General features: G+C 68.6%; 59 protein-coding genes (2 of these 59 cut by a window edge). 25 read left to right on the forward strand and 34 right to left on the reverse strand.

Annotated elements, in window-relative coordinates; all coding sequences use genetic code 11:
• The 5 genes in view from ASF80_RS09905 to ASF80_RS09925 are tightly spaced (at most 26 nt apart) and all read right to left on the reverse strand, a layout consistent with a single transcriptional unit that may run on beyond the window.
• A protein-coding gene (locus ASF80_RS09905; RefSeq protein ID WP_056310319.1) for a siderophore-interacting protein crosses the window boundary here: on the reverse strand, positions 1–183 show its start. The gene continues 774 nt to the left of window position 1, outside the view; 183 of the gene's 957 nt are visible here — the first part of the coding sequence; it begins with the start codon at positions 181–183; its stop codon lies off the left edge, out of view.
• Positions 173–973 (reverse strand): ABC transporter ATP-binding protein, encoded by an 801-nt coding sequence (locus ASF80_RS09910; protein ID WP_056310321.1) that lies wholly within the window; start codon positions 971–973, stop codon positions 173–175. The genes ASF80_RS09905 and ASF80_RS09910 overlap by 11 nt, the downstream gene beginning before the upstream one ends.
• Entirely contained in the window at positions 970–2,052 is a 1,083-nt protein-coding gene (locus ASF80_RS09915; protein WP_082488259.1) for an iron chelate uptake ABC transporter family permease subunit, read from the reverse strand. The genes ASF80_RS09910 and ASF80_RS09915 overlap by 4 nt, the downstream gene beginning before the upstream one ends.
• Positions 2,049–3,098, reverse strand: a complete 1,050-nt coding sequence (locus ASF80_RS09920; RefSeq protein WP_414845695.1) for a FecCD family ABC transporter permease — start codon at positions 3,096–3,098, stop codon at positions 2,049–2,051. The genes ASF80_RS09915 and ASF80_RS09920 overlap by 4 nt, the downstream gene beginning before the upstream one ends.
• Before the next feature lie 26 nt (positions 3,099–3,124).
• Complete coding sequence (locus ASF80_RS09925) at positions 3,125–4,159, reverse strand: iron-siderophore ABC transporter substrate-binding protein (protein ID WP_056310325.1); 1,035 nt, start codon at positions 4,157–4,159, stop codon at positions 3,125–3,127.
• A gap of 224 nt (positions 4,160–4,383) precedes the next feature.
• Here ASF80_RS09925 and ASF80_RS09930 point away from each other — a divergent pair, with 224 nt between their 5' ends.
• Positions 4,384–5,166 (forward strand): hypothetical protein, encoded by a 783-nt coding sequence (locus ASF80_RS09930; protein ID WP_056310327.1) that lies wholly within the window; start codon positions 4,384–4,386, stop codon positions 5,164–5,166.
• Between the two features lie 478 nt (positions 5,167–5,644).
• Here ASF80_RS09930 and ASF80_RS09935 read toward each other — a convergent pair whose 3' ends face one another.
• The 4 genes from ASF80_RS09935 to ASF80_RS09950 form a co-directional block, all read right to left on the reverse strand.
• Positions 5,645–5,848: a cold-shock protein gene (locus ASF80_RS09935; protein ID WP_056310329.1), complete on the reverse strand. Its 204-nt coding sequence runs from the start codon at positions 5,846–5,848 to the stop codon at positions 5,645–5,647.
• 77 nt (positions 5,849–5,925) lie between these two features.
• A complete protein-coding gene (locus ASF80_RS09940; RefSeq protein WP_082488260.1) occupies positions 5,926–8,811 on the reverse strand; it encodes an ATP-binding protein in 2,886 nt (961 codons plus the stop codon).
• Positions 8,812–8,879: 68 nt separating this feature from the next.
• Positions 8,880–9,131 (reverse strand): hypothetical protein, encoded by a 252-nt coding sequence (locus ASF80_RS09945; RefSeq protein ID WP_056310333.1) that lies wholly within the window; start codon positions 9,129–9,131, stop codon positions 8,880–8,882.
• A gap of 160 nt (positions 9,132–9,291) precedes the next feature.
• The gene (locus tag ASF80_RS09950; protein WP_056310335.1) at positions 9,292–9,747 is read right to left on the reverse strand and encodes an SRPBCC family protein; all 456 of its coding nucleotides are present in this window, start codon (positions 9,745–9,747) and stop codon (positions 9,292–9,294) included.
• 117 nt (positions 9,748–9,864) lie between these two features.
• Between ASF80_RS09950 and ASF80_RS09955 the strand changes: the two genes are divergently transcribed.
• Complete coding sequence (locus ASF80_RS09955; protein WP_056310336.1) at positions 9,865–10,899, forward strand: FUSC family protein; 1,035 nt, start codon at positions 9,865–9,867, stop codon at positions 10,897–10,899.
• A 121-nt stretch (positions 10,900–11,020) separates the two neighbouring features.
• On the opposite strand, the gene ASF80_RS09960 is transcribed toward ASF80_RS09955, so the two are convergent.
• Positions 11,021–11,203: a hypothetical protein gene (locus tag ASF80_RS09960; protein ID WP_056310338.1), complete on the reverse strand. Its 183-nt coding sequence runs from the start codon at positions 11,201–11,203 to the stop codon at positions 11,021–11,023.
• Positions 11,204–11,306: 103 nt separating this feature from the next.
• On the opposite strand from ASF80_RS09960, the gene ASF80_RS09965 reads away from it, so the two are divergent.
• The 3 genes from ASF80_RS09965 to ASF80_RS09975 all read left to right on the forward strand — a co-directional run bounded on the left by ASF80_RS09965 (position 11,307) and on the right by ASF80_RS09975 (position 15,376).
• Positions 11,307–11,975, forward strand: a complete 669-nt coding sequence (locus tag ASF80_RS09965) for a DNA alkylation repair protein (protein ID WP_056310340.1) — start codon at positions 11,307–11,309, stop codon at positions 11,973–11,975.
• A gap of 45 nt (positions 11,976–12,020) precedes the next feature.
• A complete protein-coding gene (gene deoD / locus ASF80_RS09970) occupies positions 12,021–12,734 on the forward strand; it encodes a purine-nucleoside phosphorylase (protein WP_056310341.1) in 714 nt (237 codons plus the stop codon).
• Between the two features lie 128 nt (positions 12,735–12,862).
• Positions 12,863–15,376: a DEAD/DEAH box helicase gene (locus tag ASF80_RS09975; RefSeq protein ID WP_056310342.1), complete on the forward strand. Its 2,514-nt coding sequence runs from the start codon at positions 12,863–12,865 to the stop codon at positions 15,374–15,376.
• Positions 15,377–15,419: 43 nt separating this feature from the next.
• On the opposite strand, the gene ASF80_RS09980 is transcribed toward ASF80_RS09975, so the two are convergent.
• From ASF80_RS09980 to ASF80_RS09995, 4 genes are read right to left on the reverse strand one after another with little or no spacing between them, the layout of a single operon-like run.
• The gene (locus tag ASF80_RS09980; RefSeq protein ID WP_056310344.1) at positions 15,420–16,439 is read right to left on the reverse strand and encodes an acyltransferase family protein; all 1,020 of its coding nucleotides are present in this window, start codon (positions 16,437–16,439) and stop codon (positions 15,420–15,422) included.
• Positions 16,436–17,392 (reverse strand): D-alanine--D-alanine ligase, encoded by a 957-nt coding sequence (locus ASF80_RS09985; protein WP_056310346.1) that lies wholly within the window; start codon positions 17,390–17,392, stop codon positions 16,436–16,438. Before ASF80_RS09985 ends, ASF80_RS09980 begins: the two co-directional genes overlap by 4 nt.
• Positions 17,389–18,525: an alanine racemase gene (gene alr / locus ASF80_RS09990; RefSeq protein ID WP_056310348.1), complete on the reverse strand. Its 1,137-nt coding sequence runs from the start codon at positions 18,523–18,525 to the stop codon at positions 17,389–17,391. The genes ASF80_RS09985 and alr (ASF80_RS09990) overlap by 4 nt, the downstream gene beginning before the upstream one ends.
• On the reverse strand, positions 18,522–19,130 hold the full coding sequence (locus ASF80_RS09995) for a M15 family metallopeptidase (RefSeq protein ID WP_056310350.1): 609 nt from the start codon (positions 19,128–19,130) through the stop codon (positions 18,522–18,524). The genes alr (ASF80_RS09990) and ASF80_RS09995 overlap by 4 nt, the downstream gene beginning before the upstream one ends.
• A gap of 102 nt (positions 19,131–19,232) precedes the next feature.
• Here ASF80_RS09995 and ASF80_RS10000 point away from each other — a divergent pair, with 102 nt between their 5' ends.
• Both ASF80_RS10000 and ASF80_RS10005 read left to right on the forward strand, forming a co-directional pair.
• Positions 19,233–19,904 (forward strand): response regulator transcription factor, encoded by a 672-nt coding sequence (locus ASF80_RS10000; RefSeq protein ID WP_056310352.1) that lies wholly within the window; start codon positions 19,233–19,235, stop codon positions 19,902–19,904.
• Between the two features lie 28 nt (positions 19,905–19,932).
• On the forward strand, positions 19,933–21,009 hold the full coding sequence (locus ASF80_RS10005; protein WP_056310353.1) for a sensor histidine kinase: 1,077 nt from the start codon (positions 19,933–19,935) through the stop codon (positions 21,007–21,009).
• Between the two features lie 6 nt (positions 21,010–21,015).
• Here ASF80_RS10005 and ASF80_RS10010 read toward each other — a convergent pair whose 3' ends face one another.
• Positions 21,016–21,672: an FMN-dependent NADH-azoreductase gene (locus ASF80_RS10010; protein ID WP_056310355.1), complete on the reverse strand. Its 657-nt coding sequence runs from the start codon at positions 21,670–21,672 to the stop codon at positions 21,016–21,018.
• 78 nt (positions 21,673–21,750) lie between these two features.
• On the opposite strand from ASF80_RS10010, the gene ASF80_RS10015 reads away from it, so the two are divergent.
• Positions 21,751–22,089, forward strand: coding sequence for a winged helix-turn-helix transcriptional regulator (locus ASF80_RS10015; protein WP_056310357.1), 339 nt, complete (start codon positions 21,751–21,753; stop codon positions 22,087–22,089).
• A complete protein-coding gene (locus ASF80_RS10020; protein WP_056310359.1) occupies positions 22,086–22,583 on the forward strand; it encodes a hypothetical protein in 498 nt (165 codons plus the stop codon). The genes ASF80_RS10015 and ASF80_RS10020 overlap by 4 nt, the downstream gene beginning before the upstream one ends.
• Before the next feature lie 114 nt (positions 22,584–22,697).
• Here ASF80_RS10020 and ASF80_RS10025 read toward each other — a convergent pair whose 3' ends face one another.
• Positions 22,698–24,215, reverse strand: a complete 1,518-nt coding sequence (locus ASF80_RS10025; RefSeq protein ID WP_056310362.1) for an SDR family NAD(P)-dependent oxidoreductase — start codon at positions 24,213–24,215, stop codon at positions 22,698–22,700.
• Between the two features lie 209 nt (positions 24,216–24,424).
• Between ASF80_RS10025 and ASF80_RS10030 the strand changes: the two genes are divergently transcribed.
• The 7 genes from ASF80_RS10030 (at position 24,425) to ASF80_RS10060 (ending at position 28,392) form a co-directional block, all read left to right on the forward strand.
• Positions 24,425–25,489: a M4 family metallopeptidase gene (locus ASF80_RS10030; protein ID WP_056310364.1), complete on the forward strand. Its 1,065-nt coding sequence runs from the start codon at positions 24,425–24,427 to the stop codon at positions 25,487–25,489.
• Positions 25,464–25,769, forward strand: a complete 306-nt coding sequence (locus ASF80_RS10035; RefSeq protein ID WP_056310366.1) for a protealysin inhibitor emfourin — start codon at positions 25,464–25,466, stop codon at positions 25,767–25,769. The genes ASF80_RS10030 and ASF80_RS10035 overlap by 26 nt, the downstream gene beginning before the upstream one ends.
• Positions 25,770–25,853: 84 nt before the next feature.
• Positions 25,854–26,192, forward strand: coding sequence for a hypothetical protein (locus ASF80_RS10040; RefSeq protein WP_157521021.1), 339 nt, complete (start codon positions 25,854–25,856; stop codon positions 26,190–26,192).
• Positions 26,193–26,252: 60 nt separating this feature from the next.
• Positions 26,253–26,489, forward strand: a complete 237-nt coding sequence (locus tag ASF80_RS10045) for a hypothetical protein (protein ID WP_056310370.1) — start codon at positions 26,253–26,255, stop codon at positions 26,487–26,489.
• Positions 26,473–27,153, forward strand: coding sequence for a hypothetical protein (locus tag ASF80_RS10050; RefSeq protein WP_056310372.1), 681 nt, complete (start codon positions 26,473–26,475; stop codon positions 27,151–27,153). Before ASF80_RS10045 ends, ASF80_RS10050 begins: the two co-directional genes overlap by 17 nt.
• 43 nt (positions 27,154–27,196) lie before the next feature.
• Complete coding sequence (locus tag ASF80_RS10055) at positions 27,197–27,934, forward strand: ribonuclease H family protein (RefSeq protein WP_056310374.1); 738 nt, start codon at positions 27,197–27,199, stop codon at positions 27,932–27,934.
• Between the two features lie 38 nt (positions 27,935–27,972).
• On the forward strand, positions 27,973–28,392 hold the full coding sequence (locus ASF80_RS10060; RefSeq protein WP_056310376.1) for a DoxX family membrane protein: 420 nt from the start codon (positions 27,973–27,975) through the stop codon (positions 28,390–28,392).
• A gap of 158 nt (positions 28,393–28,550) precedes the next feature.
• On the opposite strand, the gene ASF80_RS10065 is transcribed toward ASF80_RS10060, so the two are convergent.
• From ASF80_RS10065 to ASF80_RS10100, 8 genes are all read right to left on the reverse strand, one after another.
• A complete protein-coding gene (locus tag ASF80_RS10065) occupies positions 28,551–29,528 on the reverse strand; it encodes an SRPBCC family protein (protein ID WP_056310378.1) in 978 nt (325 codons plus the stop codon).
• A 1-nt stretch (position 29,529) separates the two neighbouring features.
• Complete coding sequence (locus tag ASF80_RS10070) at positions 29,530–29,928, reverse strand: ArsR/SmtB family transcription factor (RefSeq protein ID WP_056310380.1); 399 nt, start codon at positions 29,926–29,928, stop codon at positions 29,530–29,532.
• Between the two features lie 128 nt (positions 29,929–30,056).
• Positions 30,057–30,773: a TIGR00266 family protein gene (locus tag ASF80_RS10075; RefSeq protein WP_056310382.1), complete on the reverse strand. Its 717-nt coding sequence runs from the start codon at positions 30,771–30,773 to the stop codon at positions 30,057–30,059.
• Positions 30,774–30,928: 155 nt separating this feature from the next.
• Positions 30,929–31,867: a PfkB family carbohydrate kinase gene (locus ASF80_RS10080; protein WP_056310383.1), complete on the reverse strand. Its 939-nt coding sequence runs from the start codon at positions 31,865–31,867 to the stop codon at positions 30,929–30,931.
• A complete protein-coding gene (locus ASF80_RS10085; RefSeq protein WP_157521022.1) occupies positions 31,861–33,372 on the reverse strand; it encodes a glycoside hydrolase family 32 protein in 1,512 nt (503 codons plus the stop codon). The genes ASF80_RS10080 and ASF80_RS10085 overlap by 7 nt, the downstream gene beginning before the upstream one ends.
• Before the next feature lie 36 nt (positions 33,373–33,408).
• Positions 33,409–34,242 (reverse strand): carbohydrate ABC transporter permease, encoded by an 834-nt coding sequence (locus tag ASF80_RS10090; RefSeq protein ID WP_056310388.1) that lies wholly within the window; start codon positions 34,240–34,242, stop codon positions 33,409–33,411.
• Between the two features lie 7 nt (positions 34,243–34,249).
• A complete protein-coding gene (locus ASF80_RS10095) occupies positions 34,250–35,188 on the reverse strand; it encodes a carbohydrate ABC transporter permease (RefSeq protein ID WP_414845697.1) in 939 nt (312 codons plus the stop codon).
• Positions 35,188–36,570 (reverse strand): extracellular solute-binding protein, encoded by a 1,383-nt coding sequence (locus ASF80_RS10100; protein ID WP_056310390.1) that lies wholly within the window; start codon positions 36,568–36,570, stop codon positions 35,188–35,190. The genes ASF80_RS10095 and ASF80_RS10100 overlap by 1 nt, the downstream gene beginning before the upstream one ends.
• 195 nt (positions 36,571–36,765) lie before the next feature.
• Here ASF80_RS10100 and ASF80_RS10105 point away from each other — a divergent pair, with 195 nt between their 5' ends.
• Complete coding sequence (locus ASF80_RS10105) at positions 36,766–37,791, forward strand: LacI family DNA-binding transcriptional regulator (RefSeq protein WP_056310392.1); 1,026 nt, start codon at positions 36,766–36,768, stop codon at positions 37,789–37,791.
• 22 nt (positions 37,792–37,813) lie between these two features.
• Positions 37,814–38,605 carry an IclR family transcriptional regulator gene (locus tag ASF80_RS10110; RefSeq protein ID WP_056310394.1) on the forward strand — a complete coding sequence of 264 codons (792 nt, stop codon included), beginning with the start codon at positions 37,814–37,816 and terminating at the stop codon, positions 38,603–38,605.
• On the opposite strand, the gene ASF80_RS10115 is transcribed toward ASF80_RS10110, so the two are convergent.
• The 3 genes from ASF80_RS10115 to ASF80_RS10125 are packed head-to-tail and all read right to left on the reverse strand — an operon-like array spanning position 38,588 to position 42,003.
• Complete coding sequence (locus tag ASF80_RS10115) at positions 38,588–39,361, reverse strand: IclR family transcriptional regulator domain-containing protein (RefSeq protein WP_056310396.1); 774 nt, start codon at positions 39,359–39,361, stop codon at positions 38,588–38,590. The two genes, ASF80_RS10110 and ASF80_RS10115, sit on opposite strands and share 18 nt — an antisense overlap.
• 36 nt (positions 39,362–39,397) lie before the next feature.
• A complete protein-coding gene (alr, locus tag ASF80_RS10120; protein ID WP_056310398.1) occupies positions 39,398–40,528 on the reverse strand; it encodes an alanine racemase in 1,131 nt (376 codons plus the stop codon).
• Entirely contained in the window at positions 40,525–42,003 is a 1,479-nt protein-coding gene (locus ASF80_RS10125; protein ID WP_056310400.1) for an amino acid permease, read from the reverse strand. Before ASF80_RS10125 ends, alr (ASF80_RS10120) begins: the two co-directional genes overlap by 4 nt.
• Positions 42,004–42,293: 290 nt before the next feature.
• On the opposite strand from ASF80_RS10125, the gene ASF80_RS10130 reads away from it, so the two are divergent.
• Both ASF80_RS10130 and ASF80_RS10135 read left to right on the forward strand, forming a co-directional pair.
• Positions 42,294–43,346, forward strand: a complete 1,053-nt coding sequence (locus ASF80_RS10130; protein ID WP_056310401.1) for a homoserine dehydrogenase — start codon at positions 42,294–42,296, stop codon at positions 43,344–43,346.
• Positions 43,346–44,755, forward strand: a complete 1,410-nt coding sequence (locus ASF80_RS10135; RefSeq protein WP_056310403.1) for an aldehyde dehydrogenase family protein — start codon at positions 43,346–43,348, stop codon at positions 44,753–44,755. The genes ASF80_RS10130 and ASF80_RS10135 overlap by 1 nt, the downstream gene beginning before the upstream one ends.
• A 55-nt stretch (positions 44,756–44,810) precedes the next feature.
• Here ASF80_RS10135 and ASF80_RS10140 read toward each other — a convergent pair whose 3' ends face one another.
• Positions 44,811–45,254 carry an Lrp/AsnC family transcriptional regulator gene (locus tag ASF80_RS10140; protein WP_056310405.1) on the reverse strand — a complete coding sequence of 148 codons (444 nt, stop codon included), beginning with the start codon at positions 45,252–45,254 and terminating at the stop codon, positions 44,811–44,813.
• A gap of 113 nt (positions 45,255–45,367) precedes the next feature.
• Here ASF80_RS10140 and ASF80_RS10145 point away from each other — a divergent pair, with 113 nt between their 5' ends.
• Positions 45,368–46,582, forward strand: coding sequence for a trans-sulfuration enzyme family protein (locus ASF80_RS10145; RefSeq protein ID WP_056310407.1), 1,215 nt, complete (start codon positions 45,368–45,370; stop codon positions 46,580–46,582).
• Positions 46,583–46,656: 74 nt separating this feature from the next.
• Here the strand turns inward: ASF80_RS10145 and ASF80_RS10150 are convergent, their stop codons facing one another.
• From ASF80_RS10150 to ASF80_RS10160, 3 genes are all read right to left on the reverse strand, one after another.
• Entirely contained in the window at positions 46,657–47,082 is a 426-nt protein-coding gene (locus ASF80_RS10150; RefSeq protein ID WP_056310409.1) for a nuclear transport factor 2 family protein, read from the reverse strand.
• Positions 47,073–47,879 (reverse strand): MBL fold metallo-hydrolase, encoded by an 807-nt coding sequence (locus tag ASF80_RS10155; RefSeq protein WP_056310411.1) that lies wholly within the window; start codon positions 47,877–47,879, stop codon positions 47,073–47,075. The genes ASF80_RS10150 and ASF80_RS10155 overlap by 10 nt, the downstream gene beginning before the upstream one ends.
• 109 nt (positions 47,880–47,988) lie before the next feature.
• Entirely contained in the window at positions 47,989–48,483 is a 495-nt protein-coding gene (locus ASF80_RS10160; protein WP_056310413.1) for a MarR family winged helix-turn-helix transcriptional regulator, read from the reverse strand.
• Between the two features lie 131 nt (positions 48,484–48,614).
• Between ASF80_RS10160 and ASF80_RS10165 the strand changes: the two genes are divergently transcribed.
• Complete coding sequence (locus tag ASF80_RS10165; protein ID WP_056310415.1) at positions 48,615–49,661, forward strand: NAD(P)-dependent alcohol dehydrogenase; 1,047 nt, start codon at positions 48,615–48,617, stop codon at positions 49,659–49,661.
• A 62-nt stretch (positions 49,662–49,723) separates the two neighbouring features.
• Here ASF80_RS10165 and ASF80_RS10170 read toward each other — a convergent pair whose 3' ends face one another.
• The gene (locus ASF80_RS10170) at positions 49,724–50,407 is read right to left on the reverse strand and encodes a class I SAM-dependent methyltransferase (RefSeq protein ID WP_056310417.1); all 684 of its coding nucleotides are present in this window, start codon (positions 50,405–50,407) and stop codon (positions 49,724–49,726) included.
• Positions 50,408–50,445: 38 nt separating this feature from the next.
• Between ASF80_RS10170 and ASF80_RS10175 the strand changes: the two genes are divergently transcribed.
• Positions 50,446–51,939 (forward strand): dihydrolipoyl dehydrogenase family protein, encoded by a 1,494-nt coding sequence (locus ASF80_RS10175; protein WP_082488262.1) that lies wholly within the window; start codon positions 50,446–50,448, stop codon positions 51,937–51,939.
• Positions 51,940–51,955: 16 nt separating this feature from the next.
• Here the strand turns inward: ASF80_RS10175 and ASF80_RS10180 are convergent, their stop codons facing one another.
• Positions 51,956–52,597, reverse strand: a complete 642-nt coding sequence (locus ASF80_RS10180) for a CDP-alcohol phosphatidyltransferase family protein (RefSeq protein ID WP_056310419.1) — start codon at positions 52,595–52,597, stop codon at positions 51,956–51,958.
• The gene (locus ASF80_RS10185; protein WP_082488263.1) at positions 52,590–53,315 is read right to left on the reverse strand and encodes a TVP38/TMEM64 family protein; all 726 of its coding nucleotides are present in this window, start codon (positions 53,313–53,315) and stop codon (positions 52,590–52,592) included. The genes ASF80_RS10180 and ASF80_RS10185 overlap by 8 nt, the downstream gene beginning before the upstream one ends.
• Positions 53,316–53,384: 69 nt before the next feature.
• On the opposite strand from ASF80_RS10185, the gene ASF80_RS10190 reads away from it, so the two are divergent.
• Together ASF80_RS10190 and ASF80_RS10195 are read left to right on the forward strand one after the other, a co-directional pair.
• Positions 53,385–54,626 (forward strand): ABC transporter substrate-binding protein, encoded by a 1,242-nt coding sequence (locus ASF80_RS10190; protein WP_056310423.1) that lies wholly within the window; start codon positions 53,385–53,387, stop codon positions 54,624–54,626.
• Positions 54,623–54,887 carry the beginning of an ABC transporter permease gene (locus ASF80_RS10195; RefSeq protein WP_056310425.1) on the forward strand. Its footprint extends 611 nt past the window's final position, so the window shows 265 of its 876 coding nt (coding positions 1–265); it begins with the start codon at positions 54,623–54,625; its stop codon lies beyond the right edge, outside the window. The genes ASF80_RS10190 and ASF80_RS10195 overlap by 4 nt, the downstream gene beginning before the upstream one ends.

Genomic DNA, 54,887 nt, shown 5'->3' on the forward strand with positions numbered 1-54,887 from the left:
GGATGCCGGCGGGAAGACGATCTTGATGCGCGAGTCGAAGACGTCGCCCGGCGTGCCGAACTCGAACAGGTCGTCGCCCCCGAACGTCACGCGCACGAAGTTCGGCGAGACGCGGGCGACACCGCGCACCTCGGCGCGGGCGAGCACGTAGGTGGGGCGTTCGGTGGTGGTCTCAGCGGACATGATGCCTCCCGATCGGTGTGACCATCGGCTTTCCGGAGACCGGATCCGTGGTGATCTGATTTGCGAGGTCGAAGACCTCTTCGACGAGCTGGGCGGTCACGACATCCTGCGGAGCGCCGGTGGCGTGCACCCTGCCCTCCTTCATCGCGACGAGCTCGTCGGAATAGCGCGCGGCCAGGTTGAGGTCGTGCAGCACCATGACGATCGTGGTGCCGCGCGAGACGCTCAGGTCGGTGAGCAGGTCGAGCACCTCCACCTGGTGCGCGACGTCGAGGAATGTGGTCGGCTCATCGAGCAGCAGGATGTCGGTCTCCTGCGCGAGCGCCATTGCGATCCACACGCGCTGGCGCTGACCGCCCGACAGCTCGTCGACGCTGCGGTCGGCGAGATCCGTGGTTCCGGTCGCGGCGAGAGCATCCGCCACGACCTCGTAGTCGTGGGTGCTCCAGCGGGCCAGCATCTTCTGATGCGGATGCCGACCGCGACCGACCAGGTCGGCGACCGCGATGCCCTCGGGCGCCACAGGCGACTGCGGCAGCAGACCGAGGATGCGCGCGACCTCCTTGGTGGGGCGCGTATGCACCGACTTGCCGTCGAGCACGACCTCCCCCGCGGTGGGCGAGAGCAGACGGGCGAGCGAGCGCAGCAGCGTCGACTTGCCGCATCCGTTCGCCCCGACGATCGTGGTGATCTTGCCGGGGGCGATCGCGAGATCGAGACCGTCGATGATCGTGCGATCGCCGTAGGCGAGAGTGACGGACTCGGCCGCCAGAGTGTGCGCCTCGGTCACAGGGAGCCTCCCGAGCGGTTGGTGCGGATGAGCAGATAGATCAGATACGGAGCGCCGAGCACACCGGTGATGACGCCGACCGGGTAGCGCTCGCCGAACGCGAACTGCCCGATGAGGTCGCCGCCCAGAACCAGCACGGCGCCGATGAACGCGCTCGGGACGAGCAGGTTCGCGCCGGGACCGGTGATGCGGGCGGCGATGGGGCCGGCCATGAACGCGACGAAAGCGATGGGCCCGGTGGCGGCTGTCGCGAAGGCGAGCAGCGCGACGGCCCCGAGGATGAACAGCAGGCGGGTGCGATTCACGCGCACGCCCAGGCCGGATGCCGAGTCGTCGCCCAGCTGCAGCGCTCCGAGCGCCCTGCCGTTCGAGAGCATGAGCGGCAGGATGACCGCTGCCGCGATGGCGAGCGGCATGACGCGCTCCCACGAGGCGTTGTTCAGGCTGCCGGTGAGCCACTGCATGGCGGTCTGGATGTCCCAGCTCGCCGCGCGCGACAGCATGTACGAGATGACGCTCTGCAGCATGGCTGCGACGCCGATGCCGATCAGGATCAGTCGCGTGCCGGCGAAACCGTTCTTGATCGACAGCAGGTAGATGATCCCTGCGGTGATGATCGCCCCGCCGAGTGCCATCAGCGAGACGACGGGTCCGTTGAGCGAGAGAACGACGATGCCGACGACGGCCGCGGCCCCCGCGCCGTTCGAGATTCCGATGATGTCGGGCGAGGCGAGCGGATTGCGCAGCAGCGTCTGGAACGAGACGCCCGCGATACCGAAGGCGAAGCCCGAGAGGATCGCGAGCACGGCTCGCGGCAGACGCAGCTCGCCCACGGTGAACGATGCCCCCGGCACCGTCTGGCCGAGCATGACGCGGATGACCTCGTCGAGCGGATAGAACGTGTTGCCGATCATGAGGGCGACGGTGAACAGCACGACCAGCAACGCACCGAGCACGATCGTGGCGACGGCATGGCGGCGGTGGCGCGAACGACGCCCGGCGATGATCGCCGCGACCTGATCGCGCGACCGGTCGGATGCCGGCGGGGTGTGGGCCGCAGCCCGGTCGATGGTGCTCACAGTTCACGCACCTTCTGACGGCGGACGATCCAGATGAAGAACGGGGCGCCGATGATCGCGGTGATGATGCCGACTTGGATCTCCTCCGACGACGGCGCGATCACGCGGCCGACGATGTCGCTCGCGAGCAGCAGAGCGGCGCCGGCCATGGCCGAGAACGGCAGCAGCCAGCGGTGGTCGGTGCCGATCAGCATCCGGCACACGTGCGGGATGACGAGGCCGACGAAGCCGATGGGACCCGCGATCGCGGTGGCTGCGCCCGCGAGGATCACGGCGCCGACGGCCGAGACGAGGCGGGTGCGGAACACATGCTCGCCCAGCCCCTTGGCCATGTCGTCGCCGAGGGCGAGGGAGTTCATGCCGCGGGCGCTCACGAAGCAGATCAGCGCGCCGAGCGCGAGCACGGGAGCGGTGATCGCGATGCGCGGCCATTCGGCACCGCCGACTCCGCCGATCTGCCAGGACTGGAACGCCTGCAGCAGGTCGACGCGCGGCAGCATGACCGCGCTGATGAGCGAGGCGAAGGCCGCCGAGGTGGCGGCTCCCGCGAGAGCGAGCTTGAGGGGGGTCGCGCCGCCGCGTCCGAGGGAGCCGACCGTATAGACGAAGGCCGCGGCGAGGGCGGCCCCGATGATCGCGAGGGCCATCTGGCTGTAGGCGTCGGTGAGGCCGAGGAAGGCGAGACCGAGCACGACCGCGAGCGAGGCACCGTTCGAGACGCCGAGGATGCCGGGGTCGGCGATGGGGTTGCGGGTGACCGCCTGCATCGTGGCGCCTGAGAGTGCGAGAGCGGCCCCGACGAGGAGCGCGAGCACCGTGCGCGGAAGACGCTTGATGATCGCAGCCTGAGCCAGCGTGTCATCCTGCCCGCTGAGAGCGGCGAAGATGTCGTCGATGCTGACGGCGCGTACGCCGAAGCAGATCGACAGGATGCAGAGCACGAGCACGACTCCGACTCCGACGAGGAGCCAGAGCGAGCGCGCCCACGCCGGGCGCCGCAGGTCTGCGGTGCCCGGCGTGGGGATGGTGACAGCGGTCACGGGTATTCAGTGCGCGAAGGTGACGCCGAAGGTCACTTCGCGGCGAGCGGTGCTGCCAGCAGAGCGAGGTAGTCGGAGAGACCCCACGGGATCGACAGCGGCGAGGGGTTCGCGGAGGCTGCGATCGGCGTGGCATCCGGGAGGATCGCGATGCGGCCCTCGGCGATGGCCGGGATCTTCGACAGCAGCGGGTCGGCCTGCAGCGTCGCGATGAGCGAGTCGTCGCCGTAGGTCACGAAGACGTCGACGTCGTCGAAGGCGTCGGCCTCTTCGGAGCTGACCGTCAGGTAGAACTGGTCGCTGTCGGCGTTCTCCTCGACGATCGACGGGAGCGGAAGGCCCAGGTCATCGTGCAGGTATCCGGGGCGCGTGTCGATCGCGGTGTAGTAGCCGACCTGGCTCAGGTCAGACGGGTCGACGTAGGCGAACAGGACCTTCTTGTCCTTGAGGACGCTGTTCTCTTCGAGAGCGGCCTCTGCGTCGGCGTGCAGGTCCTCGATCAGGGCCTCACCCTCGGCCTCGAGACCGAGTGCCTTCGAGTTGAGTTCGATCATCTCGTCGACCGGGGTGCCCCAGGCGACCTCGGGGTACGCGACGACCGGGGCAATCTTCGAGAGGGTGTCGTACTCCTCCTGCGTGAGACCCGAGTAGGACGCGAGGATCACGTCGGGCTCGGTGTCGGCGACGGCCTCGTAGTCGATGCCGTCGGACTCGTCGAACAGCACGGGCTCTTCGCCGCCGAGTTCGTCGAGCTTCTCCTCGACCCAGGGCAGGATGCCGTTGTCGTCGTCGTCGCCCCACGTGGCCTTGCTCATGCCGACCGGAACGATGCCGAGAGCGAGGGGAACCTCGTGGTTCGCCCAGGCGATCGTCGCGACGCGCTCGGGCTTCGTCTCGATGGTGGTCTCGCCGTACACGTGCTCGATCGTGACGGGGAAGGCGCTGTCATCGGCGGGGTTGCCACCGGCGGAGTCGGAATCGGAGCCGGTCGACGGCGTCGCGCAGGCGGTGAGGCCGACGGCGAGAGCCGCGGCGACACCGGCGGCGATGAGACGAGAGGTGCGCACAGGCGTTCCCTTCGGGTTGGGATGAGGGGGTGCGGCGCAGAGGGGCGCCAGGCTTTGGTAAGCCTGGCCTAATCTAACAGAAAGTTAGGCAAGCCTCATCTCGGGGTGCCCCTGGGAACTGCATATCGCGCCGCCGTCGCGACGCTGACGAGCATGGCGCTACCCTCGATCTGAGCCTGAGGGGGAGCTCATGGAATACGTGCGCGCAGAGAGCCCACGTCAGCGTGGCTGACGGCATCCTCCGCCAGACCACGATCGAGCGGCTGGCCTATCCCCTCCCTCCTTTCGCCTCGACGAGGGCTTTCCGGTTTCCGCTCTACGGTTTCGGCGCCGTCGCCCTCCTCGCCGTCAGCTTCGAGAACGTGGGTCTCATCAAGGCCCTGCTCGGAGGGTGCTTCGTGATCATGGCTCTGCTGTGGGCACAGGCGGTCAACGAACCGTCGATTCCCGGCGGGGTCGAAGTGCACACGTCGCCTGGAGCGATCTCGGCACGGTCGAAAAGGACCGCCGGTATCTATGCCTCCGCGCTTCTGGCTGTCAGCGCCGTCCTTCTCGCGCTGTACGTGTGGGTCGCGGCCGCCGAGGGTCTCAGTCGACGCTTGTCTTACAACCTGTGCGCTGCGCTCGCGCTGGTCGGCGTCGGATACGCGATCTGGCGCCTGATCGCCGCGCTGCGCTCGGTCGACTTGCTGTTCGATGATCGAGGGCTGACCGCCGCGGCACCGCTCTTGCGCAGCCGCACCCTGGACTGGGATGCGATCGACCATGCGGTCGGCGATCGGAAGCGCCTCTCCCTGACGCTCTCAACGGGGGAGGTGCTCGTGCTCGGCACCCGGCTCCAGCGCACGGATCACACCGTCCTGGTCGAGCTGATCAACCGGTGCGCGCAGCATCCCGTCGCCCGAGGGCGCATCGGCGATGTGATCCTCGGCGATCTGCTGCTCGATGCGGCGGCCGACGGCGCAGAGCCCGCTGACCCCGATGAGCCCGCGCGCGCTGAGCGCTGAGCCCTCGCTGCCGGCTCCGTACATGGAGGGGCGAGCGGGGCCAGTTGCGCATCGCGGATCGGTGAATCGGATGGGGAACTGACCCCGCATAGAGTTCGGATGCGGAACTGACCCCGCACCCCGCACCCCGCACCCCGCACCCCGCACCCCGCAGTGCGCATAGCGGACGGGCGAGCGGGGCCAGTTGCGCATCGCACGGTCGAGCGGGGTCAATTGCGCATCGCTGATGAGCGCCTCGGATGCGGAACTGACCCCGCACAGAGTCCGTATGCGGAACTGGCCCCGCACAGCATCCGGATATCGAGCGGGGTCACATACGCATCGCTGACGAGCGCCTCGGGTGCCGAACTGACCCCGCACAGCATCCGGATGCGGAACTGATCCCGCACGCACCGGCATCCGCGCGAAGACCCCCGGGCATGCAGAAAGCCGGCCGGATCCGTGAGGATCCGACCGGCTTCAGGAAGTCAGCGCGCGCTCAGAGAGCGCGGATGTTCGCCGCCTGCATGCCCTTGGGGCCACGCTCAGCGTCGAATTCGACCTTCTGGTTCTCGCGGAGCTCCTTGAAACCGGAGCCGGCGATTGCCGAGTAGTGGGCGAAAAGGTCGTCCGTGCCGTCATCGGGAGCGATGAAGCCGAAGCCCTTTTCCGCGTTGAACCATTTCACAGTGCCAGTGGCCATGTGTTTTCTACTTTCTGTTTTCAAACGGCCGCTTGCGCGGCCCGCGCCGTGACGGAACGTCCGACATACGCGCACGCTCAACGTACCACGGCAGGCTGACCGCTGGCTCCGAACTCCGACTTCTGCTGCAGGACGGCCGCTTCTGTGCGCGTGCTGACGCCCAGCTTTCGCAGCACCGCCGACACGTGGACACTCACGGTCTTCGCGCTGATGAACAGCCGTTCGCCGATCTGCCGGTTGCTGAGCCCCTCGACGATCAGCGCGAGAACCTGCCTCTCCCGCGCGGTGAGCGGGTCGGATTCCGTGACGGCACGGGAGGAATCGGATGCTGCGGCGAGGCCCGCGGCATCGGAGAAAACCCCGACGGCCTGTGAGAGCGGAACATGCCCGAGCCGGTCGGCCTCACCGAGCGCGTGGGTGAGCACGGCCGCGGCTTCGGTGCGCTCGCCAGCGTCGACGAGCAGGCGAGCGAGCTCGAGCCGTGTCGTCACCCGGAACGTCACGGGCACGTCGTCGTGATCAGCCAGGTCGACAGCCGCGCGCATCACAGCGACCGACGGCGAGAGCAGCGCCTCGAGGATCCTCCCCCACCGGTCACCCTGCAGCGGGGCGGGCTGCGCGAGCCACGCTCCCCGCACGTCGCCGATGGCCTCCTCGACGTCGACGCCCGATGCCCGGAGCTCGGCGATCAACCACGACGCTTCAAGGAGAAGTCGGCGCTGGTGGAGGAAGACGGGACCGGCATCCGCCAGCATCGCCCTGATCTCGGCGAGCGCTCGCGCGTGATCGTTGCGGCCTTCGGCGACGGCGACACGCATCATCACCTCGTCGTACCAGATCTGCCGTTCGACGCGTCCGGTCTCTTCGAACGACGGATGCCATTCCCGCAGGATCTCCGACGCCTGCTCGTGCCGGCCACGCCACGACAGCACGCGCACGCGCGTCATCGTGGAGTACATGTGCGAGATGCGCAGTGTCCGCTGCGAGAGCTCGCGCGCCAGCATCCCCTCGACGCGGTCGATCTCACCCATCTCGAGAAGGGGCACCGCCATGTTCTGCGTCATCAGGGCGCCGGTCGTGCGCTCGACACCGAACGCCCGCGCCGGGGCGAGGCCGTCTTCGGCGACCTGCACCGCGTCTCGGTAGCGCCCGAGCAGACCCAGAAGGTCGGAGTAGTTCACCCGGTATCGCATCTCGGCGTTCGTGCCCTTCGCCAGCTGCAGGGCGAGTGCGTACTCGCGATGCCCGGCGTCGAGATCGCCGAGGTGCGCGCGGGCGCCGCCGCGGACGTTCGCCGCGATCGAGGCCTCGTCATCGGACCCCGCCCGAACCGCTCGCTCTCCGGCCTCGACCGCCAGCGTGATCGCCTCGTCGAGACGCCCCGCGATCATGTACCTGCTCGCCAGCTGGTTGAGGATCGATGCGCGGAGCCGATCGTCGTCAACCCTGTCGTCGAGCACCTCGAGCGACTCATGAAGCAGCGCGATCGAGCCTTCGCGACCGAGATTCATCAGGTAGTACGCCTTGTCGCGCAGCAGCCTCGCATGCGTGCGCGGATCGACCGTCGCCGGTTCGACCTCGTCGAGGGCGACGTTGACCACAGCCAGCGCCCTCTCACCGTCTCCGGCGTTGCGCAGCACCGAACCGAGGGTGCGCAGCAGCTCGAAGCGCTCGATGTCGACGACGCTTTCGGCGTCTGGCACCTGGATCCACAGATCGAGGGCGAGCTCGCCGAATCGGGCGGCGCTCGCGAAGGCGAATCGCGACTTGGCGTCGAGCATGGCGGTGACGGCTGCGGCGAGCGCGCGACGATCGTCTTGCGCGAGCTGCCAGTGATAGGCGAGTGCGGCGGGGTCTCCGCTGTCGGTGCCGGTGCAGTTCTCTTCGAGGGTCTCGGCGTACGCCCTGTGCAGTCGCGCCCGCTCGCCCGGGAGCAGGTCGTCGTGCACGGCCTCGCGCAGCAGCGCGTGCCGGAAGCGGTAGTCGTCGTCGACCACGACGAGGATGCCGCTGAGCGTCGCCTCGCGGATCCCCTCGTCGAGGCGCGCCTCGGGCAGACCCGCGAGCCGGGTGACCAGCGGATGTGTGAGCGGACGCTCAGCACCGGACACGACCTGCACGACGCGCCTCGCATCGTCGCCGAGCCGGTCGAATCGGGCGAGCAGCAGGTCGCGCAGGCTGCCGGGGAGTGGGCCCGCCGAGCATCCGGCGATCTCCTCGACGAAGAACGGCACGCCCTCTGCGCGCTCCTGGATGCGCTCGAGCGCGGTGTCGCTGAGGGGCGCCCCGGTGATCGACTCGGCGAGCCGTCGCACGGATGCCGTCTCGAGCCTCTCGACCGTGACCCGCTCGAGGAGACGCGCGCGGGTGGACTCGCCGATGAACCGGCTCACGGCGTCGCCGCGGCGGACGTCGTCGGTGCGGCAGGTGAGGACGAGCAGGATGCGCCCTCGAGCCAGTGTGCGCAGCAGGAAGGAGAGGAGCGCGAGGGTCGACTCGTCGGCCCAGTGCAGGTCTTCGACGACGAGCACCTGAGGAGCGAGCTCTGCAGCGGCCTCGATGAGCGACGCGATCGCGTCGCGCAACCGATCGGGGCTGGTCTGTGAGCGGTCGGTCGGATTGAGCTCGGGCAGCAGCATGCCCAGCGCCTCGACGCCGACGCCGAGCTGGTCGCGCACGCGATCGGCGCCCATGAGCGCGACGATCGAGCGGAGGATGCCGGTCAGCGGTCCGAACGGCGTGCGCGATGCCCCGAGGTCGAGGCACCAGCCGACGTGGACGTCGGCGCGGTTCCCCACCTCGGCTCCGAACTCGCGCAGCAGGCGCGACTTGCCGATGCCCGCCTCGCCCTCGACCAGGACCGCGACAGGGACTCCCTCGACCACCTGGTCGAAGAACCCGCGCACGATCGCGAGCTCGGCTTCACGGCCGACCATCGTGGCGCTGGGAGCGGACGGGGGCATGGGTTCATCGTCCCACCCCCGTCCGACATTCAGGGCGCTCCACGCATCTGCCGTCGGCAGCGCAGACCTCACCGCGCCGCGACCGGTTCGCACCCGGCGGCGGCCCGGCGGTCGGCGGGTGCGGAGGCATCCGTCGTGGCGGTGCGTGCACCGGTGAGGGCGCGCAGCATCCGCTGTCCTGCTCGTCGGACCGGGCCGGCCGCTCGCGGCACGATCTGGTCGGCGTGCTCGGCGATGAAGCGACGGCGCTCGGCCGCCCGCTGGATCCGGTCCTGCTCGTACTCGGTCACCTGGTAGGCGAGGTAGGGGTGCTCGTACATGACATCTCCTCGATTGGGATGTCCCTACACTCCGCTCTGAGGTGCCCCGCCGGCATCGGGAGGATGCCCTATCTTTGCGATTCCGACCGCCCCGGCGCACAGAACGAGGCCCGAACGACAGCGGGGACTACCGCCGTCCGAGCCTCTCACCTGGGGTCTGTCAGGCCTTCACGTCGCCGCGCCACGAGCCGGTCTCGGCGCCGCGCTTCTCCATGAACTCCTTGAAGTTCTTCAGGTCCTTCTTGACCGCGTGCGAGCCTGCGCCCACGAGCGAGCCCACCTTCTCGAGGAACCCTTCCGGCTCCCAGTCGATCTGCACGGTCACTCGGGTCGTGAGGTCCTCTATCTTGTGGAACGTCACGACACCGGCATGCTCGGTGTCGCCGCCGACGCTCTTCCACGCCACCCGCTCGTCGGGGTGCTGCTCGGTGATCTCCGCGTCGAACTCGCGCGTCGCGCCGCCGACCTTCACGGTCCAGCGGTTGTGGGTGTCGTCGATCTGGACGATGGACTCGACCTCGTCGAGGAACTCGGGGAAGCTCTCGAACTGCGTCCACTGGTTGTAGGCGACGTCGATGGGGACGTGGACGTCGATGGTCTCGATGATCTGCACCATGTGATGCTCCTCACTGTTCGTCGTTCGTGTCGTCCCATTCAGCGCCGGCTCCCGGGTGTTGGCGACGGGGTTGACAGACCGCATGAGAAGGGGCGCTTCCCGAGTAGCGTTGTACGCATGCGCATCCATGCCGCGATCCGCGCCTCGAAGCGCTCGCCACTGCTGCAGGTGGTGAAATCCGCCGCCGCCACGATCGCCGCGTGGCTGCTCGCGGGATGGGTCGTGCCCGGCCAGCTGCCCGTGTTCGCCGCGATCGCCGCACTGCTCGTCGTGCAGCCGAGTGTCAACCAGTCGCTGTCGAAGGCGCTGGAGCGCAGCATCGGCGTCATCGCCGGCGTGATCATCGCCGTCTCACTGGGCCTGCTGCTCGGATCGCCGAGCTGGATCGTGCTGCTCGCGATCGTCGTCGCCATGCTCGTCGCGTGGGCGTTCCGGGCCACCCCCGGCACCGGCAACCAGGTCGCGATCTCGGCGATGCTCGTGCTCGCCCTCGGCTCGACGCCCGACTACGCCCTCGCCCGCATCGTCGAGACGCTGATCGGCGTCGCGATCGGCATCATCGTCAACGCGCTGATCGTGCCTCCCGTGCTCGTCGCACCCGCACGGCGCGACCTCGGACTGCTCGGGAGCGAGCTCGCCGCGAGCCTCGACCGCCTCGCCGACGCCCTGCCCGAGCCGCAGACGCCGGCGAAGCTGCAGGAGATCATGCTCGAGGCGCGGCTGCTGCGTCCGATGAGGGATGCCGCGGAGGCATCGATCGAAGCCGGCGAGGAGTCACTCACACTCAACCCGCGTCGCTCGACGCATCGTGAGGAGCTCGTCGAGATGCGCGCGCTGCTCGAACGCCTCACGCCCATCGTCACGCAGACGATCGGCATGACGCGCGCCTACTTCGACCACTACGACGACTCGATCGGTCAGGAGCCCGCGGTCACGGCGATCGCCGATCAGCTGCGCCGAGCCGGCCACGACGTGCGCCTCGCGGTGCAGATCGCCGATGTATCGCCCGAGCCCGAGACCCTGACCTCGGCGATCCCCGCGCTCACCGCGCCCCTCGTGATCCGGCCGCCGTCGTCGACCCACTGGATCCTGATCGGGTCGCTGATGGAAGATCTGCGGCGTATCCGCGGGGAGCTCGTCGAAGAGGACTGAACGCGGCGCGCGTTCACAACTCAGCACAGACTGACGCCCCCGGGCTCTTCCGGGCCCGTTCCGGCCCTGTTCCGGGCCCGTCACGGAATTCCTGCTGAGTTGTGAACGCCAGCGCGCGGCGTCAGTCCTCGTCGGGGTCGTCGGCCAGCACGTCGCCCTCGTCGTCCGAGGCGGGGTCGGACGGAACGGCCGTGGGCGGCTCGCCCTTGTTGTCCTCGGCGCCGAGGTTGTCGTTCTCCTCGGGGCCGGGCGAGGGCTCGGTGCTGATGTCATTGCTGCCGATGTCATTGCTGTCGTTGCTCATGGTGTTCCTCTCGTCGGCGTTGAGGCTGATCGTGCGAGGTTAAGGCGAGCCGCCTGCCGAGACCCGGGGCTTGACATTCCCCTTGGAGGCCTACCCTGGAGACATGTCCGACATGACCGTCGCCGAAGCGCTGGCCGAGCTGGCCGCGATCGAGGATCCGAAGATGCGCGCCGCGAACGAGAAGCGCGGCGACGACCACGGCATGAACCTCAGTCGGCTCCGCGGAGTGGCCAAGCGCATCAAGACCGATCAGCCCCTCGCGAAGAAACTGTGGGCGACGGGCGACACCGGTGCACGTCTGCTCGCTCTGCTCATCTGCACGCCCAAGCAGTTCACCGCCGACGAGCTCGATGCGATGCTGCGACAGACGGAGGCCCCCAAGGTCAACGACTGGTTCGTGAACTACGTCGCCAAGAAGACGCCCCTCGCCGAGGAGCTGAGGCTGCGCTGGTTCGACGATCCCGACCCCACGGTCGCCGCGGCGGCGTGGTCGCTCACGACCGTGCGCGTGGCGAAGGACGCGGACGGCCTCGACCTGGAGAACCTGCTCGACCTGATCGAGCGCGATCTGCGGGATGCCCCGAAGCGCCTGCAGTGGTCGATGAACGAGACGCTCGCGAACATCGGCATCTTCCACCCCGAGCTGCGCGCCAGGGCCCTGGAGATCGGCGAGTGCTTGCAGGTGCTGGCCGACTACCCCACCGCACCCGGCTGCACCTCGCCCTTCGCGCCCGCATGGATCGGCGAGATCGTGCGGCGCCGCGAGGGCTGAGCATCCTCATCGGTTCCCCATCAGTGGCGTCAGTACGCTGATGGCATGAGCACGCACATCGCCGCACAGCCCGGTCAGATCGCCCCCGTCGTCCTGTTCCCCGGCGACCCGCTGCGGGCGAAGTGGATCGCCGAGACCTTCCTCGACGACGCCGCGCTGTACTCCGAGACCCGCGGGATGCTGGGCTACACCGGCACGTGGGAGGGCCACCGCATCTCGGTGCAGGGCTCGGGCATGGGCCAGCCGTCGATGGCCATCTACGCGAACGAGCTGTTCGAGGAGTACGACGTGCAGACCATCGTGCGCGTCGGCTCGTGCGGCGCACTGACCGAGAAGCTCCAGGTGCGCGACATCATCATCGCGAACGGCGCCTGCACCGACTCGGGCATCAACCGGGTGCGCTTCCACGGTCTCGACTACGCCCCCGTCGCCGACTTCGGCCTGCTGCGCGCGGCGGTCGAGGCGAGCGAGGAGGAACCGCTGGACTCGGCCGTGCACGTGGGGCTGCTCTTCTCGAGCGACCAGTTCTACAGCACCCGCCCCGAGCTCACCGAGCCGTTCGTGCAGCACGGCGCCCTCGGCGTCGAGATGGAGGCGGCGGGTCTCTACACGCTCGCTGCGTATTACGGGCGTCGCGCTCTGGCCATCTGCACCGTCTCGGATCACATCGTCACCGGCGAGCAGACCACGGCCCAGGAGCGCGAGCAGACCTTCGGCGACATGATCCGCATCGCCCTGCGCGCCGCGACCTCGGTCTGAAGCGTTCACGATTCAGCATGAGCGCGGGCTGACCGCTCGGCTCGGCCCGGTCTCGACCGCATCCGACGGTTCCGTGCTGAATACGGAACGAGGTTCGCCCGTGCCGAAGGTGGGATGATCGACAGACCATGCCTGCGATCCTCGACCCGACCACACTGACCGACGGATCCGATGCGGATGCCGTCTACACGGCGTTCGTCGAGTGGGCCGAGTCGACCGGCATCAGCCTGTATCCCGCTCAGGACGAAGCGGTCATCGAGATCGTCTCGGGCAACAACCTGATCCTGTCGACGCCCACCGGCACCGGAAAGTCGCTCGTCGCGGTCGGCGCGCACTTCGCCGCGCTCGTCGAAGGTCGCCGCTCGTTCTACACGGCTCCGATCAAGGCCCTGGTGAGTGAGAAGTTCTTCGCGCTCGTCGACGTCTTCGGCGCCTCGAACGTCGGCATGATCACGGGCGACTCCTCGGTCAACCCCGACGCTCCGATCATCTGCTGCACGGCAGAGATCCTCGCCAACCTCGCGCTGCGCCAGGGCACGGATGCCGCGGTGCACCAGGTCGTGATGGACGAGTTCCACTTCTACGCCGACCCCGACCGCGGGTGGGCGTGGCAGGTTCCGCTGCTCGAGCTTCCGCAGGCGCAGTTCATCCTCATGTCGGCGACCCTCGGCGATGTGTCGCAGCTGTCGAGCGACCTGACCCGCAGGACCGGCCGCGACACGGCATCCGTCACGGGCGTCGAACGTCCCGTGCCCCTGCACTACTTCTACGAGACGACGCCGATCCACGAGACGATCGACGACCTGCTCGGCACCGGCCAGTCGCCGATCTACGTCGTGCATTTCTCGCAGGCAGCGGCGATGGAGCGGGCGCAGGCGCTGTCGAGCACCAAGGTCGCCACGCGGGAGCAACGCGACGAGATCGCGGCGCTGATCGGCGGGTTCCGCTTCACGACCGCGTTCGGCAAGACCCTCTCACGTTTTCTCCGGGCGGGCATCGGCGTTCACCATGCCGGGATGCTGCCGAAGTACCGACGCCTCGTCGAGCAGCTCGCCCAGCGCGGCCTGCTGCGCGTGATCTGCGGCACCGACACCCTCGGCGTCGGCATCAACGTGCCGATCCGCACAGTGCTGCTGACCGCCCTGACGAAGTTCGACGGTACGAGGATGCGGCAGCTCAGCGCCCGCGAGTTCCACCAGATCGCGGGACGCGCAGGACGTGCAGGCTTCGACACTGCGGGCACGGTCGTCGCGCAGGCGCCGGAGCACGAGAGCGAGAACGTCGCCGCGATCAAGAAAGCCGGCGACGATCCGAAGAAGAAGCGCAAGATCGTCCGCAAGAAGGCGCCTGACGGCTTCGTCTCGTGGGGCGAACCGTCGTTCCGCAAGCTGATCGACGCCGAGCCCGAGACGCTGACCTCGCACATGCAGATCACGAGCGCCATGATGCTCAACGTGATCGGCCGCGGCGGCGACGTCTTCGGCAACATGCGCGCGCTGGTGTACGACAACCACGAGCCCCGCAAGAGACAGCGCGAGCTCGCGCTGCGCGCCATCGGCATCTACCGGACACTGCTCGAGTCGGGCGTCGTCGAGCAGACGGATGACGGCGAGATCCGCCTCACGGTCGATCTGCAGCCGAACTTCGCCCTGAACCAGCCGCTGTCGCCGTTCGCCCTCGCGGCGTTCGACCTGCTCGACCGCGATCCTTCGGCCGGCACGGGCACCGGTTCGTACGCCCTCGACATGATCTCGATCGTCGAATCGACGCTCGACGATCCCCGCGCCATCCTCGGCCAGCAGGAGTTCCAGGCGCGCGGCGAAGCCGTCGCCGTCATGAAGCGCGAGGGCATCGAGTACGACGAACGCATGGAGCTGCTCGAGGAGATCACGTATCCGAAGCCACTCGACGAGCTGCTGACCGCGGCGTTCGAGACGTTCAGCGCGGCTCAGCCGTGGATCCGCGACTTCGAGCTGCATCCGAAGTCAGTCGTCCGCGACATGTACGAGCGGGCCATGTCGTTCGGAGAATATGTCGCTTTCTACAAGATCGCGCGCTCCGAGGGTGTGGTGCTGCGCTACCTCTCGGACGCGTATCGGGCGGCTTCGCAGACGATCCCCGAAGAGGCGAAGGACGAGGATCTGCGCGACCTCATCGAGTGGCTCGGTGAACTCGTGCGCCAGGTCGACTCGAGCCTGCTCGATGAGTGGGAGGAACTCGTGAACGGGGTCCTGCAGGACCCCGACGAGGAGCCGATCGTCCCGCCCGCGCCCAAGCGCCTCACCTCGAACACCCGCGCCTTCCGCACTCTGGTGCGCAACGAGCTGTTCCGCCGGGTGCAGCTCGCGGCTCGCGAGGACGTCGCACCCCTCGCCGAGCTCGACCCCTCGTTCGGAGCCGACGCCTGGTCGGATGCGCTCGACGGCTACTTCGCCGACCACGACGAGATCCTCACCGGCGCGAACGCCCGCAGCTCGCAGCTGCTGCTGCTCACCGAAGGCGCGACCGAGTGGACCGTCCGTCAGATCCTCGACGACCCGGCGGGCGACCACGACTGGGGCATCTCTGCCACGGTCGACCTCGCCGCCTCCGACGAGGAGGGCGCAGCGGTCGTCACGGTGACGGGCGTCGACCGGCTCTAGGGCGACCGTCGGTCGTCGAGCGAGCGAAGCGGGACGACACGGGTCACCTCGTGCGCACGAGCGGCCGCACGGTCGGATCGAACAGCACCCCGAGCCCTACCCGCACGAGCGCCGCGTGCACCTCGAGGCAGATCGCGATGACGACGGCCGTGAGCACGATCGGCCAGACGACCTCGACCGCCGGGGTCGCGACCCAGCCCAGGCCTCGGAGGGCACCGTCGATCAGTGCCAGCGGGATCATGTGGATCACGTAGATCGGCAGCGTCCGCTGACCGATCCAGCGCAGCGGGCGGGCGATCACCCCCGCATGCCGGTCGAGCAGCGCGCAGCCGGCGACGCCGAATGCGACCGCGACGATCGCCAGCAGCGGCCAGACGCCCGGCCACTGACGCATGCCCAGCACCCCGACCGCGGCGACGGCCGCGACATATGCCCCTCCGAGCATGAGGGTGCGGAGAGTCCCGCATGCCGCGGCGAAGCGCTCGATGATCGACCTCAGGCGCAGGCCTGCGAGGAAGAAGAACAGGTTCTGCACGAGCTGCCACAGGTTGCCCAGGTCCGGGAAGAGCCCTGCAGCGGCCACCGCCGCGATCACGAACGCGACGGGCAGCACCACGGCGGTCGGCACGTGACGAACCACGCGCGCGATCAGCAGGTACACCGCGAGGGCCAACAGGTACCAGAGGTTCGTCGGGCTGATCGTGAGCTGCGCGAGCAGCTGCCATGCGTTCTCCGCCCTGGCCGTGTCGAAGTCGGGCGTCCATGCGAGCACGAACGTCTGGATCACGACCCAGATGACGTAGACGCCGGCCAGTCGACCTGCGCGGCGCCGCCACGAGACTCCGGCCGGAGCGTTCACAGCGCTCGCGGCGAACATCCCCGAGATCAGGAAGAACAGCGGCATCCGCAGCGGCAGCAGCTGCGCGTTGAGCGTCGCCCAGGCATCGGTGATCGGCCCCGCCCCCTCGACCTCGATCGCGTGCTTGGTGACCACGTGCCACAACACCACCAGGATGATGCAAACGCCCTTCGCGACATCGGGCCAGCCGACGCGCGCGGTCACCGCCCCGGCACCTCGGCGGCGCGCACGAGACGCGACACCAGGTCGACGTACGACACGTCGGCCGCCGCGAACATGCGCGGCACCTGCGATGCCGCGGTCAGCCCCGGCATCGTGTTGACCTCGTTCAGCACCGGTCCCTCGGCCGTGAGGAAGAAGTCCATCCGAGCGACGCCGGCGCAGCCGAGCGCATCGAACATCGTCAGGGCGGCCCGGCCGAGCGCGGTCGCGTCGGCATCCGTGAGCTGCGCCGGCACCGTGAACCGTGCGCTGCCGTCGTACTTCATCGCGGTGTCGAAGAGCCCGGCCGCATGGATCTCCAGCGGCGGAGCCGCCCACCGCACCCCGCCGGCCTCCCGGATGACCGCCACATCGATCTCGCGTCCCTGCACGACCTCCTCGACGAGGATGCGGCGGTCGAACCGCGCCGCCTCCTGCAGGGCAGCCTCGAGCTCGCTCTCGTCACGCACGAGCGAGACGCCGTAGCTCGAGCCGGCAGAGACGGGCTTGACGACCACCGGGCGATCGAACTCGGCATCCCCGCAGTCCGCCGCATCGATCAGGCGCCCGCGGGCCGTGCGGAGCCCCGCAGCCTCCGCGACGAGCTTCGTGGCCCACTTGTCCATGCCGATGGCACCGGCCCGAGGCCCCGACCCGACCACTCGCACGCCCGCCAGAGCGCACAGCGCCGCGAGCACGCCGTCTTCTCCGAGCGCTCCATGCACCGCGGGGAATACGACGTCTGCTTTCGCGATCAGTGGCATCGCGAGCGCGAGGGAATCGGCGGCGGTGGCACCCTCCGAGACGCCCGCCACCTCCCAGATCCCGGCGCGCGAGATCGTCACCGTGCTGACCTCGTATCCCCCGACGCCCAGTGCCTCGGCGACCGCCGCGGCAGAGGCGAGCGAGACCTCATGCTCGGCGTTCTGCCCTCCTCCGATGACCAGCACCCTCACGCGATCGCCCTCTCGACCCGAGCGCCGATGCCCGTGACGATCGTGTGCGGGATGCTCCCCGCCCACCGCGCCCACTCCTGCATGCTCGGCACCTCCCCGCCCTCCGGTCCGAACACGACGGCGGTCTCGCCCCGCGGCACACTCAGATCCCCCGTATCGACGACGATCTGATCCATCGACACCCGCCCGACGATCGGGCAGCGGATGCCGTCGATCGCCACGCTCGCCCCCGCCTGAAGCTCGCGAGGAATGCCGTCGGCATACCCGACCCCGATCACGCTCAGACGGCTGGTGCGCTCTGTCACGAACGCGCCGCCGTAGCCCACGGGAGTGCCCGCGGGCACGACACTGCTGTGCACGACGGATGCCGTCAAGCGCGCCGCCCCGCGCAACGGCACGGTCTCAGACGGGTCGATGCCCACGAGACCCGCGCCGACACGTACGAGGTCGAAGTGTGTCGCAGGGTCGGTCAGCGTGCCCGAGGTCGCGGCGAGGTGCACGAGCAGTGGACCGAACCCGGCGCGCAGCACGGCATCCCGAGCCTGACGCATCCGCAGCACCGCGGGGGCGTTGAGAGCGGGGTCGGCGGCGTCGGCGCACGGCAGGTGCCCCATGACCCCGACGACCTCGATGCGCCCGCGGCCCGAGCGAGCCAGTCGAAGCATCTCCGCCCAGTCCTCCAGAGGCACTCCGCCCCGCGACATCCCTGTGTCCATGTGCAGGTGCACGCGCACTCGTCCCGCAGCGAGCGGTGCGGCATCGGCGATGAGCTGTCGCAGCTCCTCGACCGATCCGACGGCGATGTCGACGCGATCGGCGACCGCCCGTGCGGCATCGACGCCCGAGGGGTTGAGCCACGCGAGGATCGGCACATCGATGCCCGCACGGCGCAGCTCGGCGGCATCCTCCGCATCCGTCACGCCCAACCATTCGGCGCCCGCCGCGATCGCCGCGCGAGCGACTGCGACGGCTCCGAGGCCGTAGCCGTCGGCCTTCACGACCGCCATGATGCGGGCGTCGGTGGCGGACCGCATCCGCTCGACGTTCGCCGCGACGGCTGCGGGGATCGTGTGCAGAGTGGGCGCGTGCATGCGCGAGAGAGTGAGACGCGGGGTCGTCAGTGTCGTGCTCATCGCTGGGTCCTCGGATCGGCGGTCGGGTCGTCGTACATGAGGGGGCAGCCGTTGGCGACCGCAGCCGGGCGCAGCTCGTAATGCCAGCGCTCGTTCGCGTAGATCTGGCAGAGGCCGAACTCGGCGCCGTTGCGAGAGAGCCAGTCCTGCGCGGCGACCGGCCCGAGGTCGACCGCATCTCCCGACACGTGCTCGGAGTTCTCGGGAGTCGCGACCCAGCGGGCTGCCTCTTCTTCGGAGCCGTACTCGACCACGGCATCCTGCCGCAGCACCTGCTGATACGCCGCCGACCGCCAGCCGCTGTTCACGTGCACCCGCACTCCGTCGAGTTCGGCCGCGGTCGCGGCGGAGCGCACCGCCGAGAGCAGGTCGGAGTCGAGGTTCGTGACGGCCGGCACCTCGTCGAACACCGACACCGCGCCCTCCTCGCGGATGACGCCGTCGGACTCGGTGAGGGAGGCGGCCGACAGCTGGGGAGCGACGGATGCCGACGCCAGCGACTGCTGGCCGATCAGCACGACCGATCCGGTGATGGCGGCGGCGAGCAGCGCGACACCGATGATCGCGGTGAGGCGGCGCCGACTGAGGGCAGTGCGTGTGTTCATGTCCTCAGTCAATTCAGGCGGCTGTTGCCACGGCGTATGCGCTTTTGCATACGCTCCCGATATGCCCGGGTGCGTAAGCTCTGAGCACATGAGAGCTGTGCCGTGCGTGTGCTGATCGTCGAGGACGAGCCGTACCTCGCCGAGGCCGTGCGAGACGGATTGCGGCTCGAGGCGATCGCCGCCGACATCGCCGGAGACGGCGACACGGCCCTCGAGCTCCTGAGCGTGAACTCCTACGATCTGGCCGTCCTCGACCGCGACATCCCCGGACCCTCGGGTGACGACGTGGCCCGCTCGATCGTGGCCTCGGGCAGCGGCATCCCTATCCTCATGCTCACCGCGGCCGACCGCCTCGACGACAAGGAGACGGGTTTCGAGATCGGCGCCGACGACTATCTGACGAAGCCCTTCGAGCTGCGCGAGCTGGTGCTGCGCCTGCGAGCCCTCGACCGCCGCCGTCAGCGCGTGCGTCCGCCCGTGCTCGAGATCGACGGGCTGCGTCTCGATCCGTTCCGCCGCGAGGTCTACCGCGACGGCAGGTACGTCGCCCTCACCCGCAAGCAGTTCGCGGTGCTCGAAGTGCTCATCGATGCGGGCGGCGGTGTCGTGAGCGCCGAGCAGCTGCTCGAGCGCGCGTGGGACGAGAACGCCGACCCCTTCACGAACGCCGTGCGCATCACCGTCTCGTCGCTGCGCAAGCGGCTCGGCGAGCCCTGGCTGATCCTCACGGTGCCGGGAGTCGGATACCGCATCGGGACGGATGCCGATGGCTGACCGGATACGCCCGACCAGGCGCCGCGGCATGAGCGCCCGCTGGAAGCTCACGTTGAGCTATGCGGGCGTCGTCGTCGTGTCGGGAATCGGGCTGCTCGCCGCCGTCGCCTTCTATCTGCTGCGGTATGTGCCCGATGCGGCGATCATCGCCGATCCCTTCGTGCCGAACCGCTCTGACCTCATCCGCGCATTCGTCCCGGTCGCGATCGTGATGATGCTGGTGCTGCTCGCGATCGGACTCGGCGGCGGATGGCTCATCGCAGGGCGGATGCTGGCGCCCCTCGACCGCATCGGACGCGCGGCCCAGCTTGCAGCCCAAGGATCACTCTCGCACCGTGTCGCGCTCGAAGGACCTCGGGATGAGTTCCGCGACCTGGCCGACGTGTTCGACTCGATGCTGGAGCAGCTCGAGGCGCACATCTCCGAGCAGCAGCGGTTCGCGGCCAACGCCTCGCATGAGCTGCGCACCCCGCTCGCGATCTCGCAGACCATGCTCGAGGTCGCCCGCAACGATTCCGACCGCGACGTCGACGCGCTGATCTCCCGACTGCACGAGGTCAATGCGCGGGCCATCGAGCTGACCGAGGCGCTGCTGATGCTCAGCCGTGCCGAGCGCCGCACTTTCACCCGCGAGCCGATCGACCTCTCACTGCTGGCCGAGGAATCCGCCGAGACGCTCCTCCCCCTGGCCGAGCGCCGCGGCGTGACGATCGATGTGGGCGGCGACACCGCGAACGTCCTCGGGTCGCCGGCGCTGCTGCAGCAGCTGATCACCAACCTCATGCACAACGCGATCGTGCACAATCTGCCCGCGGACGGCACCGTGACGGTCCGCACGCATGTGCTCCCCGAGGCGGTCGCGCTCGTGGTCGAGAACACCGGCGAGGTGCTGCCCGCGGATCGGGTCGCGACCCTCGCCGAGCCCTTCCAGCGAGGCGCCGATCGCACGCGCGACGACGACCACGCGGGCGTCGGCCTCGGGCTCGCCATCGTGCAGCGCATCGCCCAGACGCACGACGGATCGCTCGTGCTCACGGCCCGCAGAGCGGGCGGGTTGAACGTGACGGTGTGGCTGCCGCATCCGTTCCCCCGCCCCCTGGCCTGAGGGCGGTCAGGCGACCTGGTCGCCTCGCAGTGCGGCGAGCTCGCGACCGTAGGTGCGAGCATCCGTCTCGGCGTTCTCCTTGAGCTCGCGGGCGGTGTCGGCGAAGGCATCCAGTGCCGGGTTCACTCCCACGAGGGTGAACGGACGCTCGACGATGCGCAGGTCGAGGCCCCAGACGTCTTCGAGCACGCGGCGCAGCCATCCGGTGGAGTGGTCCCAGCCCTCCTTGGGGGTTCCGGGTGCGTAGTTGCCGCCGAGCACGGTGACGAGGGTCGCCGGCTTGCCGCGGAGGGCCGTGCCCTGCGGGTCGATGCGCGGGTCGGTGTAGGCAAGGTCGAACCAGGTCTTGAAGTGCTGCGAGACCCCGTAGTTGTAGAGCGGCACGGCGAAGAGCAGCGCGTCGGCGCCGATCAGCTCGTCGGCGAACGTGGTGCCGAGGGCGCGCGCTGCACGCTGGGCGTCGGTGCGCTGCGCCTCGTCGACGAAGCCGCCGGTCACGGCATCCGCCCAGGCCGCCGCGGGCACGGGGTCGGCGGCCAGATCGCGACGCGTGACCGTGGAGTCGGGGTGGGATGCAGTCCACTCGGCTTCGACCAGGTCGGCGAGCGAGCGGCTGGCGGACGACGCGGGAAGGATGCTGGCATCCAGGCGGAACAGCGACATGAGGCGTGCCTTTCGTTTGCGTAGTCGCTCTGTTTTTCTTAGCGACTCGCGTTAACGTAGCACAGGTATGATGGGCGCATGGCCGAGATCGACGAGGAGCGTCATGTGTGCGACGCCGCCGTCACACTGGCCTTCAGCGTGCTCGGCAAGCGATGGAACGGCATGATCGTCTCCTCGCTCGGCGGCGGCCCCTCGACCTTCGTGTCACTGCGCCGCGCGGTCGCCGGCATCAGCGACACCGTGCTCTCCGACCGCCTCGCCGAACTCGCCGATGCCGGCCTCGTCTCGCGCGCGGTCGACCCCGGCCCTCCCGTCGCAGTCTCCTACGCCCTCACCGACAGCGGCCGCGGGCTGCTGCCGATCCTCGACCAGCTCGGCACCTGGGCATCCGAGAACCTCGAGATCCGAGCCCGATGACGACGCCTCAGGCACGACGACCCCGCCGCGCCTGGTGGATTCTGCTGCTGCTCGGAGCGCTCGTCCTGGTCGGCGCCGCCGCACTCGCGTTCAGCCCCGGTTTCCGTCTCGCACCGCCCGTCGCCTTCGGCGACGAGCTCTCCGTCGATCTCAGCGAGGGCGATCACGCGGTCTATGTGACCCCGTCGGATCAATGGAGCGAGATCGAGTGCACCGGCACGTTCCCCGCCGGTGGCGTGCTGCGGCTGAGGCCCGACATGCTGCAGCAGGCGATCGTGATCCCCGAGCAGTGGGACGCCCAGGGCAGCTTCTCGCTGGGCATCGCCTCCCCCGGCACGATCACGTGCGACGGCCCGGTGGCCGACGGCCGGTTCACGGTCGGACCGGTGATGACGTTCTTCACGGTCGTCGGCGCCGTGCTCCTGGCCATCCCCGGCATCCTGCTGGTCATCGCCGGCGTGGTCGTCGGAGCCGTGCAGGCTCGACGCCCGTAGGTCGGCAGGCCGGCCGAAGCACCGATGCACGGTTTCGAATCGCGCACTTTGCCGTTTTCCCACCGCGAACCCTGCAAAGTGCGCGATTCGAAACCCGCGGGGCGGCCGCCGAACTCACCAGGGGCTGGGCTCGTAGTCCTTCAGGAAGACACCGTGGATGTCGTCGCCCGCCTCGCCGCGCACGATCGGGTCGTACACGCGGGCTGCCCCGTCGACGAGATCGAGCGGGGCGTGGAAGCCCTCTTCAGCCAGGCGCACCTTCGTGTAGTGGGGGCGCTCGTCGGTGATCCAGCCGGTGTCTACCGCGGTCATCAGGATGCCGTCGGTCTCGAGCATCTCTCCCGCACTCGTGCGCGTCAGCATGTTGAGCGCGGCCTTCGCCATATTGGTGTGCGGGTGACCGGGGCCCTTGTAGCGACGGGAGAACTGACCCTCCATGGCCGAGACATTCACCACGTACTTGCGATGCGATGACGATGCGGCCATCGACGCACGCAGGCGGCTGATCAGCAGGAACGGCGCCGTCGTGTTCGCGAGCTGCACCTCGAGCATCTCGAGCGGATCGACCTGATCGATCGACTGCACCCAGCTGTTCGTGCGGTTCACGTCGGGCACGAGCCCACCGGCATCGATCGCGGTGCCGTCGGCGTGCTTCTCGAGCGACGACGATCCGGGGGCCATCGCGAGCCGCGCGAGGTCTTCGGCGGTCAGCGCCTGGCCGCCCTGCTCGGCGACGGTGCCGCCGAGGGCCGCGACCGACAGCAGCGGGTGCGCGTCGACCGACGCCTGCAGCGCCTGCGGATGCGGATCGGCGGTGTGCCCGAACGTCTCCATCTCGGGCAGCGGTCCGTCAGGGAGCGGCTGCAGTTCAGCATCCGCCAGCAGAGAGTATGAGCCGGGCGAACGACGCACGGTCTGCGCGGCGTTGTTGATCAGGATGTCGAGGGGGCCCTGCGCTGCGACGGAGTCGGCGAGCCCGATGACCTGGGCAGGGTCTCGCAGGTCGATGCCGACCACGCGCAGCCGGTGCAGCCAGTCGGCCGAGTCGGGCAGGGCCGAGAACCGACGCACGGCGTCGCGCGGGAAGCGCGTCGTGATCGTCGTGTGGGCGCCGTCGCGCAGCAGCCGCAGAGCGATGTGCATGCCGATCTTGGCGCGGCCTCCGGTGAGCAGCGCGCGCTTGCCGGTGAGGTCGGTGCGGGCGTTGCGCTTGCCGTGGCTGAAGCGCGCGCAGTCGGGGCAGAGCTGGTGATAGAACGCATCGACGACCGTGTACGGCTGCTTGCAGATGTAGCAGTTGCGGGGCTTCAGCAGCTCGCCGGCGATCGGGGCGTCGACGACGCTGGTCGCCAGGTCGTGGCCACGGGTCTCGTCGTCGATGCGGTCGGGGGCGCCGGTGGCGGTGCGGGCGACGACGGCCTTGTCGGCCTCGGCGATCGCATCGCGGATCTCCTTGCGGCGCACGCGCTTGACGGCCTTGAACATCGCGGCAGTCGCGTGACGCACGGCGACGAAGTCGGGGTGCTCGTTGTCGATCGCGTGGAGTTCCGAGAGGACCCGCAGCGTGGTGGCCAGGTCTTCGGGGTCGATGCCGGCACCCAGGTCGGAGGTGGCGTCGGGTGCGTCGGTCATTGTGCCGATTTTACGCGAGATCCCGGGGTGCGTTGCTGGGAGCCTCGGGGGTGTCATCGCCGGTCGCCGTTCACAACTCAGCATGCGTGGCTGGGTGCGGCGACCGGCGCCCCGGAACGGCCAGGGTCGGCACCCCGGCGCCCCGCGATCATGCTGAATCGTGAACGCCGAAGGGCTGCAACGTCCCACCCCCGGCGTAGGGTCTGAACATGAGCAGCCACACCGAAACCCCCGGAGTCGTCCCGTCCTACCTGCTCGCGCGCCTGGCCGAGTCGGGCCGCTACCCCCGCGCCGCCGCCGCCGCGAGGCAGACGCTGACGGCGGGCAGACCGCCGTTCCGTGCGCGCATCGACCTGTCGATCGACGAGAACGGCGATCTGGTCGCCGAGCTGTCCGACGCGCCCAACCGCACGATCAGCGACGCGGGCAACACGCAGACGCTGCCCGGCGCGATCGTCCGCAGCGAAGACGATGAGCCCGTCGCCGACGCCTCCGTCAACGAGGCGTTCGACGGACTCGGGGCCACGTTCGAGATGCTGCTCTCGGCCTTCGGCCGCAACTCGCTGAACGACGCCGGGGCTCCGCTCGACGCCACGGTGCACTACGGGGTCGACTACGACAACGCTTTCTGGGACGGCGAGCGCATGGTCTTCGGCGACGGCGACGGCGAGGTGTTCGTGGGCTTCACCTCGTCGACCACGGTCATCGGGCACGAGCTCGCGCACGGCGTCGTGCAGTACACCGCGAACCTCGAGTACCAGGGCCAGCCCGGCGCGCTCAACGAGTCGATCGCCGACGTCTTCGGCGCTCTCACCGAGCAGTTCCTCCTCGAGCAGAGTGCGGCCGATGCGACGTGGCTCATCGGTGCCGAGATCTTCACCGATGCGGTGCAGGGCAAGGCGCTGCGGTCGATGATCGAGCCGGGCACCGCCTATGACGACGACGAGCTGGGCAAAGATCCGCAGCCCGCCCACATGAGCGGATTCGTGCGCACGACCGAGGACAACGGCGGGGTGCACATCAACTCCGGCATCCCGAACCGCGCGTTCGCGCTGTTCGCGATCGACCTCGGCGGCAACGCCTGGGAGGCCGCGGGCACCGTCTGGTATCGGGCACTCACCGGGGGGCTGTCGAGCACCGCGAGCTTCACCGAGTTCGCCGACGCGACGGTCGCCGCGGCATCCGCGATCGACGATGCCACGGGCGCCGCCGCTCGACGTGCGTGGACGACCGTGGGAGTCTATGGAGATGAGCGAGTCCCCTCCACCGACTGACGCGCAGGTCGTCATCGCGGTGGTGCGCACGGGCGGCATCGCCGGCATCCGTCGTCAATGGCGCGTCGAACCGGATCCGGCCGAGTCCCTCGACTGGATCGCCATGATCGAGAGCTGCCCGTGGGATGCCGATGCGGATGACGCCACGGGAGCCGACCGGTTCGTGTGGCTGATCCGCGTGCGCACCCCATCAGAGAAGCGCGAACGGGAGCTGCCCGACTCCGAACTCGCCGGCCCCTGGCGGCAGCTCGTCGACGCCGTGCGCGCGGCATCCGACTAGAGAGCCCCGCCCTTGGGCGAGGCGAGCACGACGAATCGCCGCCATCGCGCAGGATGGGACGACGACGACACGAGGGAGAACACCATGCCGACGAGCGAAGAGGCCACACGCCTGCTGCAGTTGTCACGTGATGCGTACGACCGAGGCGATTCGGTGCTGCACCTGCAGGCCGAGGTCAGCCGTCTCACCGGCCAGCCCTCGTCATGGGGCTCGTCAGAGAACGACTTCATGAGCGATGACCACGTCGGGTACTTCCTCAGTGAGGTCGAACGCATCGGCTGGCGCCTCGAGCAGACCGGCTACACCTTCGTGGAGTCGGGTGCGACGACCTCGGCGCGCATGCTGAGCACCGGAACCGGAGTCGTCAACCACGGCCACGTCGCGGGCTACTTCACCTTCCGTCGCATCACCCCGTCGGCCTGAACCGATCCATCCGGTGTGAATCCGGCGCCCCCACCGACAGGCGGGAGCAGAATGGGACCCATGGGACTTTTCCAGCAGCGCTCCGACGAAGAAGAGAACCAGTGGACTCTGCCCTCGGAGCCCCTCGAACGCTCGGAGTCCGAGGTGCTCGACGAGGCACCCTCCGTGGATCCGCTGTCGCTCGGTCTGGGCCTGGGCCCCGGCGCCTCCGTGAGCTCGGTCGCCTTCCCCGTGGCACCGCCCGCACCGGAGGCGTTCTCGATCGAGAACCGCGAACCGGATGACAGCGACGACTGACACCCTGCTGGCGGCGTTGCCCGCGGACGCCACGCATCACGACGCCGAGCGCCTGCTCCGCGACGAGGGGTGGGAGCCGTGCGGCGCCGGCGACTGGGCGATTGCTCTGCAGTCGCCCGACGGTCTCCGGGTCGCACGGATCAGTCCGTTCGATCCCGTCGGCCCCTACACCGCGGCCCTCTATCGCCAGGCGGCGCAGACCCGGCTCGTGCCCGAGCTGTTCACCCATCGACAGCTCGAAGGCGGCGGCGACCTGATGATCATGGAGCGCCTGCATCCCGCGGATGAGCAGGATGCGTCTCGCTTCCTCTGCACGATCGAGTCCGGCGAATCCGCCGTGTCGGACCTCGTCGACGTCGTGCGCCGCGTCCACGCCCGCGCCCTCGCCGAACTCCCCTGGTGCGGCCCTCTCGACGAGAACCCCGCGAACGTGATGAGTCGCGACGACGGCACTCTCGTGCTGATCGATCCGTACTTCGCCGATGGGCCGGCTCTGTATGCGGCAGCCGGATCCGACCCCGATTCCGTGGCGGCGCGCATCCCGATGGATCAGCGCCGCTACATGACCGAGATCCCGCTCGCGTACTCCGGGCCATGGCCGGAGGAGTCGCGCGAGGAGATGCGTCGGGGACTCGCCGCCGCGGACGCGCGCCGAGCCGGGTGACCGCCGCGCGGGCGGTGTCGCCCGTCGCGGCTACGGTTGAGGGATGACGATCACCGCCGCCGCAGACGGCTCCGCCCTGGGCAATCCCGGCCCCAACGGCTGGGCCTGGTACATCGACGACGACAACTGGGCAGCGGGCGGATCCCCGCACGGCACCAACAACCAGGGTGAGCTGCGGGCCGTGCTCGAGCTGCTGCTGGCGACGGCGGGCATCTCCGAGAAGCTCATGATCGAGTGCGACAGTCGCTATGTGATCGATTCGGTGACCAAGTGGATGCCGGGATGGAAGCGCAAGGGGTGGCGCAAGTCCGACGGCGGGCCGGTGCTGAACCGCGACCTGCTCGAGGGCATCGACGAGGCGATCCGCGGGCGTGACGTCGAGTTCTCGTGGGTCAAGGGCCACGCCGGCCACCCTCTCAACGAAGCGGCCGATGAGCGCGCGAACGCCGCGGCCAAGGCCTACCAGGCGAAGCAGGAGCCTCGCCGAGGACCCGGATTCACACTGGCGACGGATGCCGGCGCAGCCGCAGCAGCATCCGCCCCGATCGCCGCCGCGGCCACGCGCGCGGAGGATTCTCCCGCTGCGTCCCCGACCGTCGCGACGGCGATCGCCGAGCCGCTGTGGGCCGAGCCGTCCGACCTGCTCGACAACCTCTACGCCCCGGTCGACGACCCGATCGAGGTGCGGCTGGCACTCTCGAGCGACGAGCACGCGCGCCTGCGCGACCGTGCCGAGGCGCAGGGCATCACGCTCGAAGAGGCGCTCCGCCGCCTGATCTGACGCGTCTCGACCCCGGCGACCCCGCGTACACTCGCACCATGTCGAAGAAGAATGTCGCACGCACCGTCGGTCGGATCTTCCTCGGTTCCTTCCTCGTCTTCGCCGGCGTCTCGCATCTGACGTTCGCGCGCGAGGAGTTCCAGGCGCAGGTGCCGGACTGGGTTCCGCTGGATCCTGACGTGACCGTGCTCGCCTCCGGTGTCGTCGAGGTCGGACTCGGCGCCGCTCTGCTCGTCGCACGCAAGCGCCGCGGGCTGGTCGGTGTGCTCGCGGCGCTGTTCTTCGTCGCCGTCTTCCCCGGCAACATCGCGCAGTGGGCGGAGCACCGTGACGCCTTCGGCCTCGACACCGACATGAAGCGCTTCGTCCGGCTCTTCTTCCAGCCGGTGCTCATCGCCCTGTCGATCTGGTCGACGCGCACTCCGCGTCGCACATCCGCGGGCTCGTCCGACTCGTAGCCACGGGCGCGGTGCAGGGCCGACCCCCTCACGCCTGACCTGCCCGTGCGTGGCCACTTTCGCACCGGAAACCGGCGGATGCCGTGCACTATTGACCCCGCAACGGAGCCGGGATGCGTTGTTGACCCCGCATCCCGGCACCGCAACGGTCGTGAACGTCAGACCGCGAGCAGCTCCCGCTCGAGACGGTCGTACGACGTCTCCATGCCGTCGGCCATGCCGGTGGCGAGGATCATGTCGCGCGTCTCCTTGTCGGGGTACTCGATCAGCAGGGTGATCAGCGTCGCGCCGTCCTCCTCGTAGAGGTTCAGGTCGTTCAGCGTCTCGACCGGCATCCCGACCATCCGCTCGGTCTGCACCGACCGGCGAGGAGCATCGATCAGCAGCGCCTCCCCCTCGAAGCCGAACGCCTGCCCCTCGGTGTCGCCGACCGGCGCCCACGAGTTGCGGTACGTCTGGCCGACTTCGGTGGCGACGACACACTCGGTCATCTCCCATCCGTCGGGTCCGAGCAGCCACTGCTTCATGAGCTCGGGCTCGTTGTGCGCACGCCAGACCAGTTCGCGCGGTCCCTCGACGAGGCGCGTGATGCGCACGTGCACGTCGTCGAGCAGCTCGACCCGCGTGCCCTTGCCCTGCGCGTAGTCGCGGAGATCCTGCAGCACGGCGTCGAGCTGGCTCATCGCGAGCTTCAGACCCTCGATCTGGCCCATCTCGACGACCTGCTCGATCGCCTCGACCGAGTCGAAGTGACTGGTCGTGATCATGCGGGTGCCGGCGGCGGTGGACTCGAAGGCGAACGACATCCGCTGCGCCGGAAAGCCGTCGAGAGGGTTGCCCTCATCGTCGACGAACGAGTCGAGCACCTCGAAGCTGCGGGGCGCATCGATCGAGAGGAACTCCCACGAACCGGACGACCTCTCGCCGCGGGGGCCGTTCATCGAATACTGCGCGCGACCGCCGACAGTGTGGTCCCAGGCGGTGAAGGTCGCCGGCCATCCGGGAGGACCCCAGAAGCGCTCGAGCTGGCGCGGGTCGCTGTAGGCGGCCCAGACCCGCTCGATCGGCGCCGCGAAATCGGCGACGACGGTCATGGTGAGGTTGTCGGCATCGGTGGTGACATCCGTGACGGGCATGTCAGTCTCCTTCTTCGGTTCGTGAATCATCGGTGGTGTCGGTGGTGGTGTCGGATGCGGATGCCGGCGGCTCGGCCAGCAACTCGTCGAGTCGGGCGACGCGCGACCGCCACAGCTCTTCGTATCGGGCGAGAAGCGCCCTGGCGCGGGCGATCATCTCGGGGTTCGCGCGGACGAGCCGCTCGCGTCCCTCGGCGCGCTTGACGATGAGATCCGCCGCTTCGAGCACGGCAACGTGCTTCTGCACCGCGGCGAACGACATCTCGTATTCGGAGGCGAGGGTCGAGACGGACTGCTCCCGCTCGATCGTCCGGCGCAGGATGTCGCGCCGGGTCGACGTCGCCAATGCGTGGAACACACGGTCGACCTCCGCTTCGCTCAGTTCTCTTTGTGCAACCATTTGGTTGTACGTTATGCCTGGGTGGGGCGGATGTCAAGAGGTCGTCGGATTCACCTGCCGCCGGTTCCGCGCAGGCGCGCAGGAAGACGCCCGGACACCGTCGGGGCGCGACCGAGGGGGCAGCCTGCTCAGGAGTTGCTGCTGGAGTTCGACGAACGGTCAGGCAGATACGGTTCGATCGCGGCCGCGAGCTTCGCCGGGGTCATCGACTGCAGCCAGATCCGCCCGGGGCCGTGGATCTCGGCGAGGAACAGCGAGTCGCCGAAGAACTTGTTCTTGATGCCCTTGACCGAGGTGAACTGCAGATCCATCTGCGACTCGAACATGGCGAGGTGACCGGGATGGATGAGCAGCGATTGGCCGGCCGCGAGTTCATACTCGGTGATCTCTCCCGCCAATTGCACCCAGGCCGTGCCGTTTCCCGCCAGCTTCTGGAACACGACTCCCGCCCCGCCGAAGATCCCGACTCCGAGCTTCTTCTGCAGGCCCACCGACACCTCGACGCCGGTCGTGCTCGCCGAGTACGAGCCCTGCTGCACCATGAAGGAATCCGCCGGATCGATGTCGAGCTGCCGGATGGTGCCGGGCAGCTGCGCAGCGAAAGCCACCAGACCACCCTGCGCGGGAGCCGTGTACTCCGTGAGGAACAGCTGCGCACCGCCGAGCACGCGCTTCAACCCGCTGAGGAACCCGCCCTGCCCGCCCGTGCCGTGCACGGTCGAGGTGTTCAGCTCGAACCCGGGCGACATCCAGGCGACGTCACCGCCCTCGGCGACGATCTTCTCCCCCGCTTCGAGAGTGACCTCGAGGATCGGCATGGTCGTACCCGCGATAGTCGACTTCATGCGTCCCAACCTAGAGGCGCAGTATGCCGGTGCGCCAGGGCCCTCCACCACTACCGCCGGGCGTGCGGCCGCTCCGACTCGCCGTCGGAGCGGCCGCCGCTGTCTACGGCGACGATCGGANACCCCGCCCGCCGAGAGAGACTGAGGGTGCCGCGTCAGAGCACCGAGCTCTGCTCCAGCTCATGCAGACGAGGCGGGGCCGCACCGGTTCGGGACACCGCGACGGCCGCACTGGCGAGCGCAGCGTCGGCGGCTCCTTCGAGCGCACTCAGGACATCGGCGTCAGGAGCGAAGACGTCGGCGGTCAGCTCGGGGATCAACCCCGCGGAGACGATCCCATAGACGAGACCGGACATGAACGCGTCACCGGCACCGATCGTGTCGACCACCGTCACGGGCGACGCACGCCTCGTCACCGGTTCTCCCGCACCGGCGATCGCGGTGACGCAGCCCTCGCCACCCCTCGTGACGACGGCCATCCTGGCCCCCAGAGCGAGCACGTGCGCGAGCACATCATCGCCGCGGCGACCGGGGTAGAGCCAGCCGGCATCCTCATCGCTGAGCTTCACGACGTGGGATGCGGCCATGATCGCCTCGACGCGTGCCACGGCTGCGGTTCGCGGTCCGAGAAGCGCAGGCCGGATGTTCGGGTCGTACGTGCGCAGAGCGCGACTCGAGACCGTGCGGAGCATCGCATGGACGGCGTTCGCCCCGGGTTCGAGCGACGCACCGATCGAGCCGACGTGGATGAGGTCTGCCTCCGCTGCCTCGGCGATCGCGGCCGACTCGGAGAGGGTCCATTCGATGTCGAAGTCGTAGACGGCCGCGCCGTCGGCGCCGATCGCGGCGGTGGCCCGGGAGGTGCGTTCGCCGACCCTGAGGCTCGCCGCGGTCAGAGCGACCCCCTCACGGACGAGGTGCTCTTCGAGCATCCGTCCGCACGCGTCATCGCCGATCCGGGTGAGAAGCGTCGTCGATAGCCCGAGCCTGGCGAGGCCGACCGCGACATTCATGGGTGAGCCGCCCGGATGCGGCACGCCGTCGACGACATCGACGAGGGCCTCACCGACGACGAGGCAGCGGGGAGTCAGCATCTCCTCTCCGCGATATCCGCTCGCGCCCCGTGCAGAGATCCTCCGACGGCTGCCACGGTGTAGGTGCGCGGCGAGGCGACGGGGATCAGCGCGGTGAGCACCCTCTCGCCGTTCTGTGCGAACAGCTCGACCGACGACACCCGCTCATTCAGATCGTCGATCCAGATGTCCCATCCGATCTCGCCCGGCCGGTCGAGACTCATCGAGGGCGACCCATGAAAACCTGACGGCATTCCCGCGCCGCGACGCTCGAGCTCGATGCGTCCGCTCGCACGGTCCTGACGGATCACGACCCCGCCGTCATCCGATGCCGAGTCGATGTGGAGTTCGACGCTCTGGGCATCGCCGAACGTCGCCGTGAAGCCGAGACGCGCGGCACCGGCGATTCCTTCGGCGAGCGCGACGCCACCGGTCACACTGCCGAGGTCGATGCTCTCACCGAGCTCGAGTCCGACCGCCGACTGCTGCCGCAGTCGCTCGACCCCCTCCGCATCGCGAGTGAGCGAGAGCCGGCGAGGAAGAGTCATCGCGCTGCGGTGCTCATCGGAGTCCTCGCCCGGGATACGACCGGCATACTTCCAGTTGTCCATCCAGGCGATGAGCGTCCGCTCGTTGCGCGAGAGGCCGTCGAACGTGACCCCGGCATAGCAGTCGGGTCCGAAGTCGATCCAGCCGTAGCGTTCCAGCTCGTCGCGCGACTGAGTCCCGTCTCTCAGCAGTGCACGCGTCGGAGTGGGGTGGGGAACGGAGGCGCGGAACGTCGTGCCGTCGAAGTCGCCCACGACGTAGTGCGTCCCTGAACCACCCGCGATGCCTCCGGGGTTGAGGCTGATCAACAGCACCCAGCGCACGTCGTTCTCGTCGCCGTCGACCGCGAGCGGGAACATGTCGGGGCACTCCCAGACGCCGCCGACCGGGCCGGCCGGGCCGTAGGACGACAGGTAGGTCCAGGTCTTGAGATCGTCGGAGCGGTGGAACAGCACCTGGCGGTCCTCTGCCTCGACCGCGACCATGACCCAATAGCCGTCTCCTCCGTCGTCATAGCGGAACACCTTCGGGTCACGGAAGTCGCTCGTGCCGCGGTCGAGCACGGGATTGCCGTCGTACTTCGTCCAGACGTACCCGCCGTCCGTGCTGAACGCGAGAGCCTGCGCCTGATGCCCGGGCGCAGCGGCGGTATAAAGCGCGACGAGCGCCGGATGCTCATCGATGCCGAATCCCGAGGTGTTGCCGTGGTCGACGACGACGGAACCCGAATAGATCTGCGCATCGTCATCCCAGAGGATCGCCGGGGCATGCTCGGTCCACCGCATCAGGTCAGAGCTCGTCGCATGGCCCCAGCTGAGGTTGGCGTGCTCGACGCCCTCCGGGTTGTACTGGAAGTACAGGTGGTACAGACCGTCGTGGAAGACGAGACCGTTCGGATCGTTCATCCAGTTCTTGCGCGGAGCGAAGTGCGTTCGCGGGCTCGTGGTGCGGACCGGGGGAAGGTCAGTGGGGGTCACCGGGGTAGTCGTCTTTCTCTGTGATGGGGGCGTGCGTCACTTGCCGACGCCCGCTGTGAGTCCTTCGCGCAGCGGCTTCTGCCCGAAGAAGAACACCAGGAGCGCAGGGATCATCGAGAGGATCACGCCGGCGAGCACCGTCGAGATGCTGCCGGTGCCGAGGTTGCCCTGCAGCGTCACGAGTCCCAACGGCAGGGTGAAGTTCTGGTCGCTGATCGTCATGATGAGCGGCCGGAAGAACTCGTTCCAGTGATAGTTGAAGGCGAGGATGCCGACGATCGCGAGTGCCGGCGTCGCCAGCGGCAGGTAGACGCCGAAGAACGTGCGCCAGGGCCCTGCGCCGTCGAGCTGCGCGGCTTCGCCCAGCTCGGTCGGGATCCCCATGAAGTACTGCCGCATCAGGAACGTGCCGAATGCGGTGGGCAGGGCGGGAACGATGAGCGCCAGAAGCGTGTCGGCGAGCCCCATCCCCCTCACCAGCATGAACACAGGCACGATCGTGACCTGCAATGGAACCATCATGGTCGCGAGGATCAGCGCGAACAGGATCTTCTTGCTGCGGAACTCGAACTTGGCGAAGACGTAGCCCGCCATCGCCGCAGAGAGCATCTGCCCCGCAGCGACGAGCATCACCACGAGCGCGCTGTTCCAGGCATACAGCCAGAGCGGGATCTTGGTGAAGACGTCGGCGAACGCCCCGAAGCCGACGGTGACCTCTTGAGTGACGCTGTCGGTGGGCGAGAGCGCCGTGACGAGGGTCCAGACGACCGGCCCCAGAGTGAGGAAGGCCGCCAGCCCGAGGATGACGAATTTGCCGCCTGTGCCGAGGCTGTGGGTCCACGAGCGCTTCGTGATGATTGTCGTAGTCATGATGGCCTCACCCGTAGAAGACGAATCGGCGGCTCAGCCGGAACTGGATGGCCGTGACGAGCATGATGAGTAGCGTCAGCACGATTCCGATGGCGGAGGCGCCGCCGAAGTCGAGCTCCCGGAAGGCGGACTCGTAGATCACCATCACGGCGGTTCTGGTCTCATCGCCGGGCCCGCCGCGGGTGAGCACCCACGGCTGATCGAAGATCTGCAGCGCGTTGATGATGGCCATGACCGACGCGACCAGCAGGGTCGGGCTCACGAGGGGGAGCGTGATCATGCGGAACTGCGTCCACCCGGCCGCGCCGTCGAGCGAGGATGCCTCGTAGACCTCGCTCGGGATCGCGGCCAGACCTCCGATGAAGAGCAGGAACGTGAAGCCGAAGTTCTGCCACACGTAGACCAGCAGCACCACGACCTTCGCCCCGAAACCGGTCGTCAGCCACCCGACATCGGCGATGCCGATCAGGTTGAGCGTCTGGTTCACGAGCCCGAACTCCTGGTTGAACAGGTACGCCATGATCAGCGAGACGGATGCTGCCGACAGGATCAGCGGGAAGAACAGCGACGACCGGAAGAACGTGCGCAGCCACGCCGGCATCTTCGATTGGACGAGGATGGCGAGCACCAGTGCGACCGTGAGCTGCAGAACGACCGCCACGATCACGAAGCCGATGGTGTTCAGGAACGACACGCGGACCGTCGGGTTCATCGCGAGGTCGACGAAGTTGTCGACTCCGACGAACACCGGATCGGAGATGATGTCCCAGCGGAAGAAGGCCAGGACGAACGATCCGACGATCGGCACGAGGTTGAACAGCCCGAGGCCGATCACGGTGGGTGCGAGGAACACCCAGATGATGGACCGGCCCGAGCGAGCGACGGTGCCGGTCTCGCCGCGTGCTCCCGGCGGGACGGTGAGGGTTCGAGTGCTGCTCTCCGACATCATCGTCCTCCCAGCGCGATCTCGAGATCTCGCTGCATCGTCTCCAGGCCCCGGCGGACGCCGGACGGACCGTTCGTGATGGTCGACACCACGTTCTTGAGCAGCGCCGACTCGACGGCGGCCTGCTGGGGAGGCGCCGGCATAGGGCCGGTGTCCGGGAACTTGTCGAGGGTGTCGTAGAAGACCTCCCAGTGGGCGGGACCCACCCCGGCTCCGTAGAGTTCGGCGTTGAGCGAGCGACGAGGAAGCGACGAGTCGGGTTTCGGGTGGGCGATCTTCATGCCCTCGACAGAGACGCAGTACTTGAGCCATTCCCAGGCCTCGTTCTTGCGCGGAGAGGTCTCCATGATCGCGTACCCGCCCGCGCCGAACTGATGCCGCTGCCCCGCCATCCGCGGGAAGTAGGTGACGTCATAGGCGTCATCGGCGACGCCGGCCTCTTCGAGACCGCGAACCCAGAATCCGCCCGCGGGAGTCATTCCGACCGCGCCGGTGGAGAACAGCGAGACCAGCTCGTTCCCGCCTCCCTGTGCAGGGTTCGCCGCAAGACCCTCCGAGACCATGCGTTCGAGCACCGAGAAGCTCTCGACGGCATGCTCGTTCAGGGCGTCGGCCTGCTTCCACACGTAGCCTCCACTGCGGGCCGGCTGGTCGGGATAGAAACGGTCCCAGAACCAGTCGCCTCCGCCTGCCTTCTCTTCGCGCAGGAAGCTCGTGTTGTTGACGTAGAGCCACGGCACGACACCACCCCAGAGCCGGTTGTTCCAGAAGTAGGGGAGGAACTGCTCGGGGGCGCTCTTCTTCATCGAGCGGGCCGTGGTGAGGAACTCCTCCAGAGTCCAGTTGTCGGCAGGGTGCTCGAGCCCTGCGCGCTCCATCGCCTGGGTGCTGTAGAAGACGTTCGCCGCGTTGAAGTTGTCGGGCATCTGGAAGAGGCTGCCCTGGTACATGAACGCCTCGATGAGCGTGGGATTCACGTCGTCGAAGTACTCCTGCATCTCCGCCGCGTCCCTGCGCACGAAGTCGTCGAGCGGGTGTGCGAGGCGCGAGGCGAACAGCTGCGAGCCCTCGGTCGCGACCGTGACGACATCCGGCGGCGTGCCCGCCGCGATCATCGTGAGGATCTTCGCGAAGTACTCGCTCCAGTCCTGACCCTGGATGGCGACGATGCGCACCTCGATGCCGGGGTGCTTGCGCTGGAATCCGTCGATCAGCGCCTGGCGCGCCACCGCATCCTGCGCGGTGCCGAAGAGGGCGACCGTCAGAGTGTCGGTTCCTCGACCCGGGATGTCGGATCCGGTGAGTCGCGGCCACGAGACGACGGTGCCGACGATGCCCAGTCCGATCGCGCCGAACAGAGCCCTGCGAGTGAGATCAACCACGATGTTCTCTCCTGAGTGAGTGACTCCGCAGGCGGGAAGCAGTATCCGGGCGGAGGTGCTGAATTGATTCAGCACGCTGAGATTAGCATCGCGAATCGAGGGCTGCAACCATTTTGCTAAATCAATTCAACACAGGTGGTTACGGCGCATCTCATGCACTGCCTAAGCTGGAGATGTCACGACAGGAGGACGCCGGTGCCGAAGAACGTCGATCGCAGGCCGACGCTCGCCGATGTCGCCGCGCTCTCGGGGATGTCGAAGACCGCCGTCAGCATGATCCTGAACGACCGGCCGGGCTCGCGCCTCTCGGCCGACGCCGCCCGCCGGGTCCGCGCCGCCGCCGAGGAACTGGGCTACCGCCCGAACCCGGCTGCGCAGAGCCTGCGGCTCGGCAAGACCAAGACCCTCGGGTTCATCTCCGACCAGATCACGGTGACCCGCTACGCGTCCGAGATGATCCGCGGCCTGCTGTCGGCGGCGAAGGAGCACGGCCACACCGTCCTCATCGCCGAGACCGAGGGCGACGACGCGAAGATCTCGGACGAGATCGAGGCGATGATCGACCGCCGGGTCGACGGCATCCTGATTGGGCTTCTCGGCGCCCGCATGATCGAGGTGCCCGAGACACCCGCCGACGTGCCTGTCGTGATCGTCAACGGCACGTCGACGACCGGGCACCCGTCGGTCCTCCCCGACGAGCGCACCGCCGGCCATGCGATGGCACGCCTGCTCACCGAGGCCGGCCACCGCCACGTCGGAGTGATCGGCAACAACCCGCACGCTGTCTCCTCTCCCCTGCACTCGGTGACCATCGGTCCGCGATTCGACGGCATCCGCACCGCGTTCGCCGAAGCGGGCGTCGATCCGCTCATCATCGACGTCCCCGAGTGGAACCCCGACATCGGATACACGCGGACGCTGCAGATGCTCGACGCGCATCCCGACCTCACGGCGATCCTGGCCGGCAACGACGGTGTGGCGTTCGGCACGTACCAGGCGATCGCCGAGCGCGGACTGCGGGTTCCCGACGACATCTCGGTCGCATCGTTCGACGATGAGGAGCTGGCGAGCTTCCAGCGACCAGGCCTGACGACTGCACGCCTCCCGTACGACGTGATGGGGCGCACCGCGGTCGAGATGCTCCTCGGCGAGCGCCCGCTCGGCGCCGTGCTGATCCCCATGCCGGTCATCGCGCGGGCCTCGATCCGCTCTGTGGGCTGACGCACAGCGGTAACCTCGTTCCATGCCACCAGCCACGCCGAGACCTCCCTCGTCGAGCAGCATGGGCCGAGGACTCGATGTGCTCTCCTCCGTGGCGACGCTCACCCGCGACCTCCGACCGGCCACGGTCAGCGTGATCGCGGATTCCCTCGGTCGTGAGCGCTCACAGGTGTCGCGCACGCTGGCGAGCCTGGAGCGCTCGGGCCTCGTCACCAGAGCGGCGGACCGTTCATTCACCCTCGCGTGGGGATGGTACGCCGCCGCCCAGGAGCTGAGCGCACAGCGCCTGCGCACGCACGGCCTGGTGGTGCTCGAAGACCTGTCGTCGCGCCTCGGCGAAGCCGCCTTCCTCAGCGTGCTGCAGGGAGACACGACGCTCACCATGCTCGAGAGCCTTCCCGCCGACTCGCGCATGATCGGGTCGTGGATCGGACGCGCCTACCCTGCCTATTGCAGCGACGCCGGCCGTGCCACGCTGTGGGACGCCTCCGCCGATGAGATCCGCGCGGTGTTCCGCGCCACCGATTTCTCGCCTCAGGGGCCGAACACCCCCGCTTCGGTCGACGACTTCCTCTCACGGCTCGACGACGATCGGCGCCGAGGGTTCGCGATCGTCGACCAGGAGGCTGAGCCAGGTCTCTACTCGGTCGCCGCTCCCGTGTGGGACCACCGCGGCGAGGTCGTCGCCGCGGTCCAGGTGATCGGGACGCGCGACGTGATGGCGGAGCGCACGGCGACGTGCGGCGAAGCATGTGCCCGGGCTGCCGCCGAGCTCTCCCGAGAACTCGGCGCCCAGTCAGCCGTTCTCGCGTGAGGGCTGATCGGCGCCGGCTGCGGCGCTGAGCTCGCCGGCGAAGTGCGTGAGCAGGGCCCGCGTGTCGCGGGTGATCCCCTGGGGGCGGTGCCTGCCACGCACAGCCAGGGAGGCGATGACCTCACCCCTGCTGCGGATGGGGAGGGCGAACTCGTCGATGCCCTCGTCGTATTCCTCCGCCGCGGCGACGAGCGAATCTTCGCGGTCCCGTTCGAGCAGCGCCCACACATCGCGCGTCGAACGAGCGGCTGTCGGTCCACCGACCCCGACGAACTGCACGTCCTCGAGCAGCGCCTCGAGCTGCTCGAGCGTGTGATCCCAGAGCAACGCCCGGCCCGCACCGGTGCACCAGATCGGTGTGACGAGCCCCTCACGGATCGAGCGATCGAACCCATCGGCGGACCTCTCGCAGCGCAGCAATACACCGCGCGCGCCATCGGCGATCGTGATCAGGGCGTTGACACCTCGCTGCGAGGCGAGCGCCCGCAGCGCGGCTCGCGAGGCCCGCAACCAGGGTGCGTTGAGAACGGCAGCGGTGCGGAAGAACTCCGGCCCCGCCGAGAACAGCGCGTCGTCGTCGCGACTGAGGAGCTCCCGTGCGCGCAGCTCCTGCGTGAGCCGCGACACCCGGCTGCGCTCGATCTCGGTGGCCTCCGCCAGACGGGAGGCATTGAGTCCGGGACGAGCGCGGCGCTCCTGGGAGACCGAGGCATCGAGAAGCTTGAGACCCTGCACGAGCGAGGATGAGGCTGCCATCGTTGCTCCTTCGTGCGGGTCGAGATCACGGCAATCCTATCCGGCGGCCGCGACCGGACGACGCGGCAGGAGCCGCCCCCAGGCGACGTAGAGATCGGCAGCGATGTGACCGTGCGACCGCTCGACATCGGCCGGGGCGATCACCTCGTCGCCTTGCCGGCCGAACAGCACCGCCTCGTCTCCCGGCGCTGCACGCGGGATGCTCGAGACATCGACGAGGAAGCTGTTCATGGCGATCCGATCGACGATCGGTGCACGTCTCCCCCGCACGAGCACCTCGCCGGTGCCGCTGAGGCTGCGATGGATTCCGTCGGCATATCCCAGAGGGATCACGGCCAGACGCGCATCGTGGTCGAGACGGTGCCAGCGCTCGTATCCCACAGTGCTGCCACGCGGATAGGCATTGATCGCCGCGATCCTCGACACGACCCGCATGGCAGGACGCAGCGCGCCGCCGACCGTGTCGGAGTCGCCATACAGCCCCGCGCCGATGCGCACGAGGTCGAACCGAGACTCGGGCACCGTGAGTGCCGCGAACGTGGTCGCGCAATGCCGCGCGATCCGATCACACGCATGCGTTCCGGCGAGCAGCACACGAGTCTCCTCGTCGAAGCGCGATGCGCCCTCGGCCACATCGGCAGCGTCTTCGCAGGGGAAGTGGGAGCACAGGCCGACGACCTCCAGGTGCGGGTCTGCGAGAACGGCGGTCACGGCATCCAGGCCCCCGGCTTCACCGAGGTCGATGCCGTCGCGACCGAGCCCGGTCGAGTTGAGCGAGAGATGCACGCGAATCCTGACCCCCCGCGCCGCCGCGGTCACTCCCACGATTCCCGCGTGCTCGACTCCGCCGACCCATTCCTCCAGGCCGAAGCGGATGCCGTCGTCGATCTCCTCCCGCCCGGCGGGGCGCACGCGCATCAGTCGCCCGACGAACCCCGCCGCACGAACGGCGGCGGCGTCGTCGTTCGAGGCCACCCCGACGATCGCGATCCCCTCGGCGACGAGCAGCGGTGCGACGATGTCGATCCCGTGCCCGTAGGCGTCGGCCTTCACGACCGCGCAGAACCCGACCTCCTCGCCGAGCTCTGCGCGGATCGTGCGGATGTTGTGCGTGATCGCGTTCCGGTCGATCTCCACCCACCCCGCCGCGGACGACGGAGCCGTCATGCCTCGACGGACTCGGCCTCGTGATCCTGCACGACATCACGTACGCCCTGGCGACCGTGACGCCACCAGAAGTACAGGTAGCAGGCACCGACGAAGGGGATGCCGAAGTAGAGCGCGGCCACCTGGTTCGGGTCGAACGCGATCGCGATGATCGAGATGAGCAGCAGAGAGAATGCGACGATCGGCAGCGCGGGGTAGAGCGGCGTGCGGTAGGCCAGATCCTGCACGCGTCCTCCTTCGCGCACGAAGGCGCGGCGATGGAAGAACTGCGAGGCGACGATCGACATCCACACCGCGACGACCGCGAATCCGGCGATCGACACGAGCACCAGGTAGACCGTTCCGGCCGCGATCACGCTCGTCAGCAGCGAGACGAGACCGATGAGGATGCTGACGCTGAGCGCGATGAGCGGCACACCCCGCCGGGTGAGGCGGGTGAACGCCTTCGGGGCGTGACCCTCCTCGGCGAGCGAGAACAGCATCCGCGCGCAGGAGAAGAGTCCGCTGTTGCCGGCCGAGAGAAGCGCCGTGATGATCACGAAGTTCATGATGTCGGCGGCGTAGGGGACGCCGACGTACTGGAAGACGTCGACGAACGGGCTGCTGGTGACGCTGGCCTGGTCGTACGGCAGGATCGCGGCGATGACGGCGATCGCCCCGACGAAGAGCACCACGAGGCGCAGCACCGTCGAGCGCAGGGCACGGGGGATGTTCTTGGCGGGGTCCTTCGTCTCGCCGGCGGCGACACCGATCAGCTCCGAGCCGCTGAACGCGTAGAAGACGGCGAGGGCGGTGACGATCACACCGCTGAATCCGTTCGGGAAGAGGCCGCCGGGAGTCTCGAAGTTGCTGAAGAGCAGTGCCGGCGGATGCTCTGGAGACAGCGGTGTGAATCCGAAGATCGCCGCGCCGCCGAGCACGATCAGGCCGACGATCGCGATGACCTTGACGAGCGAGAACCAGAACTCCGCCTCGCCGAACACGCGAGCCGAGATCGCGTTGAGCAGGAACAGCACCGCGGCGAAGATCAGGCACCACAGCCACACCGGAACCCCGGGGAACCAACGCTGCATGAGGATGCCGGATGCCGTGAACTCGGATCCGAGCGCCACCACCCAGCAGAGCCAGTACAGCCAGGCCGTGGTGAAGCCGGTCGCCGGGCCGATCGACCGCGACGCGTAGATGTGGAAGGCACCCGAGACCGGGTACGCGACCGCGAGTTCGCCCAGGCATGCCATGACGAGGTAGACGACGAAAGCGCCGATCAGATACGCGATGATCGCGCCGAGGGGTCCGGCCTGCGAGATCGTGTAGCCGGAGCTGAGGAACAGCCCCGAGCCGATCACCCCGCCGAGCGCGATCATGATCAGGTGACGGGCATCCATGGTGCGCTGCAGCCGACGCAGCGGCACCTGGGTGGCCGTCGTACTCGGCAGGACGTTGGGGAGGGGCTTCTCGCCGGGAAGAGGCGTCATCGGAACTCTCAATCGGGTTGTATGTGCATCATATTCACATCTATGTGCCAATGACGCATTTTCTTTGGTGATCTGCGGGGACACTATCTCCTGAGATATCCGGTGCGCAAGAGCACTCCTGCGGATTGGCCCCCGCATCCGCCACCACCGACATTCCGGGCGAGAAGCTGCCATTCCGCCCACTCCCGCTGCCGTTCTGACAGGCGCGCACAGACACCACGCGCGCTGAGGATGGACACATGTCAGCGCGGCGACGCCGGCGACAGTCCACGTAGAGAAGGAGAACCCCGGTGACTCACCACGACCTCGCCCTCATCGGCTTCGGAGGCGTCAACCGCGCCCTCGCCGAGATCATCCACGACCGAGGCTCCGACCTCGCCGACGATCTCGGCTTCACCCTGAGAGTCGTGGCGATCACGGATCTGCGGTTCGGCTCCCTCATGCAGGAGGACGGCATCGACCTCGGAGCCGTGCTCGCGATGACCGGCGAGGACTCCTTCGCCGGGATGCCGGGTGGAGACGTCGATCCTCGCAACGACCACGTCATCCGCACCACGACGGCGGGCATCATCGTCGAGGCGACCTACACGAACCCGATCGACGGCGAACCTGCGATCTCGCACGTCCGCGCCGCCCTCGAGAGCGGCAAGAGCGTCACGACCACGAACAAGGGGCCCGTCGCACTCGCGAGCGCCGAACTCAACCGGCTCGCAGAGCAGAACGGCGCCCGCTTCGAATACGAGGGTTCTGTGATGAGCGGCACTCCCGTGCTGCGACTGGCACAGCAGACGCTCAAGGGACTCCGCATCAGCCGCATCCAGGGAATCCTCAACGGCACGAGCAACTTCGTGCTCGGCCAGATGGAGTCGGGCAAGTCGCTCGGCGATGCCGTGGCCGAGGCTCAGGCATTGGGTTACGCCGAGGCCGACCCCACCGCCGACATCGAAGGATCCGACGTGCAGCTGAAGGTCGTGATCCTCGCCAATGAGCTGCTCGGCGCCGAGATCACCACGGCCGACGTCTCTCGCGTCGGCATCAGCGGGATCACCGCGAGCGATGTGATCGCGGCAGCGGCGGCGGGCGAGCACTGGAAGCTCCTCGGCACGATCACCCGCGACGAGTCAGGCGCCGTGACGGCATCCGTCCAGCCCCTCTCGCTGGCCGCCGACCACCCTCTCGCAGGCATCTCCGGAGCGACCAACGCGATCGCGTTCACGACCGACCTGCTCGGCACCGTCACGATGTCCGGCCCCGGCGCCGGACGCCTCGAGACGGCCTACGCGCTGCTGTCCGACATCATCGCGATCGATGCGCAGCAGGCGTCACTCGTCGGAGCGGCGTGATGAGCGCGCCCGCCATGGAGGCTCCTGTGACGCAGGCGTCGCTTCTCGAGGTGCTCGACCCGTACAACGGGGAGGTGATCGCCCGCCTCGCCCAGCACTCGGTCGACGATGTCGACGAGATCATGTCGCGCGCGCGGCTCGGCGCCACTCTCTCGGGCGACCTGTCGAGATTTGCGAGGCACCGGATCCTGGATAGCGCAGCGCGGATCCTCGAGGGCCGCGCCGAAGAGGCAGCGACCCTCATCGTCCGCGAAGCAGGGAAGACGATCACTCAGGCGCGCAAAGAAGTGCAGCGAGCCGTGACCACGATCTCGCTCTCGGCCGAGACCGCTCGCGCCTTCGACGGCGAGGTCATTCCCTTCGACGCCTACGAGGGCTCCGCGAATCGCCGCGGCTGGTACACACGAGAGCCGCTCGGGGTGATCCTCGCGATCACGCCCTACAACGACGCCCTCAACCTCGTCGCCCATAAGATCGGCCCGGCGATCGCCGGTGGCAACGCCGTGATCCTCAAGCCGTCGCAGTTCACCCCGCTGACCGCGCGGTTCCTCGTCGACGTGCTGCTGGAGGCAGGACTCCCCGACGAGATCATCACGGTCGTCCACGGCGACCGGCACGTGGCGCAGGCGCTCGTCGCCGTGCGCGACATCCGCATGGTGTCGTTCACCGGAGGATTCACCACGGGTGAGGCGATCGCCCGCACCGCGGGTCTCAAGAGGCTGGCGATGGAATTGGGCGGCAACGCCCCCGTGCTGGTGTTCGCGGATGCCGACATCCCGGCCGCCGTCGAGGCCTGCGTGTCCGGCGCATTCTGGGCTGCGGGGCAGAACTGCGTCGGCGCGCAGCGCATCCTCATCGAGCGCTCCGTGTACGCCGAGTTCCGCGACCGATTCGCGGCGCGCACCTCGACGCTGCGCGCAGGAGACCCGGTGAACCAGGCGACCGATGTCGGTCCGATGATCTCGGTCGCTGCGGCGACGCATGCCGAGCGCGTGGTCGACGACGCCGTGCGGTCGGGGGCTCGCGTGCTCGCCGGTCACCGGCGGGAGGGCTCGGTGTACTGGCCGACCGCTCTCGAGAACGTCTCGCCCCGTTGCGAGGCCTGGAGCGAGGAGGCGTTCGCGCCCATCGTCGTCTTGGCTGCGTTCGACACCGAAGACGAGGCCGTGGCCGAGGCCAACAGCATCGACTACGCCCTGCACGCCGCGGCGTTCACCTCCGACATCACCCGCGCGCTGCGCGTCGCCGAAGCACTCGATGCCGGGGGCGTGATGATCAACGACTCCTCCGACTACCGCATCGACAGCATGCCGTTCGGCGGATCGAAGTACGGGAGCATGGGGCGCGAAGGCGTGCGCTTCGCGTACGAGGAGATGACCCAGCCGAAGGTCACCTGCATCACCACCTGAGATCTCCTCGCGGAGGGGGAGGGGTCCGCGGGGGATGCCCTGCCCCTCTGCGAGGTCACGCCCGGTCGACCACCCGGGTCAGCGACACCGCTGTGACGGTGTTCGCGACTCCCGGGAGCGCTGCGAGCAGCTCCCAGATCTCGCCGATGCGATCCATCGACTCCGCTTCCAGCGTCACCAGCAGGTCGAAGTCGCCCGAGAGCACATCGCACCGACGCACTTCGGGAATCTGGGCGATCTCCGAGGCGACGCCACCCCCGCGCATCCGATCGCTGCGGTAGACCAGCACGATGGCCGAGACGGGCGAGCCGCCGGCACGTCCGGGAACGACGCTGTAGCCGCCGATGACGCCCTGACGCTCCATCCGCTCGATGCGCTGCTTGACGGCGTTGCGCGACAGATGCACCTGGGCTGCAAGGGTGACCAGCGGGATGCGGGCATCCTCGGTGAGCGCCGCAAGTATCTGACGATCGATCTGATCGAGATGAAGCCGCTCCATCGAGACCTCCTGAGACAGTGCAAGCTCATGCACGATTAGCAATTGCGTGTGTCTATTATGCACCTTAGAGTGAAAGATGGCACTGGAAGACGGTGCGGAACGAAGGAGTCACGATGGGCGCTCGACCCGACCGCAAGGATCTGCACACGCTGTCCGACCTCAGCCTGGCCGTGCATGCAGGCAATCAACTCGACTCGACGTTGGCGCTGCGCACGCCTCTCGTGATGGCGAACTCGTACCAGCTGCCCGACGACCCGAGCGAGATCAGCTGGTCGGCCACCGCACCCGGGCTGTACACCCGCAACACCGGGGTCAACCAGGCGGCACTCGAGCAGAAGCTCGCCGCCCTCGACGGCGCCGAAGAGGCGGTCGCACTCGCCTCCGGAGTCGCGGCCCTGCACGCGGTGTTCTTCACCCATGTGCGCGCCGGTGATCATGTGGTCGTGAGCGATGTGGTCTACGAGGCCACCTGGCGGCTGTGGACCGAGCTGCTGCCCCAGCGCTACGGCCTCGAGGCGACCTTCGTCGATATCAGCGACCTCGACGCGGTGCGGGCGGCCATGCGCCCCGAGACGCGCCTCGTGTGCATCGAGGCCATCGCGAACCCGACCACCAAGGTCGCCGACGTGAGCGCGGTCGCCGCGATCGCCCACGCCACAGGCGCCATCCTCATGGTCGACTCGACCTTCTCTCCGCCGCCGTTCTACCGACCGATCCACGACGGCGCCGACCTGGTGGTGCACTCCCTCACCAAGTACCTCAACGGGCACGGCGACGCCATGGGCGGCTCGGTCTCGGGGCGGCGCGATCTCATCCAGGCGATCAAGGCCGATGCCATGGTCGACGTCGGCGGCATCATCTCGCCCTTCAACGCCTGGCAGATCCAGCGCGGCACCGTCACCCTGCCCCTGCGCCTGCGCCAGCACTTCTCGTCGGCGCTGCAGATCGCGCAGATGCTCGAGGCCGACCCCCGGGTGGAGTACATCTACTATCCCGGCCTCGAATCGCATCCGGATCACGCTCTCGCCGTGCGGCAGTTCGGCGGGCGCGGCTTCGGTGGAATGATGTCGTTCGCCGTGACGGGCTCCCCCGACGTGCAGAACCGGTTCGTCGCGAACCTTCGACTGATCACCTCAGGGTTCTCACTCGGTCACGACGACTCGCTCATCGTGCACACGGGCACCGAGGGCGGCCGTGTCGCCACGTACCCGGCGCCGTTCCGAGAGTTCGGACACCTGCGTCTCTCTGTGGGCCTCGAGGATGCCGACGACCTGGCCGCCGACCTCTCCGAAGCTCTGGATCTGACGTTCGGACGCGATTCGCGATAGAGAGGGTCGCGTCCGAACGTGAGACACCTCGATGAGAGGTGCCGGTCCGCCGCTTACTCAGAACGACATCATGCTCACCGAGCCGCGTCCGCAACCAGAGCGGTGTCGACGAACTGCTCGAACCGCACGATCAACCCACCCCGGACGACGAAGTGATGCGCGACGCGTGCTTTGAGTTCCTTACCCGTGGCGCGGTTGACGGCGGTGTACCGGGCGAGCACGACGACGTTCTCCCCGTCGACGACGTAGGAGTCGTCGTGGGCGATCCATCCGTCCCAGTCACGGCCCAGCACTTCCATGACTCCAGATGTGACGCCTTCAGGCGTGCGGTACGTGCCGGCAAGCGGGAATCCTGCCATCTCCGTCCATTCCACATCCGGCGCGAGGGTCGCGCGGAGTGCGGCGAGGTCGCCGGCAGCCGACGCGAGGTACTGCCGTCGCACGACGTCGCGCGGAGCGTCGGACACCTCGGTGTCCGCGGTGAGTTCGTTCAGCCCCATGTCATCTCTCCCTTTGCAACCTTCGGGCCCAGCTGGGCCGCGATCAACATGCCCGAGTCCGGGAATGCGTCGATGAGTGCTGCCGTGGTCTCGGCACCATCGGCCGACCGCTCGAGGATGCTCTCGAACTCGAGCAGGTAGGCCTTGGTGTAGTCGATCGCACTGGCATCGTTGGCCGCACCGGGCAGCCGGTGACCCGCGACGACGAGCGCGGCGTCGAGGGCTGCCATCTCATCAAGGAGGGCGATCCACGCGGCACGCTTCTCTGCGGTGGCCGTGTCGGCCGTCCAGACGTGCTCGTTCTGGAAGAGCAGCACACCGCCCACGATGGCGCGGTGAGTGCTGTTCCAGAGGTAGGCGCGATCAGGCAGCTCCTGCGACTGCCCCCTGAGCTCGAAACGCTCACCGTCGACGACGATCGCGTCAGTGTGGAGGGGAGAGATCTCGGGCAGACGAGTGGGAAGGTTCACACCGAGACCGCCCCACGCCGCGAGCTTTCCTTCGAATGACGAGCGGATGTGCTCGATCACGATCGGCGTCGCCACGATCGCAGCGTTCGGGAAGGCATCAGCGACGACCTCCAGACCGAAGTAGAAGTCGGGGTCGGCGTGGCTCACGAAGACTGCGGTCAGCGTCTTGCCCGAGTCGAGAACAGCTGCGACGAGGCGATGACCATCCGCGCGCGTGAAACCCGCATCGATGAGCACGGCCTCCGTCGGACCGGTGATCAGAACAGCGGATTTATTCTTGGACCCGACGGGGAAATCAAGATCGAAGACCTCGAAGTTGAGCGACATGACGGCACCTTTCCATTCGATACTCGGATCGCCCGAGCCGGAGCGCGGCGCGCTCCACAGGTGACAACAAAAGCTGACTAGTCAGCTATTCCCGATCGCGGGAACTCGACTACGGCATCACTGGAAGCGCCTGGGCCGCGTTCCGACTGACGAGACGAAGCGCTTCAGCGAAAGACTCGGCACTCCCTGGAGGAAGCACGTCGATGAGGTACTGCTCGATGTTGTGCGCGTGAGCCGCGCTGGCGGCGGTCACGACTTCTTCGCCGCGTGCCGTGAGGACGATGCGCTGCACGCGCTTGTCGGTGCTCGATGCTCGACGTTCCACGAGAGCATCAGCGACCGCCCGCTGAACGAGCCGAGTGGCACCGCCCGACGTGAGCACTCGCGCCTGAGCGATATCTCGCACCGGCAAACCCTGCTCGCCTGCGCGACCGACCAGAAGCAGAAGCTCGAAGACCGAATGGCTCACGCCGAAATCATCTTGCAAGGAACGACCCAAGATGAAGTCCAGACGATTCGCCGCCCCGAGCAGCCGACCGAAGAGAAGGATCCGCGGGTCGTTCGCTGCATCTTGCGCCGTCAGAAACTCCGCATCTTCTGCCATTCCCCCACCTTAGGCACCGACACTGGGCGTCCAGGAGGTTTTCGACATTCGATAATTGAAGTGGCAGGGTCGAGCGTTCCCGCCTTCCGCACCGCGCGGCAGACCACTCGATCTGCTGGAAGGAAGACACCATGAAAGCTCTCCGCTACGTCGAGATCGGCAAGCCGCCCGTCGTCGTCGACATCCCTATCCCCACGCCGGGACCGGGGCAGGTCCTGCTCAAGATCACCGCCGGCGGTGTATGCCACTCCGACGACTACGTCATGGGCCTCCCCGAGAAGGACTATCTCGAGCAGAGCTACCCGCTGCCGCTGACGCTCGGCCACGAAGGCGCCGGGATCGTCCACGAGATCGGTGAGGGCGTCGATTCCACGCTCAAGGTCGGGGATGCCGTCGCGGTCTATGGACCGTGGGGCTGCGGACGCTGCCACAACTGCTCGCAGGGCATGGAGAACTACTGCACCAACGCCGCCGCCGAGGGCATCCGCCCTCCCGGTCTCGGCAGCCAGGGCTCGATGGCCGAGTACATGATCGTCGATGACGCCCGCCATCTCGTGCCGCTCGGCGACCTCGACCCCGTGCAGAACGTCTCGCTCACCGACGCCGGCCTCACCCCGTATCACGCGATCAAGCGCTCGCTCCCGAAGCTCGGCGCGGGCACCTTCGCGGTCGTCATCGGCACCGGTGGACTCGGTCATGTCGGCATCCAGATCCTGAAGGCGATCTCCGGCGCCACGGTGATCGCCCTCGACGTCAACGACACGAAGCTCGAGCTCGCCACCGAGGTCGGTGCAGATCACGTGCTGATCAGCGATGCGTCCGCGGCCGAGAAGATCCGTGAGATCACCGGCGGCTTGGGCGCGAACGCGGTGTTCGACTTCGTCGGAGCGAACCCGACGATGGCCCTGGCGCAGAGCGTGGCGGCGCTCGACTCCGACGTCACGATCGTCGGGATCGGCGGCGGAAGCATGTCCCTCGGCTTCGGTTCGATCGCCTACGACGCCGCCGTGCGCATCCCGTATTGGGGATCACGTTCGGAACTGATCGAGGTGCTGGATCTCGCTCGCGCGGGAAAGATCCACGTGCAGACCGAGACCTACTCGCTCGACGACGGCCCGAAGGCGTACGAGGACCTCGCCGCGAACAGCATCCGCGGCCGCGCGGTCATCGTTCCCTGATCCGAGAGCGCCGTGCGGTCGCGCCATGACCGCACGGCGCTGCGGTCGCACCCGGGACCAGGTCAGAGCGTCGAACCGCTCGCGAGCGTCGCAGCGACCGCGACGAGATGACCGCCCTTGCGCTCGACGCGGCGCACAGACGAGGGAGCGACGGCATCTCGCTCGAGCATCCGCCATGGCCGCGCCGCGATGTCGGCTCCCCCGGTCGCGCACGCGAGCCGCGCCAACGGTGACAGCACACTCCAGAAGCCGTGCGGTGGTTGCATGTCGACGACGCACGCACGCGCGCCGGGGCGCAGGCACGCTCGCGCACGACGCCACGCCTCCTCACGCTCGGCGATCACGCTGAGCGAATACGTCGCGAGCAGAGCATCCGCGCGTCCGTCACCGGAGCCGCGCAGGTCGGTGACGGCCTGAGCCACCGTCTCCGGTCGCAGCTCTGCGGCATCCGTCCGGATCAGGCGAACCCGGTCTCCCCAGCCCTCCCGGTCGATCCGCCGCTGGGCCATGGCGAGCATCCCGGGGCTGCGGTCGATGCCGATCACGATGCCCGACGAGCCCGTCGCCGCGAGCAGCGGTGCGAAATTCAGGCCGGTCCCGCAGCCGAGATCGATGACGACGTCGCCGGATCCCAGCGCGAGCAGCGAGATCCCCGCCTGCCGCCCGGCCCGATACACCAGGCGCTCACCCGAGAGCACGTCGTACCAGCGCGCACCCGCGCTGTACCGCCGCACCAGTGCAGCCATCCGGCCTCCCGCCTCCGGGTCCACTCTAGGCTTCAGGCATGAGCACTCCTTCTCGCAGACCCGCGCGTGCCCTCACGGCCCGCGAAGCCGGCGCCCGCACGTGGGATCTGGTCGTCATCGGGGCGGGCAGCGCCGGACTCGTCGGGTCGCGCACTGCCGCCGCGCTCGGTGCGAGCGTGCTGCTGATCGAGGCTCACCGCTTCGGCGGAGAGTGCCTTCACACCGGCTGCGTGCCGTCGAAGGCTCTCATCGCCGCTGCCTCCGCCGCGCACGCCGCGCGCCGCAGCGCAGCCGTGGGCGTGACCGCGACCGGGGTCGATGTCGACTTCCCGGCGGTCATGCGGCACGTGCACTCCGCGATCCGCGAGATCGAGCCTGTCGACTCCCCCGAGACGCTGAACCGCGACGGCGTGCACACTCTCACCGGACGCGCGCGGTTCGACGGCCCCCGCTCGGTCGTGGTCGACGGCGAGCGCATCGCCTTCCGCGACGCGCTGATCGCGGCGGGCAGCACGCCGGTGCGCACGTCGGTCGAGGGCGAGGCCGCAACAGACGTGCTCACGAACGAGACGTTCTGGGAGCTGGACGAGCTGCCTCCGCGTCTGCTCGTGCAGGGCGGCGGCGCGATCGGCTGCGAGCTCGCGCAGGCGATGGCTCGGCTCGGCAGCGCGGTCACGCTGGTGCACCGTGGCGATCGACTGCTGCCGAAGGAGGATGCCGCGGCGAGCGCTGTCGTCCTCGCAGCGCTGCGTGCCGACGGCGTCGACGTGCGTCTCGGCACGACCGTGAGCGCCTTCGAGTCACCCGGCTCCGACGATGATCCCTCCCCGTCGGGAACCGCGACGCTGAGCGACGGCACGCAGGTCGCATTCGATCGAGCGCTCGCCGCACTCGGGCGTCGCGTCGAGGCCGCGGGTCTGGGTTTGTCGGCAGCGGCCGTGCGGCTCGACCCACACGGAGCCGTCGACGTCGACGCCACCCTGCGCACGTCGAACCCCCGCATCCGTGCCGCCGGCGACGTCACCCCGCTGCCGAGGTTCACGCACACGGCCGGCATGTACGGCAGCGTCGCCGCGACGAACGCGGTGCTCGGGCTCGCCCGCAAGGCCGACGTCGATGTCGTTCCGCGCATCACGTTCACCTCGCCAGAGGTCGGGGCGGTGGGCATCACGCCGGATGCTGCTCGCGCACAGGGGATGCGGGTGATCGTGCATTCCCACGCTCATCTCGATCGGGCGATCGCGGACGGACACACCGACGGCTTCACGAGCATCGTGGTCGATCGGCGAGGCCGGGTCACCGGCGCCGTCATCGTCGGGCCGCGGGCAGGCGAATCGCTCGCGGAGTACACCGTGGCGGTGAAGACCGGCATGAACGTGCGCACGCTGGCCACGACGATGCACGCCTACCCGAGCTACTCCGACGCCGGGTGGAACGCCGTCGTGAAGGAGGCGCAGCGCGGCCTCCGCGGCGGGGCCGTCGCATTCGGCATCCGCCTCCTCGTCCGTCGCCACCGCCGCCGCCGCGCCTGAGCCTGCCCGACCCGACTCAGCGCAGGCTGCGATAGCCGACGATGATGCGCTGCACTGCGCTCACGGCGACGAAGAGTGCCCACACCAACGCGATCTGCCATGCCCAGAACGGCAGGATGAGCCACAGCGCGTGCACCGCGATGGTCTCGGTGCCCTCGGCGATCCGACCCAGGAACGACAGCGAACGCCCGTCGTCGATCGTACGACCGGTGCGCTCGGCGATCGACGAGAAGGCGAGGAAAGCTGTGCCGTTCACGTAGTAGACGAGCAGCACGACGAGGAACGGCCACCACGGGGCGCCGAACTGCGACGTGGCGCCGAAGGCGACGCCGACGACCGTGGCGCCGTAGACGACGAAGTCGGCTGTGATGTCGAGGAAGCCCCCCGCGTGGGAGGGCGCGGACTCTCGCCCCTCCGCTTCCGCCTGCCGTCGGCGGCGTCTGGCGAGGGTGCCGTCGAGCCCGTCGGCGATGCGCGAGACGAGCCACAGCACGAGAGCGACCCACCACAGCTGGAACCCGGCCGTGACCGCCGAGGCGACACCCAGCGCGAGCCCGAGCACCGTCAGCCGATCGGGGGTGATCCCCGGTCGGTCCAGGGCCGTTGCTGTCGCCTCGAGCGGTCGGGCGAGCACGGCCCGCAGAGAACGGTCAAGCATCATCGGCACCGCCGGTCTTCTGCGCCGACGACGGGTGCTCGCCGTTGCGTCGGCGCAGGACCGCCGCTGTCACGATGCCGCCGAGGATGAGCACGCCCAGCACGGCGACGGCGATCCAGAACGGCGGCCCGAGTTCGAGCCCGAACGCGCCGAGCGCCACATACGCTGCGGACCCGGGCAGGATGCCGATGGCCGTGCCCAGCGCGTAGTCGCGACGTCTCACCGCCGTCAGGCCGGCGCCGTAGTTGATGAGCGTGAACGGGATGATCGGCACCAGCCGGGCTCCGAGCACGGCGAGGAATCCGCGGTGCGCCAGGGCGGCGTCGAGGCGCGCCACCCGGGCTCCCGTGAGACGCTCGACGGCCTCCCTGCCGAGTGCTCGACCGATGACGAATGACGCCGCGGCGCCCAGCAGGGCTCCGACGTAGACGAGCCCCAGTGCGAGCCAGAAGCCCCACACGAGACCTGCCGCGATGGTCAGCAGGTTCTTGGGCACCGGGGTCAGCGTGAGTGCGGCGTATGCGACGACGAACAGCAGCGCGCCGCCCGGTCCGAGACTCGCCGCCCACGCGCGTATCGCCTCGAGGTCCGTCGGGGCGAAGAAATACCCAACCGTTCCGACGAGGGCGACGAACAGAAGGAGAAGCAGCAGGCGGACGATCGCCGATCGCTTCGAGGGGGCGACGCTGACACGCGAATCACCAGCATCCACAGGCATCCTCCCCGACTCCTATACCCTAGCCCGGCGCGATATGCCGATACACCGATTCCGAAGCGAGGAACCCCGATGAGCAGCACCGCACGATGGCCTCGGAGGAGCGCGGCTCTCGCGCTCGCCGTGCCGCTGATCGCCCTCACCGCGTGCGCAGCCCCCGAGAGCAGCGCGTCGACGACCTACGACGACTGGGATGCGGTGCTCGAGGATGCCGAGGGCCAGACCGTGCAGCTGTGGATGTACGGCGGCGACGATCAGGGCAACGCCTATGTCGACGACATCCTCGCCCCCGCCGTGGCGGAATACGGAGTGACGCTCGAGCGCGTGCCCGTGACCGACACCGGCGATGCGCTGAACAGGGTGTTCACCGAGATCCAGGCCGGACGCTCCGACGGCACGGTCGACCTCATCTGGGTCAACGGCGACAACTTCCGCACCGGCAAAGAGGCAGATGCGTGGCTGTGCGGATGGACAGACCTGCTGCCGTCGATGGCTGCCACCGACCCCGACGACCCCCTGCTGCAGTCCGACTTCGGCACCCCCGTCGACGGCTGCGAGGCCCCGTGGCACAAGGCGCAGTTCACGCTCGCTTACAACGCCGAGGCGATCCCGGACCCTCCGACGACCCTCGAGGGGGTGCTCGAATGGGCCGAGGCCAACCCCGGACGCTTCACCTACCCGGCCCCACCGGACTTCACCGGCTCGGTGTTCGTGCGCGAGGTGCTGTCGAGCGTCTCCGGCGGTGCCGACGAGGTGCCTGCGGAGTTCTCGCAGGAAGCGTTCGACGAGCTGAGCCCTGCCCTCTACGAGCGGCTCGATGACCTGGCCCCGAGTCTGTGGCGTGGCGGTGACACCTACCCGGCGAACGAAGCCGAGCTCGGTCAGCTCTTCGCCGACCGCCAGATCGACATCACGATGACGTACGGGCCGGCGACGCTCACCGCTCTCGTGGCCGACGGCACCTACCCGCCGGGAACCACCGTGCTGCCTCTCGAGGACGGGACCGTGGGCAATGCGAGCTTCCTCGGACTGCCCGCGAACTCCGACTCGATCGCAGGCGCGATGGTCGTCGCGAACGTCGCGCTCTCGGTGGAGCAGCAGGTGGCGAAGGCACAACCCGATGTGTGGGGTCAGTTCACGGTGCTCGACATCGACGGCCTCTCGGATGCCGACCGCGCCCTGTTCGATACGCTCCCGGAATCGCCTGTCGTTCCCGGGTACGAGGTGCTGTCGGAGAACGCGCACGGCGAACTCTCCGCAGAGTGGGTCCCCGCCCTGGACGAGGGCTGGCGAACCGGCGTGCTCGGCCGATGAGCTTCGCGCCGGTGGCGCGCCGCCGCGGGAGCGCTCGTCAGCTCCTGAGCGGCGCGTTGCTGGTGCTCCCTGCGGCCGCCGTGACCCTGCTCGTCGTGGGCGGCGGGATCGGCGCGACAGTGTTCCAGGCACTCGGCCTCATGCCGGTCGCCGGGCCCGTGACTCCCGGCGTCGACGCGTTCCTCGCCCACCCCGACGACCTCGCGGCCGCGACCGCGGTGTCGGTCGCCGTCGCGGCGGTGTCGACGGTCATCGCGGTCG

The sequence above is a fragment of the Microbacterium sp. Leaf159 genome, from assembly GCF_001423615.1.
Classification (GTDB): domain Bacteria; phylum Actinomycetota; class Actinomycetes; order Actinomycetales; family Microbacteriaceae; genus Microbacterium.

Coding starts and splice junctions, on each gene's coding strand:
- ASF80_RS09935 (WP_056310329.1), bottom strand. CDS start 5,848: ATGGCCACTGGCACTGTGAAATGGTTCAACGCGGAAAAGGGCTTCGGC.
- ASF80_RS09940 (WP_082488260.1), bottom strand. CDS start 8,811: ATGCCCCCGTCCGCTCCCAGCGCCACGATGGTCGGCCGTGAAGCCGAG.
- ASF80_RS09945 (WP_056310333.1), bottom strand. CDS start 9,131: ATGTACGAGCACCCCTACCTCGCCTACCAGGTGACCGAGTACGAGCAG.
- ASF80_RS09950 (WP_056310335.1), bottom strand. CDS start 9,747: ATGGTGCAGATCATCGAGACCATCGACGTCCACGTCCCCATCGACGTC.
- ASF80_RS09955 (WP_056310336.1), top strand. CDS start 9,865: ATGCGCATCCATGCCGCGATCCGCGCCTCGAAGCGCTCGCCACTGCTG.
- ASF80_RS09960 (WP_056310338.1), bottom strand. CDS start 11,203: ATGAGCAACGACAGCAATGACATCGGCAGCAATGACATCAGCACCGAG.
- ASF80_RS09965 (WP_056310340.1), top strand. CDS start 11,307: ATGTCCGACATGACCGTCGCCGAAGCGCTGGCCGAGCTGGCCGCGATC.
- deoD (WP_056310341.1), top strand. CDS start 12,021: ATGAGCACGCACATCGCCGCACAGCCCGGTCAGATCGCCCCCGTCGTC.
- ASF80_RS09975 (WP_056310342.1), top strand. CDS start 12,863: ATGCCTGCGATCCTCGACCCGACCACACTGACCGACGGATCCGATGCG.
- alr (WP_056310348.1), bottom strand. CDS start 18,525: ATGAGCACGACACTGACGACCCCGCGTCTCACTCTCTCGCGCATGCAC.
- ASF80_RS09995 (WP_056310350.1), bottom strand. CDS start 19,130: ATGAACACACGCACTGCCCTCAGTCGGCGCCGCCTCACCGCGATCATC.
- ASF80_RS10005 (WP_056310353.1), top strand. CDS start 19,933: ATGAGCGCCCGCTGGAAGCTCACGTTGAGCTATGCGGGCGTCGTCGTC.
- ASF80_RS10010 (WP_056310355.1), bottom strand. CDS start 21,672: ATGTCGCTGTTCCGCCTGGATGCCAGCATCCTTCCCGCGTCGTCCGCC.
- ASF80_RS10015 (WP_056310357.1), top strand. CDS start 21,751: ATGGCCGAGATCGACGAGGAGCGTCATGTGTGCGACGCCGCCGTCACA.
- ASF80_RS10020 (WP_056310359.1), top strand. CDS start 22,086: ATGACGACGCCTCAGGCACGACGACCCCGCCGCGCCTGGTGGATTCTG.
- ASF80_RS10025 (WP_056310362.1), bottom strand. CDS start 24,215: ATGACCGACGCACCCGACGCCACCTCCGACCTGGGTGCCGGCATCGAC.
- ASF80_RS10030 (WP_056310364.1), top strand. CDS start 24,425: ATGAGCAGCCACACCGAAACCCCCGGAGTCGTCCCGTCCTACCTGCTC.
- ASF80_RS10035 (WP_056310366.1), top strand. CDS start 25,464: ATGAGCGAGTCCCCTCCACCGACTGACGCGCAGGTCGTCATCGCGGTG.
- ASF80_RS10040 (WP_157521021.1), top strand. CDS start 25,854: ATGCCGACGAGCGAAGAGGCCACACGCCTGCTGCAGTTGTCACGTGAT.
- ASF80_RS10045 (WP_056310370.1), top strand. CDS start 26,253: ATGGGACTTTTCCAGCAGCGCTCCGACGAAGAAGAGAACCAGTGGACT.
- ASF80_RS10050 (WP_056310372.1), top strand. CDS start 26,473: ATGACAGCGACGACTGACACCCTGCTGGCGGCGTTGCCCGCGGACGCC.
- ASF80_RS10055 (WP_056310374.1), top strand. CDS start 27,197: ATGACGATCACCGCCGCCGCAGACGGCTCCGCCCTGGGCAATCCCGGC.
- ASF80_RS10060 (WP_056310376.1), top strand. CDS start 27,973: ATGTCGAAGAAGAATGTCGCACGCACCGTCGGTCGGATCTTCCTCGGT.
- ASF80_RS10065 (WP_056310378.1), bottom strand. CDS start 29,528: ATGCCCGTCACGGATGTCACCACCGATGCCGACAACCTCACCATGACC.
- ASF80_RS10070 (WP_056310380.1), bottom strand. CDS start 29,928: ATGGTTGCACAAAGAGAACTGAGCGAAGCGGAGGTCGACCGTGTGTTC.
- ASF80_RS10075 (WP_056310382.1), bottom strand. CDS start 30,773: ATGAAGTCGACTATCGCGGGTACGACCATGCCGATCCTCGAGGTCACT.
- ASF80_RS10080 (WP_056310383.1), bottom strand. CDS start 31,867: ATGCTGACTCCCCGCTGCCTCGTCGTCGGTGAGGCCCTCGTCGATGTC.
- ASF80_RS10090 (WP_056310388.1), bottom strand. CDS start 34,242: ATGACTACGACAATCATCACGAAGCGCTCGTGGACCCACAGCCTCGGC.
- ASF80_RS10095 (WP_414845697.1), bottom strand. CDS start 35,188: ATGTCGGAGAGCAGCACTCGAACCCTCACCGTCCCGCCGGGAGCACGC.
- ASF80_RS10110 (WP_056310394.1), top strand. CDS start 37,814: ATGCCACCAGCCACGCCGAGACCTCCCTCGTCGAGCAGCATGGGCCGA.
- ASF80_RS10115 (WP_056310396.1), bottom strand. CDS start 39,361: ATGGCAGCCTCATCCTCGCTCGTGCAGGGTCTCAAGCTTCTCGATGCC.
- alr (WP_056310398.1), bottom strand. CDS start 40,528: ATGACGGCTCCGTCGTCCGCGGCGGGGTGGGTGGAGATCGACCGGAAC.
- ASF80_RS10125 (WP_056310400.1), bottom strand. CDS start 42,003: ATGACGCCTCTTCCCGGCGAGAAGCCCCTCCCCAACGTCCTGCCGAGT.
- ASF80_RS10135 (WP_056310403.1), top strand. CDS start 43,346: ATGAGCGCGCCCGCCATGGAGGCTCCTGTGACGCAGGCGTCGCTTCTC.
- ASF80_RS10140 (WP_056310405.1), bottom strand. CDS start 45,254: ATGGAGCGGCTTCATCTCGATCAGATCGATCGTCAGATACTTGCGGCG.
- ASF80_RS10145 (WP_056310407.1), top strand. CDS start 45,368: ATGGGCGCTCGACCCGACCGCAAGGATCTGCACACGCTGTCCGACCTC.
- ASF80_RS10150 (WP_056310409.1), bottom strand. CDS start 47,082: ATGGGGCTGAACGAACTCACCGCGGACACCGAGGTGTCCGACGCTCCG.
- ASF80_RS10155 (WP_056310411.1), bottom strand. CDS start 47,879: ATGTCGCTCAACTTCGAGGTCTTCGATCTTGATTTCCCCGTCGGGTCC.
- ASF80_RS10160 (WP_056310413.1), bottom strand. CDS start 48,483: ATGGCAGAAGATGCGGAGTTTCTGACGGCGCAAGATGCAGCGAACGAC.
- ASF80_RS10165 (WP_056310415.1), top strand. CDS start 48,615: ATGAAAGCTCTCCGCTACGTCGAGATCGGCAAGCCGCCCGTCGTCGTC.
- ASF80_RS10170 (WP_056310417.1), bottom strand. CDS start 50,407: ATGGCTGCACTGGTGCGGCGGTACAGCGCGGGTGCGCGCTGGTACGAC.
- ASF80_RS10175 (WP_082488262.1), top strand. CDS start 50,446: ATGAGCACTCCTTCTCGCAGACCCGCGCGTGCCCTCACGGCCCGCGAA.
- ASF80_RS10180 (WP_056310419.1), bottom strand. CDS start 52,597: ATGCTTGACCGTTCTCTGCGGGCCGTGCTCGCCCGACCGCTCGAGGCG.
- ASF80_RS10185 (WP_082488263.1), bottom strand. CDS start 53,315: ATGCCTGTGGATGCTGGTGATTCGCGTGTCAGCGTCGCCCCCTCGAAG.
- ASF80_RS10190 (WP_056310423.1), top strand. CDS start 53,385: ATGAGCAGCACCGCACGATGGCCTCGGAGGAGCGCGGCTCTCGCGCTC.